The sequence below is a fragment of the Aliiroseovarius sp. genome (genome assembly GCF_030148435.1).
Lineage (GTDB): Bacteria > Pseudomonadota > Alphaproteobacteria > Rhodobacterales > Rhodobacteraceae > JASBTN01.
The window spans coordinates 1-56485 of sequence record NZ_JASBTN010000023.1 but is presented as its reverse complement, the minus strand read 5'-3'; the positions used below and the strand labels follow the sequence as shown (position 1 = coordinate 56485).

At 63.8% G+C, this 56485-nt stretch carries 52 protein-coding genes (1 of these 52 cut by a window edge); 32 read left to right on the top strand and 20 right to left on the bottom strand.

Annotated elements, in window-relative coordinates:
- Nucleotides 1-266, bottom strand: partial view of an aspartate aminotransferase family protein gene (locus Q1V43_RS04035; RefSeq protein ID WP_300514175.1) — the start only. Its footprint begins 913 nt before the window's first position; only the first 266 of its 1179 coding nucleotides appear in the window; its start codon is at nucleotides 264-266; the stop codon falls past the left edge of the window.
- A 268-nt stretch (nucleotides 267-534) separates the two neighbouring features.
- Here Q1V43_RS04035 and Q1V43_RS04030 point away from each other — a divergent pair, with 268 nt between their 5' ends.
- From Q1V43_RS04030 to rimO, 4 genes are all read left to right on the top strand, one after another.
- The gene (locus tag Q1V43_RS04030; RefSeq protein WP_300514173.1) at nucleotides 535-1290 is read left to right on the top strand and encodes an ankyrin repeat domain-containing protein; all 756 of its coding nucleotides are present in this window, start codon (nucleotides 535-537) and stop codon (nucleotides 1288-1290) included.
- Between the two features lie 23 nt (nucleotides 1291-1313).
- Nucleotides 1314-2210 (top strand): DMT family transporter, encoded by an 897-nt coding sequence (locus Q1V43_RS04025; protein ID WP_300514171.1) that lies wholly within the window; start codon nucleotides 1314-1316, stop codon nucleotides 2208-2210.
- 125 nt (nucleotides 2211-2335) lie between these two features.
- A complete protein-coding gene (locus Q1V43_RS04020) occupies nucleotides 2336-2935 on the top strand; it encodes a GcrA family cell cycle regulator (protein ID WP_300514191.1) in 600 nt (199 codons plus the stop codon).
- 114 nt (nucleotides 2936-3049) lie between these two features.
- Nucleotides 3050-4435 carry a 30S ribosomal protein S12 methylthiotransferase RimO gene (gene rimO / locus Q1V43_RS04015; protein WP_300514169.1) on the top strand — a complete coding sequence of 462 codons (1386 nt, stop codon included), beginning with the start codon at nucleotides 3050-3052 and terminating at the stop codon, nucleotides 4433-4435.
- 3 nt (nucleotides 4436-4438) lie between these two features.
- On the opposite strand, the gene Q1V43_RS04010 is transcribed toward rimO, so the two are convergent.
- Together Q1V43_RS04010 and carB are read right to left on the bottom strand one after the other, a co-directional pair.
- A complete protein-coding gene (locus tag Q1V43_RS04010) occupies nucleotides 4439-4789 on the bottom strand; it encodes a hypothetical protein (RefSeq protein WP_300514166.1) in 351 nt (116 codons plus the stop codon).
- A 107-nt stretch (nucleotides 4790-4896) separates the two neighbouring features.
- A complete protein-coding gene (gene carB / locus Q1V43_RS04005) occupies nucleotides 4897-8139 on the bottom strand; it encodes a carbamoyl-phosphate synthase large subunit (RefSeq protein WP_300514163.1) in 3243 nt (1080 codons plus the stop codon).
- 179 nt (nucleotides 8140-8318) lie between these two features.
- Between carB and Q1V43_RS04000 the strand changes: the two genes are divergently transcribed.
- The 3 genes from Q1V43_RS04000 to rpmG all read left to right on the top strand — a co-directional run bounded on the left by Q1V43_RS04000 (nucleotide 8319) and on the right by rpmG (nucleotide 10491).
- A complete protein-coding gene (locus tag Q1V43_RS04000; protein ID WP_300514160.1) occupies nucleotides 8319-9440 on the top strand; it encodes an aminodeoxychorismate synthase component I in 1122 nt (373 codons plus the stop codon).
- The gene (locus tag Q1V43_RS03995) at nucleotides 9395-10054 is read left to right on the top strand and encodes an aminotransferase class IV family protein (protein WP_300514158.1); all 660 of its coding nucleotides are present in this window, start codon (nucleotides 9395-9397) and stop codon (nucleotides 10052-10054) included. The genes Q1V43_RS04000 and Q1V43_RS03995 overlap by 46 nt, the downstream gene beginning before the upstream one ends.
- Nucleotides 10055-10323: 269 nt before the next feature.
- Nucleotides 10324-10491 (top strand): 50S ribosomal protein L33, encoded by a 168-nt coding sequence (rpmG, locus tag Q1V43_RS03990; protein ID WP_058261865.1) that lies wholly within the window; start codon nucleotides 10324-10326, stop codon nucleotides 10489-10491.
- 65 nt (nucleotides 10492-10556) lie between these two features.
- Here the strand turns inward: rpmG and Q1V43_RS03985 are convergent, their stop codons facing one another.
- The 4 genes from Q1V43_RS03985 to Q1V43_RS03970 form a co-directional block, all read right to left on the bottom strand.
- The gene (locus Q1V43_RS03985; RefSeq protein ID WP_300514153.1) at nucleotides 10557-11258 is read right to left on the bottom strand and encodes an SGNH/GDSL hydrolase family protein; all 702 of its coding nucleotides are present in this window, start codon (nucleotides 11256-11258) and stop codon (nucleotides 10557-10559) included.
- 169 nt (nucleotides 11259-11427) lie between these two features.
- Nucleotides 11428-12144, bottom strand: coding sequence for a Bax inhibitor-1/YccA family protein (locus Q1V43_RS03980; RefSeq protein ID WP_300514151.1), 717 nt, complete (start codon nucleotides 12142-12144; stop codon nucleotides 11428-11430).
- A complete protein-coding gene (locus Q1V43_RS03975) occupies nucleotides 12137-12262 on the bottom strand; it encodes a hypothetical protein (RefSeq protein WP_300514149.1) in 126 nt (41 codons plus the stop codon). Before Q1V43_RS03975 ends, Q1V43_RS03980 begins: the two co-directional genes overlap by 8 nt.
- 10 nt (nucleotides 12263-12272) lie before the next feature.
- Nucleotides 12273-12485 carry a DUF1127 domain-containing protein gene (locus Q1V43_RS03970; RefSeq protein ID WP_300514147.1) on the bottom strand — a complete coding sequence of 71 codons (213 nt, stop codon included), beginning with the start codon at nucleotides 12483-12485 and terminating at the stop codon, nucleotides 12273-12275.
- Nucleotides 12486-12609: 124 nt separating this feature from the next.
- Here Q1V43_RS03970 and Q1V43_RS03965 point away from each other — a divergent pair, with 124 nt between their 5' ends.
- Nucleotides 12610-13488 (top strand): LysR family transcriptional regulator, encoded by an 879-nt coding sequence (locus Q1V43_RS03965; protein WP_300514145.1) that lies wholly within the window; start codon nucleotides 12610-12612, stop codon nucleotides 13486-13488.
- 6 nt (nucleotides 13489-13494) lie between these two features.
- On the opposite strand, the gene Q1V43_RS03960 is transcribed toward Q1V43_RS03965, so the two are convergent.
- Nucleotides 13495-14454, bottom strand: coding sequence for an NADPH:quinone oxidoreductase family protein (locus Q1V43_RS03960; protein ID WP_300514143.1), 960 nt, complete (start codon nucleotides 14452-14454; stop codon nucleotides 13495-13497).
- Nucleotides 14455-14803: 349 nt separating this feature from the next.
- Here Q1V43_RS03960 and Q1V43_RS03955 point away from each other — a divergent pair, with 349 nt between their 5' ends.
- The 8 genes from Q1V43_RS03955 (at nucleotide 14804) to Q1V43_RS03920 (ending at nucleotide 23370) form a co-directional block, all read left to right on the top strand.
- Complete coding sequence (locus Q1V43_RS03955) at nucleotides 14804-15172, top strand: helix-turn-helix transcriptional regulator (RefSeq protein WP_300514142.1); 369 nt, start codon at nucleotides 14804-14806, stop codon at nucleotides 15170-15172.
- A gap of 85 nt (nucleotides 15173-15257) precedes the next feature.
- Nucleotides 15258-16058: a histidinol-phosphatase gene (gene hisN, locus Q1V43_RS03950; RefSeq protein WP_300514189.1), complete on the top strand. Its 801-nt coding sequence runs from the start codon at nucleotides 15258-15260 to the stop codon at nucleotides 16056-16058.
- A 227-nt stretch (nucleotides 16059-16285) separates the two neighbouring features.
- Entirely contained in the window at nucleotides 16286-17617 is a 1332-nt protein-coding gene (locus Q1V43_RS03945) for an 8-oxoguanine deaminase (protein ID WP_300514141.1), read from the top strand.
- An 89-nt stretch (nucleotides 17618-17706) separates the two neighbouring features.
- Nucleotides 17707-18447, top strand: a complete 741-nt coding sequence (locus tag Q1V43_RS03940) for a YebC/PmpR family DNA-binding transcriptional regulator (RefSeq protein WP_300514140.1) — start codon at nucleotides 17707-17709, stop codon at nucleotides 18445-18447.
- A 269-nt stretch (nucleotides 18448-18716) separates the two neighbouring features.
- Nucleotides 18717-19046, top strand: coding sequence for a nuclear transport factor 2 family protein (locus Q1V43_RS03935; protein WP_300514138.1), 330 nt, complete (start codon nucleotides 18717-18719; stop codon nucleotides 19044-19046).
- Between the two features lie 129 nt (nucleotides 19047-19175).
- Nucleotides 19176-20075 carry a DMT family transporter gene (locus Q1V43_RS03930; RefSeq protein WP_300514136.1) on the top strand — a complete coding sequence of 300 codons (900 nt, stop codon included), beginning with the start codon at nucleotides 19176-19178 and terminating at the stop codon, nucleotides 20073-20075.
- A gap of 1012 nt (nucleotides 20076-21087) precedes the next feature.
- Complete coding sequence (locus Q1V43_RS03925) at nucleotides 21088-22794, top strand: hypothetical protein (RefSeq protein ID WP_300514134.1); 1707 nt, start codon at nucleotides 21088-21090, stop codon at nucleotides 22792-22794.
- A gap of 48 nt (nucleotides 22795-22842) precedes the next feature.
- On the top strand, nucleotides 22843-23370 hold the full coding sequence (locus Q1V43_RS03920; protein ID WP_300514132.1) for a hypothetical protein: 528 nt from the start codon (nucleotides 22843-22845) through the stop codon (nucleotides 23368-23370).
- A 218-nt stretch (nucleotides 23371-23588) separates the two neighbouring features.
- Here Q1V43_RS03920 and Q1V43_RS03915 read toward each other — a convergent pair whose 3' ends face one another.
- Nucleotides 23589-25055, bottom strand: a complete 1467-nt coding sequence (locus Q1V43_RS03915; protein WP_300514130.1) for an ABC transporter substrate-binding protein — start codon at nucleotides 25053-25055, stop codon at nucleotides 23589-23591.
- A gap of 154 nt (nucleotides 25056-25209) precedes the next feature.
- Here Q1V43_RS03915 and panB point away from each other — a divergent pair, with 154 nt between their 5' ends.
- Both panB and panC read left to right on the top strand, forming a co-directional pair.
- Complete coding sequence (panB, locus tag Q1V43_RS03910; protein ID WP_300514128.1) at nucleotides 25210-26037, top strand: 3-methyl-2-oxobutanoate hydroxymethyltransferase; 828 nt, start codon at nucleotides 25210-25212, stop codon at nucleotides 26035-26037.
- A complete protein-coding gene (panC, locus tag Q1V43_RS03905; protein ID WP_300514126.1) occupies nucleotides 26034-26882 on the top strand; it encodes a pantoate--beta-alanine ligase in 849 nt (282 codons plus the stop codon). The genes panB and panC overlap by 4 nt, the downstream gene beginning before the upstream one ends.
- Before the next feature lie 119 nt (nucleotides 26883-27001).
- Here the strand turns inward: panC and Q1V43_RS03900 are convergent, their stop codons facing one another.
- Nucleotides 27002-28273, bottom strand: a complete 1272-nt coding sequence (locus tag Q1V43_RS03900) for an acetylornithine deacetylase/succinyl-diaminopimelate desuccinylase family protein (RefSeq protein ID WP_300514124.1) — start codon at nucleotides 28271-28273, stop codon at nucleotides 27002-27004.
- 169 nt (nucleotides 28274-28442) lie between these two features.
- Between Q1V43_RS03900 and Q1V43_RS03895 the strand changes: the two genes are divergently transcribed.
- From Q1V43_RS03895 to Q1V43_RS03870, 6 genes are all read left to right on the top strand, one after another.
- Entirely contained in the window at nucleotides 28443-29519 is a 1077-nt protein-coding gene (locus Q1V43_RS03895; protein ID WP_300514122.1) for a hypothetical protein, read from the top strand.
- Between the two features lie 80 nt (nucleotides 29520-29599).
- The gene (locus tag Q1V43_RS03890) at nucleotides 29600-30739 is read left to right on the top strand and encodes a hypothetical protein (RefSeq protein WP_300514120.1); all 1140 of its coding nucleotides are present in this window, start codon (nucleotides 29600-29602) and stop codon (nucleotides 30737-30739) included.
- Nucleotides 30740-30801: 62 nt separating this feature from the next.
- Nucleotides 30802-32739, top strand: a complete 1938-nt coding sequence (locus tag Q1V43_RS03885) for an ATP-binding protein (protein ID WP_300514118.1) — start codon at nucleotides 30802-30804, stop codon at nucleotides 32737-32739.
- Between the two features lie 239 nt (nucleotides 32740-32978).
- Entirely contained in the window at nucleotides 32979-34331 is a 1353-nt protein-coding gene (locus Q1V43_RS03880) for a DUF6638 family protein (RefSeq protein ID WP_300514116.1), read from the top strand.
- A 3-nt stretch (nucleotides 34332-34334) separates the two neighbouring features.
- Entirely contained in the window at nucleotides 34335-34604 is a 270-nt protein-coding gene (locus Q1V43_RS03875; protein WP_300514114.1) for a hypothetical protein, read from the top strand.
- Between the two features lie 7 nt (nucleotides 34605-34611).
- Nucleotides 34612-35298, top strand: coding sequence for a DUF1523 family protein (locus Q1V43_RS03870; RefSeq protein WP_300514112.1), 687 nt, complete (start codon nucleotides 34612-34614; stop codon nucleotides 35296-35298).
- Nucleotides 35299-35363: 65 nt separating this feature from the next.
- Here the strand turns inward: Q1V43_RS03870 and Q1V43_RS03865 are convergent, their stop codons facing one another.
- Together Q1V43_RS03865 and deoC are read right to left on the bottom strand one after the other, a co-directional pair.
- Nucleotides 35364-37715 carry an aldehyde dehydrogenase family protein gene (locus tag Q1V43_RS03865; protein WP_300514110.1) on the bottom strand — a complete coding sequence of 784 codons (2352 nt, stop codon included), beginning with the start codon at nucleotides 37713-37715 and terminating at the stop codon, nucleotides 35364-35366.
- 3 nt (nucleotides 37716-37718) lie between these two features.
- Nucleotides 37719-38708 carry a deoxyribose-phosphate aldolase gene (deoC, locus tag Q1V43_RS03860; protein WP_300514186.1) on the bottom strand — a complete coding sequence of 330 codons (990 nt, stop codon included), beginning with the start codon at nucleotides 38706-38708 and terminating at the stop codon, nucleotides 37719-37721.
- Nucleotides 38709-38994: 286 nt separating this feature from the next.
- On the opposite strand from deoC, the gene Q1V43_RS03855 reads away from it, so the two are divergent.
- Complete coding sequence (locus Q1V43_RS03855; RefSeq protein WP_300514108.1) at nucleotides 38995-39381, top strand: MerR family DNA-binding protein; 387 nt, start codon at nucleotides 38995-38997, stop codon at nucleotides 39379-39381.
- 23 nt (nucleotides 39382-39404) lie between these two features.
- Here Q1V43_RS03855 and Q1V43_RS03850 read toward each other — a convergent pair whose 3' ends face one another.
- From Q1V43_RS03850 to Q1V43_RS03835, 4 genes are read right to left on the bottom strand one after another with little or no spacing between them, the layout of a single operon-like run.
- Nucleotides 39405-40538: an ABC transporter permease gene (locus tag Q1V43_RS03850; protein ID WP_300514106.1), complete on the bottom strand. Its 1134-nt coding sequence runs from the start codon at nucleotides 40536-40538 to the stop codon at nucleotides 39405-39407.
- On the bottom strand, nucleotides 40535-41485 hold the full coding sequence (locus Q1V43_RS03845; protein ID WP_300514104.1) for an ABC transporter ATP-binding protein: 951 nt from the start codon (nucleotides 41483-41485) through the stop codon (nucleotides 40535-40537). The genes Q1V43_RS03850 and Q1V43_RS03845 overlap by 4 nt, the downstream gene beginning before the upstream one ends.
- Nucleotides 41482-42429: an HlyD family efflux transporter periplasmic adaptor subunit gene (locus tag Q1V43_RS03840; protein ID WP_300514102.1), complete on the bottom strand. Its 948-nt coding sequence runs from the start codon at nucleotides 42427-42429 to the stop codon at nucleotides 41482-41484. The genes Q1V43_RS03845 and Q1V43_RS03840 overlap by 4 nt, the downstream gene beginning before the upstream one ends.
- Nucleotides 42426-43088 carry a TetR/AcrR family transcriptional regulator gene (locus Q1V43_RS03835; RefSeq protein WP_300514100.1) on the bottom strand — a complete coding sequence of 221 codons (663 nt, stop codon included), beginning with the start codon at nucleotides 43086-43088 and terminating at the stop codon, nucleotides 42426-42428. Before Q1V43_RS03835 ends, Q1V43_RS03840 begins: the two co-directional genes overlap by 4 nt.
- 167 nt (nucleotides 43089-43255) lie before the next feature.
- On the opposite strand from Q1V43_RS03835, the gene Q1V43_RS03830 reads away from it, so the two are divergent.
- Both Q1V43_RS03830 and Q1V43_RS03825 read left to right on the top strand, forming a co-directional pair.
- Nucleotides 43256-45940: a bifunctional acetate--CoA ligase family protein/GNAT family N-acetyltransferase gene (locus tag Q1V43_RS03830; RefSeq protein ID WP_300514098.1), complete on the top strand. Its 2685-nt coding sequence runs from the start codon at nucleotides 43256-43258 to the stop codon at nucleotides 45938-45940.
- A 70-nt stretch (nucleotides 45941-46010) separates the two neighbouring features.
- Nucleotides 46011-46934, top strand: coding sequence for a histone deacetylase family protein (locus Q1V43_RS03825; protein WP_300514096.1), 924 nt, complete (start codon nucleotides 46011-46013; stop codon nucleotides 46932-46934).
- 42 nt (nucleotides 46935-46976) lie between these two features.
- Here the strand turns inward: Q1V43_RS03825 and hpaH are convergent, their stop codons facing one another.
- The 4 genes from hpaH to hpaE all read right to left on the bottom strand — a co-directional run bounded on the left by hpaH (nucleotide 46977) and on the right by hpaE (nucleotide 51088).
- Nucleotides 46977-47774 (bottom strand): 2-oxo-hept-4-ene-1,7-dioate hydratase, encoded by a 798-nt coding sequence (gene hpaH, locus Q1V43_RS03820; protein ID WP_300514094.1) that lies wholly within the window; start codon nucleotides 47772-47774, stop codon nucleotides 46977-46979.
- Nucleotides 47771-48628, bottom strand: coding sequence for a fumarylacetoacetate hydrolase family protein (locus tag Q1V43_RS03815; protein WP_300514184.1), 858 nt, complete (start codon nucleotides 48626-48628; stop codon nucleotides 47771-47773). Before Q1V43_RS03815 ends, hpaH begins: the two co-directional genes overlap by 4 nt.
- A gap of 82 nt (nucleotides 48629-48710) precedes the next feature.
- The gene (hpaD, locus tag Q1V43_RS03810; protein WP_300514092.1) at nucleotides 48711-49565 is read right to left on the bottom strand and encodes a 3,4-dihydroxyphenylacetate 2,3-dioxygenase; all 855 of its coding nucleotides are present in this window, start codon (nucleotides 49563-49565) and stop codon (nucleotides 48711-48713) included.
- Nucleotides 49566-49579: 14 nt separating this feature from the next.
- Nucleotides 49580-51088 carry a 5-carboxymethyl-2-hydroxymuconate semialdehyde dehydrogenase gene (gene hpaE / locus Q1V43_RS03805; protein WP_300514090.1) on the bottom strand — a complete coding sequence of 503 codons (1509 nt, stop codon included), beginning with the start codon at nucleotides 51086-51088 and terminating at the stop codon, nucleotides 49580-49582.
- Between the two features lie 193 nt (nucleotides 51089-51281).
- Between hpaE and Q1V43_RS03800 the strand changes: the two genes are divergently transcribed.
- The 5 genes from Q1V43_RS03800 to Q1V43_RS03780 all read left to right on the top strand — a co-directional run bounded on the left by Q1V43_RS03800 (nucleotide 51282) and on the right by Q1V43_RS03780 (nucleotide 56418).
- Nucleotides 51282-51797 carry an acyloxyacyl hydrolase gene (locus tag Q1V43_RS03800; RefSeq protein ID WP_300514088.1) on the top strand — a complete coding sequence of 172 codons (516 nt, stop codon included), beginning with the start codon at nucleotides 51282-51284 and terminating at the stop codon, nucleotides 51795-51797.
- A 122-nt stretch (nucleotides 51798-51919) separates the two neighbouring features.
- Entirely contained in the window at nucleotides 51920-52504 is a 585-nt protein-coding gene (locus Q1V43_RS03795; RefSeq protein ID WP_300514086.1) for an ANTAR domain-containing protein, read from the top strand.
- Nucleotides 52501-53739: a CmpA/NrtA family ABC transporter substrate-binding protein gene (locus tag Q1V43_RS03790; RefSeq protein WP_300514084.1), complete on the top strand. Its 1239-nt coding sequence runs from the start codon at nucleotides 52501-52503 to the stop codon at nucleotides 53737-53739. The genes Q1V43_RS03795 and Q1V43_RS03790 overlap by 4 nt, the downstream gene beginning before the upstream one ends.
- A 200-nt stretch (nucleotides 53740-53939) precedes the next feature.
- The gene (locus tag Q1V43_RS03785) at nucleotides 53940-55253 is read left to right on the top strand and encodes a CmpA/NrtA family ABC transporter substrate-binding protein (RefSeq protein ID WP_300514182.1); all 1314 of its coding nucleotides are present in this window, start codon (nucleotides 53940-53942) and stop codon (nucleotides 55251-55253) included.
- 82 nt (nucleotides 55254-55335) lie between these two features.
- The gene (locus Q1V43_RS03780; RefSeq protein WP_300514082.1) at nucleotides 55336-56418 is read left to right on the top strand and encodes an ABC transporter permease; all 1083 of its coding nucleotides are present in this window, start codon (nucleotides 55336-55338) and stop codon (nucleotides 56416-56418) included.
- The last annotated feature ends 67 nt before the right edge of the window (nucleotides 56419-56485 follow it).

Below are 56485 nucleotides of genomic sequence, written 5' to 3'. Positions count from 1 at the left end.
GTGTCGGCAAAGGTGGCCTCGACCAGCCTGTCGGCCAGCGCCTGCTGACCCGGAATCTCGTAGAGGTTCGAGGTGTGCCAGAGCTTGCCGGCCTGTTCGGTCAGCGCCTCGACCAGGGCTGGGTGGGCATGGCCCAGGGCGTTCACGGCAATGCCCGCGCCGAGGTCGAGGTATCGCGCGCCGCCACGCGTCAGAAGCCAGCTGCCTTCGCCCTTTTCGAAGGCCAGGTTTGCACGGTTGTAGGTCGGCAGAAGCGACGGGATCATCGGAAACTCCACGTAGAAAGAAGCCTTTGGGTGCCGGATCGGCAGGCTCGTGTCAACATTTTCGGGATGGGTGTGCCGCTTTGGCACAAGGATCAAACGGAACGGACGTCAGGCGCGGATGCGTCGGCGTCGGTCGGCAGCGATATGCAGGCGTTTGAACATGGCGCTTTCATAGGTGGTTTTAACCACAGCGCAAGGATTTTCCCCCGGGGGGCCGCAAATTTGCCGGGTTGTGATGTAGGCTGGTCCACAGAGCAGGAGAAAAACAATGGCAAAGACCAATTCGGAAAGGCTTGAAGGCCTTGTCACCGGCGCCACCCGGGGCGGGGTGCCCCGGATCGAAGTCGGCATGCCCTGGATCGGGGTGGAGAGCGATCCGCTGTGCCTGGCGCTCGACGCCGCCCTCGAGCAGGCCACAGCGACCGGCGACAGCCGTATCCTGGCCCGGGCCCTGGATGACATGGGCGAGGTGAACATCTCGATCGGGCAGTTCGGGCTTACGCCGCTGATCCAGATGCTCCTGTCCGGGGGGCGCAGCCTGCACCGGCTTGAACTGTTCCTGGCCCACGGGGCGCGGGTGAACATGCGGGCCGAGGACGGGTCCGCGCCGCTGCATGCTGTCGTCGATTACCGGGGAACGGTGGATCCGGACCTGGCGTCGATCACCCGTGGCCTGGTCGCGGCCGGGGCCGATATCGAGGCACGGGACATGCAGGGGTGGACGCCTCTGTTGCGCGCCTGTGCCGAAGGCAGCCTGTCCGAGTTGCGCGCGCTGCTGGCCGCGGGCGCCGATCCCGATGCGATTTGCAACGCAGAGCCGCCCCGTGGGGCTTCGGCCAAGCCAGCGCTGGTGCTGGCGGCTGCCGATCCCGAAAAGGTGGCGGCGCTGCTGGACCATGGCGCCCGGCCCGACCGGGCCATGCTGGAGGCAATCCGGCGCGATCTGGAGACAGGCGACGGGTCGGCGCGGGTCCGGGGGCTGCGCGCCAGTGCCGCCCTGCTTGCCGGGGCATTGCCCCACTGATCACTTCCGCTTAGGGGTGGCGCATGGAAACCCGCGCCAACCCCGCTTTACCTCCCGCCCAGGCCCCTGCCGCCTCGGCCGGGTTCATGCTGACCGCCACCGTGCTGATCGCAGGCACGACGCTGATGGCGAAGCTGTTGGGCGGCAATCTGCTGGGCGATCCGTTGCATCCGCTTCAGATCAGCCACGGGCGGTTCCTGTTCGCCTTTCTGGCCATCGCCAGCGTGGCAGGCGCGATGCGGCTCAAAATCGAGGCACCGGATCTGCGCAGCCACGTTGCACGTTCGATTGCAGGGTGGAGCGGCGTCACCCTGATGTTCGCTGCCGTCACGTTCATCCCGATGGCGGATGCCACGGCAATCTCTTTCCTGAACCCGGTCTTTGCCATGGTTCTGGCGATCCCGCTGCTGGGCGAACGGGTCGGCCCCTGGCGCTGGGGTGCGGCGGGGCTCGCGGGGATCGGCGCCGTGGTGCTGATCCGCCCCGGTGCAGGCAGTTTCCAGCCCGCGGCCCTGCTGGCGCTCGCCTCGGCCGTGGTGCTGGGGGTCGAGATCATCCTGATCAAGCGCCTGTCAGGCCGTGAGAAGCCGCTGCAGATCCTGCTGATCAACAACGCCATCGGGCTGACGGTGGCCACGCTGGCGGTGGCATTCGTGTTCCAGTGGCCCAGCCCGGCGCAATGGGTGGCGCTGGCAGCCCTGGGCCTGATGATGGCGGGTGCGCAGAGCTGTTTCATCCAGTCGATGAAACGGGCGGATGCCTCCTTTGCGGTGCCGTTCAGCTATGCCACTCTGGTCTTTGCGGGGCTCTACGATTTCGCGGTCTTCGGCGTTCTGCCGGTGCCCGCCAGCCTGGCTGGCGCGGCGATCATCGTCTCGGCCGCCCTGGTGCTGGTCTGGCGTGAAACCCGCAATGCCTGAGGTGCAGAGCTTTGAGGTTGTATCCGCCGCCGGGATGATTAGGATAGGCGCCTGTTGAATGACCGGGCCGCGTTGGCCCCTGTTGAATGACCGGGCCATATGGGCCGGATGCCGAGGAAAGCCATATGTCCTGGACCGATGAGCGCGTCGAAATTCTGAAAAAGATGTGGGGCGAGGGCCAATCGGCCTCCGTCATCGCCAAGGAGCTGGGCGGTGTGACCCGCAACGCGGTGATCGGCAAGGTGCACCGCCTGGGTCTGTCGAACCGCTCCGGCGGGGGGGCGTCGAAAGCACCGGCCAAGGAAAAGTCCGCCGCAAGTGCAAAGGCCGCGCCCAAGCCCAAAGCCGCGCCGAAGAAACCCGCCCCCGCCAAGAAGGCGCCGGAGCCTGCGCCCGCCACCGAAGCCGCGTCGGAACCCGCCGCCAAACCGGTCACGCCCATTCGCAAGCCGATCATCCCCGCCGGCCAGCCGCTGCCGCCGCAGCCCTCGGCGAACGAGATCAGCCCCGAGGCGCTGGCCAAGGTGAACGAGGTGGAAAAGGACGCCAAGAAGCTGACCCTGATGCAGCTGACCGAACGCACCTGCAAGTGGCCGATCGGCGACCCGGCGACCGAAGATTTCTGGTTCTGCGGCCTGCCCGTGCAACAGGGCAAACCCTATTGCGATGCCCATGTCGGCGTTGCCTTCCAGCCGATGTCGAGCCGCCGCGACCGCAAACGGTAAGCATTCCGGCGACGCCGATTGGAAAAACCCGCCCGACGAGGCGGGTTTTTCTTTGGCACGGTCCGCAAACTCCGCGCTTTCCCGTCAGGCCCGAACCCTCTATACCCCCCGGCCATGAGTACGAACCCGCCGAACCTCCGCCCCGACCTGGCTCCGAAAGCCCGGATCAGTGACACCGCCCGTCCCGGTCAACCCAAGATCGGCATGGTCTCGCTGGGCTGCCCCAAGGCGCTGGTGGACAGTGAGCGTATCCTGACCCGGCTGCGCGCCGAGGGCTACGCGATCAGCCCGGACTATTCCGGCGCGGATGCGGTGGTGGTGAACACCTGCGGCTTCCTGGACAGCGCCAAGGCGGAAAGCCTGGAAGCGATCGGCGAGGCCCTGGTGGAAAACGGGCGCGTCATCGTCACCGGCTGTCTGGGCGCTGAAGAGGACTACATTCGCGGCACCCACCCCAGTGTGCTGGCAGTCACGGGCCCGCACCAGTACGAACAGGTGCTGGACGCGATCCACGACGCGGTGCCGCCGGACCCGCACCCGTTCGTTGACCTCCTGCCTGCGACCGGTGTCAAACTGACCCCGCGCCATTACAGCTACCTGAAGATCTCGGAAGGCTGCAATCACGCCTGCAAGTTCTGCATCATCCCGGACATGCGGGGCAAGCTGGCCTCGCGCCCGGCCCATGCGGTGATCCGCGAGGCGGAAAAGCTGGTGGAGGCCGGGGTGCAGGAGCTGCTGGTGATCTCGCAGGATACGTCCGCGTATGGCGTCGACATCAAACACGCCGAGGCCCGCGGTCATCGCGCCCATATCACCGATCTTGCGCGTGATCTGGGCGCGCTTGGGGCAGGAAAAGATCTGTGGGTGCGGCTGCACTATGTCTATCCCTACCCCCATGTGCGCCAGCTGATCCCGCTGATGGCTGAAGGGCTGGTCCTGCCCTATCTGGACATCCCGTTCCAACACGCCGATCCGGGGGTGCTGAAACGCATGGCCCGCCCGGCGGCGGCGGCGAAAACCCTGGATGAGATCACAGCCTGGCGGCGCGACTGCCCCGATATCACCCTGCGCTCGACCTTCATCGTCGGCTACCCGGGCGAGACCGAGGCGGAGTTCCAGACCCTGCTGGACTGGATGGACGAGGCGCAGCTGGATCGCGTCGGCTGCTTCCAATACGAAAACGTCGACGGGGCCCGGTCCAACGACCTGCCCGACCACCTGCCCGCCGAGGTCAAACAGGACCGCTGGAACCGTTTCATGGAGAAGGCCCAGGCGATCTCCGAGGCGAAACTGGCGGCGAAGGTCGGCCAGGTGATGGACGTGATCGTGGACGACATCGACGCGGACGGCATCGCCACCTGCCGCACCAAGGCGGATGCGCCGGAGATCGACGGCAACCTGTTCATCGACGAGGACACCGAGGGGCTGTCGGTGGGTGAGATCGTTCGCGTTGAAGTTGATGAGGCAGGGGAGTATGACCTGTGGGGGGCTCTGCGCTGAATTTCAGCGCCGCACCAGTCGTTCCAGCGCCTCGCCGCCGTTCCAGGTGCCGTGGAGCTCGCCTCCGGGCATGGTGACATAGACAACCGGCGTAGCGGCGCCCCAGTGCACGGTGACGACTCGGTCCACACGTTGGCCGGAGCCCTCGTATCTCTGAGCACCCACCTGCCAGGACATGGAGACCTTGCCGTTGCTGCCCTCGTTGATCACCACGCTCCCGGTGTACTTCGAGCCGTCAGGGTTCATGCCGAAGGCCGTGTAATTGCCCGCGATGCTCTGGGCGACGGCAGGCAGGGCGACGAGGGTCAGGGCGACGAGGGTCGGAGTGAGGGTCAGGAATACGCGGCGCAGCATGGGGGCCTCCTTGGTTGGACTGCCTTCAGGCTAACGTGTCCGACCCAGTCGGCAAAGAAAAACGCCCGACCTGACGGCCGGGCGCTTTTTGTCACCTGTCAGGCGGGTCAGGCCAGCTCCGCCTTTTTCTGCAGCGAGCGCACGCCGACGCGGCCGGTTTCGCGGCTCTTCATCGCAAACGCGGCGGCGTGGGCGGCGGCCAGCGTGGTGAAGTAGGGGATCCTGTCCATCAGCGCGACATTGCGCATCGAGCGGCTGTCGTTCACCGCCTGGGCGCCCTCGGTCGTGTTCATGACCAGCGCCACCTCGCCGTCCTTCATCACGTCGACGATGGTACGCCCGCCTTCATAGGCCTTGTTCACCACCTCGGAGGCAATGCCATTGTCCGACAGGAAGGCGGCGGTGCCACGGGTGGCGAGGATGGTGAAGCCCAGCTCGGTCAGGGCACGGCCGGTTTCGACCAGCTTGACGGTCTTGTCGTCCTCCTTGATCGACAGGAACACCTTGCCTTCGGTCGGCAGGATCGAACCGGCGCCCATCTGCGCCTTGAGGAAGGCGCGGTGGAAATCTGAGTCAGAGCCCATGACCTCGCCGGTCGAGCGCATCTCCGGGCCAAGCAGCGTGTCGACGCCCGGGAAACGGGCGAAGGGCAGCACGGCTTCCTTGACCGCGAACCCGTCGATCTGCGGGTCCACGAGGTCGAAGTTCGACAGAGGCTCGCCGGCCATGACACGGGCGGCAATCGAGGCGATCGGGCTGTTCACGGCCTTGGCCACGAAGGGCACGGTGCGCGAGGCACGCGGGTTTACTTCGATCAGGTAGATCTCACCGTCCTTCACGGCGAACTGCACATTCATCAACCCGACCACGTTCAGCGCGATGGCCAGGGCGTGGGTCTGGCCCTTGATCCGCTCGACGATCTCTTCGGAAAGCGAATAGGGCGGCAGCGAACAGGCGCTGTCGCCGGAGTGCACGCCCGCTTCTTCGATATGTTGCATGATGCCGGCGATATGCACGTTGCTGCCGTCGCAAAGCGCATCCACGTCCAGTTCCACCGCGCCCGACAGGTAGCTGTCCAGCAGCACCGGACTGTCGCCGGACACCACAACGGCCTCGGCGATGTAGCGTTCCAGCTGGGCCATGTCGCGCACGATTTCCATCGCGCGGCCACCCAGCACGTAGGACGGGCGGATCACCAGCGGGAAGCCGATTTCCCCGGCAATCTCAAGTGCCTGGGCGTCGGTCGAGGCGATGCCGTTCTTCGGCTGCTTCAGCTCCAGCTGGTTCACCAGAGCCTGGAAACGCTCGCGGTCCTCGGCCAGGTCGATGGCGTCCGGGGTGGTGCCCAGGATCGGGATGCCCTCGGCCTCCAGCGCGTTGGCCAGCTTCAGCGGGGTCTGGCCGCCGAATTGCACGATGACGCCGTGCAGCGTGCCGTTTTCCTGTTCCACGCGCAGGATTTCCATCACGTGTTCAAAGGTCAGCGGCTCGAAATACAGGCGATCCGAGGTGTCATAGTCGGTCGACACGGTTTCCGGGTTGCAGTTGACCATGATGGTCTCGTACCCGGCGTCGGTCAGCGCGAAACAGGCGTGGCAGCAGCAGTAGTCGAACTCGATCCCCTGGCCGATCCGGTTCGGGCCGCCGCCGAGGATGACGACCTTCTTGCGGTCCGAAGGGCGGGCCTCGCATTCGACTTCGCCCATCATCGGGGCTTCGTAGGTCGAATACATGTAGGGCGTCTGCGCCTCGAATTCGGCGGCGCAGGTGTCGATGCGCTTGAACACCGCGTTCACGCCAGCGGCGCGGCGGGCCTTGCGGACCTCGGTTTCCGTCTGGCCGGTCAGCTTGGCGAGGCGGGCGTCGGTAAAGCCCAGCATCTTCAGCGCGCGCAGGCCCTTTTCGTCGCTGGGCAGGCCGTTCGCCTTCACCACTTCCTCGGCCTCCACGATTTCGCGGATGCGGTCCAGGAACCAGGGGTCGAACTTGGTGATCGCGAAGATCTCGTCATTGGTCAGCCCGTGGCGCATCGCCTGGGCGATGGTGCGCATGCGGTCGGGCGTCTGTTTCGAGATCGCGTTCATCACGGCGGCTTTTTCCGGCGCACCTTCGATTTCCACCTCGTCAAAGCCGGTCAGGCCCGATTCCATCGAGGCCAGTGCCTTTTGCAGCGACTCGTGGATGGTGCGGCCGATCGACATCGCCTCGCCCACGGATTTCATCGCGGTGGTGAGGTGGGGCTCGGAGCCGGGGAATTTCTCGAACGCGAATTTCGGGATCTTGGTGACGACATAGTCGATGGTGGGTTCGAAGGACGCGGGCGTCACCTTGGTGATGTCATTGTCCAGTTCGTCGAGCGTGTAGCCCACGGCGAGTTTCGCGGCGATCTTGGCAATCGGGAAACCGGTGGCCTTGGACGCCAGCGCCGAGGAGCGGCTGACGCGCGGGTTCATCTCGATCACGACCATGCGGCCGTCGTCCGGGTTCACCGCCCATTGCACGTTCGAACCGCCGGTTTCCACGCCGATCTCGCGCAGCACGTTGATCGAATGGGTGCGCATCAGCTGGTATTCCTTGTCGGTCAGCGTCAGCGCGGGGGCGACAGTGATCGAATCACCGGTGTGCACCCCCATCGGGTCCACGTTTTCGATCGAACAGACGATGATGGCATTGTCGGCGGTGTCGCGCACGACCTCCATCTCGTATTCTTTCCAGCCCAGCAGGCTTTCGTCGATCAGGATCTGATTGACCGGCGACGCATCCAGCCCGGTGCGGCAGAAATGTTCATATTCTTCACGGTTGTAGGCCACGCCGCCGCCGGTGCCGCCCAGGGTAAAGGCGGGGCGGATAATGGCGGGCAGGCCAACCTCGTCCAGCGCGGCCAGGCATTCATCCATGTTGTTGGCGATGGTGGCCTTGGGGTTTTCGATGCCCAGACGGTCCATCGCCTCGCGGAACAGCTTGCGGTCCTCGGCCATCTCGATCGCGTCGCGCTTGGCGCCGATCAGCTCGACCCCGTGTTCCTTGAGCACACCCAGATCGTCCAGTTCCAGCGCGGTGTTCAACCCGGTCTGTCCGCCCATGGTCGGCAGCAGCGCGTCGGGCTTTTCGATCTCGATGATCTTGGCGACCATCTCGGCGGTGATCGGTTCGATATAGGTGGCGTCGGCCAGGCCCGGGTCGGTCATGATCGTCGCCGGGTTGGAGTTCACCAGGATGACGCGGTAGCCTTCTTCGCGCAGGGCCTTGCAGGCCTGGGCGCCGGAATAGTCGAACTCGCAGGCCTGCCCAATGATGATGGGCCCCGCGCCGATGATCATGATCGAGTTGATATCGGTTCTTTTCGGCATGGCTCTCGTCCCCCAGGTTGCGAGTCACGGGCGCGGCGGCGCCCAAATTGTCCTGCGTTATAGGCACCGGGCAGAAAGGTGCAAGAGGGATCGCAAAGGCGGTGCGAAATGCCGTATTTTCCCTGTTGGCCCGGCGCCGGGGGGACTATAGGAGATTCCTCAGACAAACGGGGTGAAAAGTGCGCCTTCATTTCGATCAGGGCCCCCTGGGGGGCGGAACATGGTTCGAGCGGCCCGATAGGGTCGTGCGGGCGATGCGGCCTGAGGAGGTGCCGGGCGCGCTGGCCGCTTTGGATCAGGCACGGGCCGAGGGGTTCTGGGTCGCGGGCTACGCGAGTTATGAACTTGGCTATGCGCTGGAGCCGAAGCTGGCCCATCGGATGCCGGAGGCACGGCGTCTGCCGCTGCTGCAATTCGGCCTGTTTCGCGCGCCGTGCCGGGGCGAGGTTGCGCCGGGTCCGGCCCGGCTGGGCCCGCCCGAGCCACATATGGACGAGGCCGCCTACGGGCGCGCCTTCGACGTGGTGAGGGAATACCTCGGCGCCGGCGACATCTATCAGGCGAACCTGACCTTCGGGATGGACCTTGACGCGCAGGGGGCGGCGCAAGCCCTCCACGCGGCGCTGGCGCAGGGGCAACCGGTCGGCCATGGCGCTTTGATTTTGCAGGAGGGCCTGCCGGATATCGTCAGCCGCTCGCCGGAACTGTTTTTCCGCACCACGCCCGACGGGATGATCGAAACGCGGCCAATGAAGGGCACGCAGCCGCGCTCGGACGACCCCGCCCAAGATGCGGCGCGGCGTGCCTTCCTGACCTCCGATGAAAAGAACCTGGCCGAGAACCTGATGATCGTCGACCTCTTGCGCAATGACATCAGCCGGGTCGCCAGGCCCGGGTCGGTGCATGTGCCGGAGCTGTTCGCGGTGGAAAGCTACGCGACCGTGCACCAGATGACCTCGCTGGTGCGCGCGCAGCTGCGCGAGGGGGCCGGGCTGGCCGCGATTTTCGCCGCGCTCTTCCCCTGCGGCTCGATCACCGGCGCGCCGAAGATCCGCGCGATGGAGATCCTGAACGATCTGGAGCCCGCCCCGCGCGAGATCTATTGCGGCACCATCGGCTGGGCCGCGCCGGACGGGGCGTCGAGCTTCAACGTGGCCATTCGCACGCTGATGGTTGAAGATGGCCGCGCGGTGATGAACGTGGGCGGCGGGGTCGTGTGGGACAGCACCGCCGCGTCGGAATACGAGGAAGCCTTGTGGAAAGCACGCTTTACCCGCCGGATGAGCCCGGCTTCGCCCTGATCGAGACTTTCGGCTTTCACCCCGGTGAAGGCTTTCGTCGCCTCGACCGGCACCTGGCGCGCATGGCCCGTTCTTCGCGCGCCTTCGGCATCGCATTCGACGACGCGGCGGCCCGTGGCGCGTTGGAGAGTGTCTCTGGCATGGCGCAACGATGCCGGTTGACGCTGGATCGCGACGGGCGGTTCGGGCTGTCCACCGCCCCCCTGGGGCCGCCGCCGCGGGGCTGGGTGCTGGGGATCGCCGAGGCCCGGCTGGACCCGGACGATGGCTTCCTTCGCCACAAGACCACGCGGCGGGCCCTGTATGACCAGGCGCGGGCGGAGCTGCCCGAGGGGGTGGACGAGCTGGTCTTTCTGAACACACGCGGAGAGATTTGCGAGGGCACGATCACCACGTTCTTCGGCGAGCTGGACGGGGAGTGGCTGACCCCGCCTCTGGCGTCCGGGCTGCTTCCGGGGGTGCTGCGCGAGGAGCTGCTGGAGGAAACCCGCCTGCGCGAGGCGGTTCTGACGCCGGACATGCGGTTCACGCGGGTCGCTGTCGGGAATTCGTTGCGTGGCTGGATCGGGGCGCGGATCCGGTCTGGCGGGGACGACCCAACCCCCGGTCTCTGAGTGAGGCAAGCCTGATCTGATCAGACCCCGCCCCCTTTTCGACCGCGGCACCGATTCCCGCCCAACTCGCGTCTTTCTCCAATCCTCACAGCGCTTTCGCGTTGACGTTCCGTGGAAAACCGCCTTTTGTGCCGGAACCGCAGGCCGCACCGCGCGTTGCGGCGCGCTTTTGCGTACGATTGCTGTTGACTCACCGCGACAGACCGCTAAAAGGCGGGCTTCAAGGATTTACCCGGGCGGGGTGCGCCCGCCCGACGAGGAGCTGAACCATGGCGAAACCGACCACCATCAAGATCCGCCTGAACTCGACCGCGGACACCGGCCACTTCTACGTGACCAAGAAAAACGCCCGCACCATGACCGAAAAAATGGTCGTGCGCAAATACGACCCGGTCGTGCGCAAGCACGTCGAGTACAAGGAAGGCAAGATCAAGTAATTGATCTTCACCTTTTCAGGAAACAGGCCGTGCCCCGAAGGCGCGGCCTTTTCTTTTGCGCCTGTCTATCCGGCCCGGATCCGCTCCGCCGCCAACCCGGCCCAGATCGCATAGGCGGCGGCGCTGGGGTGAAACCCGTCCGTGGCCATCAGATGCGGCTCCAGCGGCAGGGCGAAGCGCATGTATTCCACCCCGTCCGCTTCGGCATCCAGTGCCAAAGCCTCATCGAACCGGGCCGCCTGCAAGCCGAGCACGTCGCTCAGGGGCGGGGGCAGCAAGGCGAAGTCGCGCATCGGCGGGAGGCCCGCCGCGATGATGCGGCGGGCGCTGAATTCCGACCGCAGCCGGTGATGCAATTCCCGCCGCCGGGCGCGCAGGCGCGAGAGCGGCAGCTGGCTGGTCACGTCATTCACCCCCAGCACCAGAATCACGATGTCATATGCGGCGCGCGGCAGCCCGTCGAGCCGCGCCAGCGTGGAGCCCGTGGTCGCCCCGGTCACGGCCTCCAGCCGCCAGCTCACCCGGTGGCTCCGCGAAAGCTCTGCCACCAGCCGCCCGCTCAGGGCCTCTTTCTGATGCGCGGCCCCCACACCGGCTGCCGAGCTGTCCCCAAGGATCATCAGCCGCAGCTCCGGGCCGGCTCCGGCCACGCCCGCCCGCGCCCCGGGCGGTTCCGGCAAAAGCTGTGCCTGCCGGCGCACCCGCAGCGCCTGGGCGATCAGCACCGGGAACAGGGTGGTTTTCAGGGCAATCTCGGCAGCAAGCATCGGGGCTCCTTTGCCGGATATCTAGGCGTCTGCGCGAAGCCGCGAAAGGGTCTCGGCAGTTTGACGTTGCGCCACCCCGGGGCCTGCCCGTGGTGACACGAGGCCCGCAAATGAAAAGGGCCGGTCGCAAGGACCGGCCCGGTTCGGGGTCAACTGGCTGAACGCCTGATCATTCCTGGTTGCCGAGGAAGCTCAGCAGGAACATGAAGAGGTTCACGAAATCCAGGTACAGGTTCAGCGCGCCCATGATCGCCGACTTGGCCAGCCATTCGCTGTCCATCGCGTGGGCATGGGCGATGTAATCGGTCTTGATGCGCTGGGTGTCATAGGCGGTCAGACCGGCAAAGATCAGAACACCGATCACCGAGATCGCAAAGGCCAGGGCGCCGCTGGCCAGGAAGATGTTGACGATCGACGCAACGATCAGCCCGATCAGGCCCATGATCAGGAAGGAGCCGAAGCCCGACAGGTTCTTCTTGGTGGTGTAGCCATAAAGGCTCAGACCGGCGAAGGAGACCGAAGTGACCAGGAAGGTCTGGGTGATCGAGAAGCCGGTATAGACGGCGAAGATGAAGCTGATCGACAGGCCCATCAGCGCCGCATAGAAGTAGAAGAACAGCTGCGCACCGGCCGCCGACAGGCGGTTGATCATCGCGCCGAAGGCGAAGACCATGATCAGCGGCGAGAACATCACCACCCATTTCAGCGGCGTGCCGTAGATCACCGCCAGCATCGCGTCATTGGTCCCGACGGCCCAGGCGACCAGCGCCGTGACCAGCAGGCCCACCGACATGGTGCCGTACACCTTGTTCATATGGGCGCGGAGCCCCTCGTCGATCGCGGCACGCGAGCCTACGCCAGCGCGGATCGTCTCATATTCAGCCATCAAAGCCTCCAGACATGCTAAATTCGCCGGCGGTTCCGAAACGAAACCGCCCTCGCGGTACAATATCGGCAAGGGCGGCGGGTTTTTCAAGTTCCAACAGCGTGAACAGAGCGTTCATCTGTGTGAGGTCAGTTCTGCCAGTGGCAGGGCACGTCCCAGATCGGGCGGCCTGTCTCGGCCCGGGCCTGGCTTTTGGTCAGGCCGATGTCGCGCAGGGCCTCGGCTTCCAGGCGGGCCAGTGCACGGCGCTCGCGGCGGGTTTCCAGGGCGCAGGTCAGCCAGGCAAAGGGCGACAGGGAAAATTTGCGCGGGATCATATTGGTGCTGGTCGTTGCGGTCATCTCGTTTCTCCTTGTCCGTTCGCGATTGATCGAGTCGTTTGCATCAATTTCCTTGATCCTTATGCCGAAATGGGTTCAATTAGGAAAATGAATGTTTTTGAGATGAAACATCAGGAGGCGTGATATGCCGCGAAATCTGGACATGACGGCCCTGCGCAGTTTCGCCACCGTGGCCGAGGCGGGCGGCGTGACTCGCGCGGCGGGGCTGTTGCACCTGACCCAGTCCGCCGTATCGATGCAGCTGAAACGGTTGGAGGAAAGCCTGGGGCGCGAGCTGCTGGATCGCTCCGGGCGCGGGGTCAGCCTGACCGCGGATGGCGAACAGCTGCTCGGGTACGCGAAACGCATGCTTCGCCTGAATGACGAGGTGTTCTCCCGCCTGACCGACCATGTCTACGAAGGCGAGATCGTGCTGGGCGTACCCCATGACATCGTTTATCCCGCCATCCCCCAGGTGCTGAAACGGTTCCACGCCGAGTATCCGCGCATGAAGGTGAACCTGATCTCCTCCATGACCAACCACCTGAAGGAGATGTTCGCGAAGGGCGAATGCGACATGATCCTCACCACCGAGGACGTGCTGGATGCCGGTGGCGAAACGCTCTGCGTGCTGCCGCTGGTCTGGGTCGGTGCGCCGGGTGGGCAGGCCTGGAAAACCCGCCCGCTGCGGCTGGCCTCGGAAAGCAACTGCGTCTTTCGCAAGACCGTGCAGGTGGCGCTGGACCAGGCCGGCATTCCCTGGGAAGTCGCCGTCGAGGGCAATTCCTACCGCACGATCGAAGCCTCGATCAGCGCGGACCTCGCGGTGTTCGCGATCATCGACGGCACCGTGCCGGACCATCTGGAAGTGGTCCCCCATGGCGGGGTGCTGCCCGAGCTGGTCTCGCAGCAGGTGAACCTCTATGTGGCGGATCCGCAGAACAGCGACGCGATGAACGACCTGGCCAGGATGGTGCGCGCGGGGTTCCGTGCCATGCCCCAGTCCGCGCTGCACGCGGCCTGAGCAGGCTTACATCGTGACGACGACCTTGCCGGTCGACTTGCGGGCGCGCAGGAGGTCATAGGCGCGCTCGGCCTCGGCCAGCGGAACCGTGGCGCCGATATGCGGCGTCAGCTTGCCCCGGTTGTACCAGCTCAGCAACTCGCGCAGGCTGTCGGTCAGCACCCGGGGGCGGAAGTTCAGGTAGCCACCCCACCAGTAGCCCATCACGGTGATGTTCTTGACCAGCAGGTGGTTGGCAGGGATCTGCGGCACCTCGCCGCTGGCAAAGCCGACCGCCAGCAGCCGGGCCTCGGGGTTGGCGGCCCGCATGGCGGCGCGGAACTGGTCGCCGCCGACGGCATCATAGACCACGTCGGCCCCGCCCAGTGCCTTCACCGCGTCGCGCAGGTCCTGTGTGTCGCTGTCGATCAGGTGCGCGGCACCGGCCTGGCGGCAGATCTCCAGCTTGTCGGCGCCGCGCGCGCAGGCGATCACGTTGGCGCCCATCAGCGTGCCGCTCTCGACCGCGGTCAGGCCGACGCCGCCCGCCGCGCCCGTAACCAGCAGGTTTTCCCCGGGCTGCATGCGCGCCTTGTGGTCGAGCGCCAGGTGGCTGGTGCCATAGGCCACCTGGAAGGCGGCGGCGTCCTCGAAGGGCATGCCCTCGGGCAGGGGGACGCAGCGTTCGGCCGGGAATACGCCCGCTTCGGCCAGCCCGCCGGTGGTGGTGAAACACATGACGCGCTGGCCAATCTCGAACCCGGTCACGCCCGTGCCCAGGGCCGTGATCACCCCGGCCGGTTCCATGCCCAGGGTCAGGGGCGGTTCGGGGCGTTCCTGATACTTGCCGCGCATCATCAGAAGGTCCGCGAAATTCAGCCCGCAGGCGTGGATTTCCATCGCGATTTCGCCGGGGCCCGGAGCCGGGTCCGGCAGGTCGACCAGCTTTGCAGGTGAGTCGAAGGCGGAAATCTGATATGCTTTCATGGCGGCTCTCATGGCTGGTTTTGCGGTTTGCGATTGTCTTGTAGGGCGATCCATCGCGTTTTGCGAGGGGAGAAGCGCCAGGCGACCTATCGCTTTGTGCGTGTATTTCCCCTGGACATGCCCATTTTTCGCAAAATGCAATTGCAAAATGCAAAACACGCATTGCGAGTGTACTAAATTCGGCGCAGGGTATTGCCGTACCTGATCAATTCGTCAGGTATACCACGATAACTTGCTGTTTTTAAAGAGTGAAACCTCTCGTCCCCCGTCTAGCCAAAAAGACAGGTTGAGGTTGTAGGGTTCGCCATGGTTTGTGGCACTAACAAACAAAGTAACGAGGAGCCACCCGATGAAACATCCCGTAGACGTGCATGTCGGTAAAAGAATCCGCCACCGCCGGTGGATGGTCGGGATGACCCAGCAGCAACTGGCTGAACAGGTCGGGATCAAGTTCCAGCAGATCCAGAAATACGAAACCGGCATGAATCGCGTGTCCGCGTCGAGGCTCTGGGACATCTCGGAGAGCCTGTCGGTACCGATCAGCTTCTTCTTCGAAGGTCTGGATGGCGACAGCGCCATGGCCAGTGAAAAGGCCCTGCCCGGTGACATCCTGGCTGACAAGGAAGCCCTGGAACTGGTCCGCAGCTACTACGCGATCCCGGAAAACCAGCGCCGCCAGCTGTTCGAACTGGCCCGCGTCCTGTCGGACGCCGCCTGAGCGCCTGCCCGGGACCAAACCTGGATCATTGACCTGACGCGCCCCGCGCGCTACCGCCTCGATGGAACGTGAGGCGGAGGGCGAGATGAAGCTGGACAGCACGACCAAACAGGAATTGACGGCCTGCGCCCATGCGCTGGCCGATGTCGCCCGTGAAGCGATCCTGCCGCATTTCCGCTCTGCCGGGCTGGAGGCAGACAACAAGCTCGCGCAGGGTTTCGACCCCGTGACCGCCGCCGACAGGGCCGCCGAACGCGCCATGCGCGAGCTGCTCGCGCGGCGGCGCCCCGAGGACGCCATCCTGGGCGAGGAATTCGGTGCCACCGAAGGCAGCTCCGGCCTGACCTGGGTGCTCGACCCGATCGACGGCACCCGCGCCTTTCTGTCGGGCACGCCGACCTGGGGCGTGCTTATCGCGGTGATGGACGGGACCGGCCCGGTCATGGGCCTGATCGATCAGCCCTATATTCGCGAACGGTTCTTTGGCGGCTTCGGCACGGCCTGGGTCGAGGGGCCCTCGGGCCGGGATATGCTGACGACCCGGGGCCCGCGCGGGCTGGAACAGGCGATCCTCTTTACCACCTTCCCCGAGGTCGGCACCCCGGACGAGGCGCGCGCCTTTCATGCGCTGGCCGACCGGGTGCGCCTGACCCGCTATGGCATGGATTGTTACGGCTACGCGCTGGTGGCGGCCGGCCAGGTCGACCTGGTGGTCGAGGCGGGGCTGCAGGCCTATGACATCCAGGGCCCGCAAGCCGTGATCGAGGCCGCCGGAGGGGTGGTGACAAACTGGCAGGGCGGCCCGGCCCATATGGGCGGGCGTGTGGTGGCTGCCGCCAATCCCGAAATCCACGCCGCCGCGCTGGAGGTGCTGTCCGGGGCGTGAGGGGCTTTGCCCCTCGGCCTTACGGCCTCACCCCAGGATATTTCCGGAAAGGTGAAAGGCGCGATGGCGTCGCTGGCGGGGCGGTTGGTTCCGGTCGGGGCGTAACGGCAGTGGGCATTTGCAGGGTCGGGCCGGTCTGATAGGGTCTCTGCGTGGCTGTCCGTGTCCTTTGCCCTTTCTGGCGGCGCCTCATGTTGTCTCACCGAAACGGGCGCAGGGGACAACATATGGAAATTCTGCTGAAAAATGCTGACCTGGTGCTTTGCATGGATGATGCGGAGCGCGAGCTTGCCCGGGCGGACGTGCTGATCCGGGGCGGTGTGATCGCCGCCGTGGGGCAGGGGCTCGAAACGACCGGAGACGTGGTAAATGCAGCGGGCTGCCTGATCACCCCCGGTCTGGTGAATACCCATCACCACCTCTATCAGACCCTCACCCGCGCGGTGCCGGGCGGGCAGGATGCGCTTCTGTTCGGCTGGCTCAGGACGCTTTATCCGATCTGGTCGCGGTTTGGCCCGGAAGAGATGCGCGTGAGCGCCATGGTCGGGCTGGCCGAGCTGGCGCTGTCCGGCTGCACGCTGAGTTCGGACCACCTCTATCTCTACCCGAACGGCGCGCGGCTCGAAGATACGATCCACGCCGCCGCCGAGGTCGGTCTGCGCTTCCACCCCACCCGCGGCGCCATGTCGATCGGTGAAAGCGCCGGGGGGCTGCCGCCCGACAGCCTGGTCGAACGGGAAGCCGACATCCTGACGGACTGCATCCGGGTGATCGACGCCTTTCACGATCCTGCCGAGGGCGCCATGTGCCGCGTTGGCGTGGCCCCCTGTTCGCCCTTCTCGGTCAGCCGCGAGCTGATGCGGGATGCCGCGATCCTGGCCCGCGACAAGGGTGTCATGCTGCACACCCACCTGGCCGAGAACGGCGAGGACGTGGCCTATAGCCTCGAAACCTTCGGCTGCCGCCCGGGGCAGTACGCCCGGGACCTGGGCTGGGTCGGAGAAGACGTCTGGCACGCCCATTGCGTCATGCTGGATGGTGAAGAAATCGACCTGTTCGCCCGCACTCGCACCGGTGTCGCCCATTGCCCCTGTTCGAACTGCCGACTGGGATCCGGCATCGCACCGGTGCGGGCGCTGCGCGACGCCGGTGTGCCGGTGGGGCTGGGAGTGGACGGATCGGCGTCGAACGACGCGGGCAGCCTGGTGGCCGAGGCGCGCCAGGCGATGCTGCTGCAACGGGTCGCAAACGGCGCCGACAAGATGTCCGCCCGCGAGGCGCTGTGGATCGCGACGCGCGGCGGGGCGCAGGTGCTGGGGCGCGAGGATTGCGGCCAGATCGCCCCGGGAAAACGCGCCGATATCGCCCTCTGGGACATGTCCGGCATCGAGGCCGCGGGCAGCTGGGACCCCGCCGCGTTGCTTCTGGCGGGGCCGACCACCGTGCGCGATCTCTTCGTCGAAGGCCGCCAGGTGGTGCGGGACGGGCAGTTGACCACGCTCGACCTGCCTCGCGTGATCGAGACGCAAAACCGCCTCGCCGCCCGCCTCATGGGCTGAACGGACGGGCAAGGGGGCCGCACACCCTTGCCCCGCCCCCGCCGCCTGCGCTATGTCACCGCTCGAACTGGAACAAACCGGAGGTCGCCATGGCTGGCCACTCAAAATGGGCAAACATCCAGCACCGCAAGGGTCGCCAGGATGCCGCGCGCTCGAAGCTTTTCTCGAAACTCGCCAAGGAAATTACCGTGGCCGCCAAGATGGGCGACCCGGATCCCGAAAAGAACCCGCGCCTGCGCCTGGCCGTCAAGGAAGCCAAATCGCAATCCGTGCCCAAGGACGTGATCGACCGCGCGATCAAGAAATCGCTGGGCGGGGACGCCGAAAACTATGACGAGATCCGCTACGAAGGCTACGGCCCCGGCGGCGTCGCCGTGATTGTCGAGGCGATGACCGACAACAAGAACCGCACCGCTTCGACCGTGCGCTCGACCTTTTCGAAGAACGGTGGCAACCTGGGCGAGACCGGCTCGGTCGGCTTCATGTTCGAACGCAAGGGCGAAGTGACCTACAAACCCGAGGCCGGCGATGCCGATACCGTGTTCGAAGCCGCCATCGAAGCGGGTGCCGAAGATTGCGAAAGCTCGGACGAAGGCCACGTCATCACCTGCGCCGACACTGACCTGAACGAAGTGTCCACCGCGCTGGAAGCCACGCTGGGCGAGTCGGACTCGACCAAGCTGATCTGGCAGCCCACCACCACGACCGAGCTGGACCTGGACGGCATGCAGAAGCTGATGAAGCTGATCGACGCCCTGGAAGACGATGATGACATCCAGCGTGTCACCGCGAATTTCGAAGCCTCCGACGAGGTGCTGGCGCAGCTCTGAACGGGCCCGTCAGGCAGAATTGCGAAGCCCCGGCCTTTGGTCGGGGCTTTTTGTTGCGGGTGAAGGAACCCTGGCGCCCCGATCCCTGCGGTGGCGCCACCGGCCGGGGTGAAAGGCGTATCAGCTTGATCGGAGCCATGTGTGAAGGGCCGACGCCAACGGGGTGTGGTCTGGTCCGGCTTTTCGCGGGCGGCGGCCAATCGTGCTATAATTCCCTTTGTGGTGTTCAGTTCGGGGGGCTCGGAAGATCGCGAACAGGGGGAGGCAACATGACATATTCAGCAGCCAGGGCGCTGGAAGCCTGGCGTTCGGCTTTGTCCCATGGCGACACGACTGAGCTGGATGCGATGCTTGCGGCGAACCTTGTTTTCGAAAACTCCAGCGGGAATCGGGAAACAAAACCCGAAGTTCTGGAATGGGCCGGGGCAGGCGGATTTTCGATAAGCCTGTTGAGTGTCTATCACGAGGATGAGCGCACGATCTGCGGCACGCATACCCATGAGATGGAAGGCGAACCCAACAGGATAATGATGTTCTTTGCCCGGTTTGAAAACGGCAGGTGCACGTTCTGGAAAGTTCACGGCGGTCCGCAAGCCTAGACCGGGCGGCCGTTCGGCAGGCTGCCTCCCGATCCGGACGCACTCGGGGGCCGGACCCACCCGGTCGCGTGACGCACGGTCCTCCCCGCCCCCCTTGCCTTTCCCCGGCCCATCCGTTCAAGTCGCGGGATGGAAAATCAACGCCCTCTTCACGGAGTCGCCTGGATGCTGGTGACAGGTCTCTGCTTTGTCGGGGTCACTGCCGTGGTCAAGCATGTGGGCACCGGCGTGCCGGCGGCACAGGCGGCATTCCTGCGGTATGCGCTGGGGCTGGTGTTTCTGGTGCCGATGATCCGGCCACTGGTCCGGGCGCGGCTGAGCCGCCGGGCCATCGGGCTGTTTACCCTGCGCGGAGCGGTGCATACCGTCGGCGTGATCCTGTGGTTCTATGCGATGACGCGCATCACCATCGCCGAGGTGACGGCGATGAACTACATGGCGCCGATCTATGTCACCCTGGGCGCGGCGTTTTTTCTGGGCGAACGGCTGGCGGCGCGGCGGCTTCTGGCCATCGCTGCGGCCCTTGTCGGGGCGCTTGTCATCCTGCGCCCCGGCGTACGCGAGTTGAACGCGGGCCATCTGGCGATGATTGCCACCGCCTTCAGCTTTGCGGGCTCCTACCTGTTTGCCAAGCGCATGGCGACCGAGGCCAGCGCCACCGTGATCGTCGCCATGCTGTCGCTCACCGTGACCGTGGGTCTTGCCCCCTTCGCGCTGGTGGTCTGGGTGTCGCCCACATTGGAGCAGCTGGCCTGGCTATTCCTGGTCGCCGCCTTTGCCACCGCCGGGCATTATTCGATGTCCCGCGCCTTTGCGGTTGCGCCGGTGTCGGTGACACAGCCGGTGACGTTTTTGCAGCTCGTCTGGTCCGTCACTCTCGGCGCTTTGGTGTTCGGTGAACCGGTGGATGGCTGGGTGGTTCTGGGCGGCGTGGTGATCATGGCGGCGGTCGGCTTCATTGCCTGGCGCGAGGCGGTGATCAAGCGGCGGCAGGTGACACCGGCCATGGGGGAAGCAGCGCGGGTTTAGCAACCACTCGCACCGCGCGGCGGGGCGGCGCCCGACCCTTCCCACGGGAGGGCGCTTTTGCGACGTTTCAATCAAAACTGCCGTTTCGGGTGCGGTGAGATGGTCGCCCCACCTCCCCGTTCCCAGGCGCCCACCCAGGGTCGGGCGCCGCCCCGCTGCTTTCACAAACAAAAAGGGGGTGCCCCCGGGCCAGCCCTTTGCCATAAATGGTGCAGCGTCGGGCCGAACGCATTGTTGGCGTGACGCCATGTCGAAAAGCAGCTCCCGAAGATATCATCGGGAGCTGTCTGCGACGGATGTCAGCTATGCGGACCTGGTCAAAGCGGTCTTTCGCTGCTCACGGTCTCAAGTGCTTCTTCCTTTCCCGAATTGTACATCGCCATCCATTGTCTCTTTGTCTTTTAAACTCTCCTTAATAACGTGCGGAAAAAAATCAAAACCCCTAGAAATCCAGCGACCCTCATCGCTCCCACGTCCAATTCCAACCCAACGTAAAAGAAACCACTGGACAACAACGCCATCCAAAGAGTTTCTCTTAACGCTTCTTTGAATTTTGTACCCATATTGAATGTCCTTTCTCCCATATGGTCGCAGTGATTAGGTCGATCATGAATTTGAAGGCTGGTTGTTAAGATGCGGGCGGCCCGAGGGCCTTCGTCACTGCCTAGCCCAAACGGGCAGATAACAGCAAACCTGTTCAGCTTTCTCTGCTCTGACCAACTGGCTCGCCAGAATGGGCGGGCCACTATTTGTCGGTGCTGGAACCTCTAGCACCGACCAAGCGATCGAACATATCCATCGGATCCCGAAGTAAATTGGGCTCGAAGCGGCCATTGCGCTTCGAGCCTTCAAGGTTCTCACATGCACCATTTACCGCAAAGGGCTGGGCCCCCGGGCCAGCCCCTGACGGTAAATGTTGAAATAAAAACTTCGGTTGGCCACAAAGTGGCCAATCTACCTCTTAGAAATCCTCTTGAACGACCCCTTTTGGGGAATCTGTGGAGATTTCTAAATGAACATAGTCTCGAAAATATCTTCGACAGACATCGGCCTTGAACGCCGACTGCCTTTTTCATTCGAGGGCTTGGATGTCAATTTTTGCCGGAACCCGCAATGTGCTGGCCTGGGTATTTCACCGGATCCCTATAAGCGTCCTCAGGGAGCCGCGGCCGCACCGCCAGGCGCAATTCGGGGTGCAGTTGCAGGGAGGATGCACGAAGAGTTCTTCAAATGCCCAATCTGTGGAACAACGCACCGCCTAAAAAACAACAAAGCGATTGCCGAAGAATACAACAGACTCAAAGATTTGCAAGAGGTTGATCCAACTGCGCCTCGGTGCAGGAATCCTGAATGCGAGAACTGGGAGAAACCCCTTTCTACCCACCCGGAGAATTATCGCGGCTTCGGCAAGACTGCCGGCGGTGATCCGCGGTATCAATGTAAATGCTGCAAGAAGACCTTCTCGATTGGGCGCGCCACTCGCCGCCAGAAACGCAGCGACAAGAACCCCCTTCTCTATCGCATGATGGTCAATGGCGTCCCCTTTCTGAAGATATGCGCCATTGCCGGCGTTTCGTATCACGACATCTATCGCAAAATTGACTTCATCTACGATCAGGTCCGCGCCTTCAGGGCACAGAGGGAGGATTTCGGCGACATCGACTGGATGAAAGTCGGATCCCGGTTTGCAACGGACTCGCAATCCCTCAAAATGAACTGGCCAACGAGGAGAGAGCGAACACAAATCATCGTGCAGCATCTCTGCACGGCTCACGCACGCAGCGGATACATCATGGAAGCAGCGTTGCAGTTTGATCCATCCGGAGATCATGAAGCGGTTGAGGCTGCGATTGCACTCTCTGGTGATGACCTGCTCTCCAATTGTTTCCGTGAGAATGGCCGTCTCTGGTCGAAATCTGAATTCGAGAGCTACATTACAAAACTCCAGAAGCAGAAGCGGATCAACCAGACAAACCTTTATCAGCTTCCGCATTCGGGAGCCCTGGTGCGATATGACATCCTGCAATTTGCGCATGCTCAGCGCCTTCGTCAGATGATCGGTGGGGCAGAAGGAAAGTTCGTGTTTGTGATGGACGGAGATTATGGCCTCAAAGCCGCTTTCTGCTCCGCCATAGCAGACCTCATCCAGCTGGATCGGGCGGATATCGGCTTAGTCTTCTTCGACAAGAAAATGACCAACGACGCACGCAATGCGGCGTGGTCAGCCGGCCGAAGCTTACTGGCCGGCCAGACCGGTTTGAGGGTCTCCCAAATCGACAAGCTCTCCAATGAGGCTTTCGCTGATCTGGTTGATACCGAGATCGCCGCCTCAATCATCGGACAGGATCTCAAGAATGGCTTTTCCTGGCCCTATCACACAAAGTCTGAACCGGACCGTCGAGTTCAGTTAATCACAGATCGACCAGGGCGAGACTATCGATCGACTGCCCGGTTGCTGAGACTGGCTACCTTGCGCAGCGTGGATGCGTATTTCCACAAGTTTCGGAGCAATGTCCGCTTTGCGGCCCGTCCAATGGTTTCGGAGACCAGTGGCCGGAAGACTTGGGACAAATATTACCTCTACAAGCCGGAGATCATGGTCAAGATGACGGAGATCTACCGTTTCCATCACAACTGGGTGGGAGATGGCAAAAAGGAAACGCCGGCGATGAAACTCGGTCTTGCTCGCGGGCGCATCTACGAGCGGGATTTTCTGTGAGATCTTTCTGGTTGGATGTAATTAAATTCGCCCCTATTTCCGGTAAATATGTCGATTCCTTTTTCTCATTCCTCGCTTGTAATTGATGAAATTACATACGACTTGTCGCACCTGACGGCATTTGCTGCAGCTATTCCTGGTAAAGGAGTTGGTGACCAAAAAGATCTTGGGATCGTAGTGGTCTCTTCAAACCATGTTTTCACCGAACGTGCAAAGCACGGAGAAAAATACCATCTGAATGATCATCACGGGACGAAGAGAGTGTTTGATCATGAGCGATATCAATTTTCGAAAAAATTACGTCCAGCAATCCAAGCAAAAATTGAATCGAACGACCTGACATTTGTCTCAAGAAGCTACGGCGGAATAGATAACCTCGTTTTTGTCGAGGATGACAACGGAAAGGTTTGGACAGTCGTCTTCTGCCTGCACCCCGTCGGCCAACCAAAAGGGATTCGAATGGAAATTCTTTCAGCTCATCCAAAAGTTATAAATCAGAGAAAAATTGCGAGAAACCACCTGAGCGTATATGCGCGAAGATGCATCTACGAGGGATTGAGAACCCCAAAAGTTTAGGGCCCAGCCAAAGGCTGGGCCGAAAAGTAGTCCATTACCGTGGTATGCAAGACCAAGTTTCCTCGGTTGACGTGATGGCGACCTCTAAGTCAGCCCATCTGAAGAAGAATATAGGAATAACAGCGATCACTGTCAAGCAGACCCTCGCACGCCCTCTCTTCAACATTTACCGCAATGGGCTGGGCCCCCGGGCACCCCTTTTAATGTTGTCTGCGGGCTTACTCCGCCCAGCTCACCCCGGTCAGGTCATTGGCCTGGGTCGGCGCATTGGCCCAGAGCCCCTGGATCCGGGCATCCGCCACGCCGGTCTTGGCCAGCTGGAACAGGTAGCCGTTCACGTAATCCTCGGAGATCATGCGCTGGGCCTGTTGGTTCAGCTCGGTGCGCTCTGCCGGGTCCGAAGTCACCTCCAGCTTCTCGATCAGTGCCTGGAACGCGGCATTGTCATACTGGAAATAATAGTCCGGCCGGGCATAGATGTTGATGTCGGCAGGTTCCGTGTGGCTGACGATGGTCAGGTCGAAATCCTTGCCCCGGAACACCTGTTCCAGCCACTGCGCCCATTCGAGGTTGCTGATCTCCACCTCGATGCCCACGGCGCGCAACTGGGCCGCCACGATCTCGCCGCCCCGGCGCGCATAGGCGGGCGGCGGCAGCATCAGGCGCAGGCTCAGCCCGTCGGGCACGGCCTCGGCCAACAGCGCCTTTGCCAGCTCCGGGTCATGGGCGGAATTGCCGGTCAGGTCGACATAGTCCGGGTTGTGCGGGGCAAAGTGGGTGCCTATGGGGGTGCCAAAGCCGAACATGGCCCCGTCGATGATCTCCTGCCGGTTGATCGCATGTGCGATGGCCTTGCGCACCCGGATATCGTCCAGGTTCGGAGCCTTGTTGTTGGTCGACAGGATTGTCTCGCCCTCGGTCGAGCCGACGATCACGCTAAAGCGCGGATCAGCTTCGAATTGCGCCAGCGTTTCCGGTGCGGGGAAGTTCGGGAAGGCCTGCACATCGCCGGCCATCATTGCCGCGAAAGCCGCGTTCGGGTCCGAGATGAACTTGAACGTCGCCTCGGCCAGCGCCGGGGCCTCGCCCCAATACTCCGCGTTGCGGGTAATCCGCACGTTGTCACCCTGCACCCATTCCGAGAACACGAAGGGACCGGTGCCCACCGGATGGGTCGCCGCGTCACCGATTGTCTCCGGCGCGACGATCACCGCGTCCCCCCAGGCCATGTTGAACGGGAAGTTCCCGTTCGGCGCCGACAGTTTCACCGCCACCGTGACCGCATCCACCGCCGTCACGCTCTCGATCCCGGCAAACAGGGCCTTCTGGGCGTTCGTGCTGTCCTCGGCCCGGGCGCGGTCGAGGGTAAAGACCACGTCCTCGGCATCCATCGCGCTGCCGTCATGGAAGGTCACGCCGCTGCGCAGGTGGAACGTATAGGTCAGCCCGTCGTCCGACACGTCCCAGCTTTCCGCCAGGCCCGGCCGCACCGATCCGTCCGGCCCGAACCGCGTCAGCCCCTCGAAAATGTTGGCATAGACCACCTCGTCGATCGCGGCGGCGGCCCCGCCGGTCGGGTCCAGGTTCGGCGGCTCCAGCACCATGCCCAGGGTCAGGCTGTCCTGGGCCCAGGCTGGCCCGGTGATCAGCGCCAGAGCGGCGGCAGCGAGTTTCAGATGTTTCATGGTCTCTCCCTCCTGGTTCCCGTCATGCGGGTTTTACCACATGAAACGCGGCCTTGGGCGGCATGGCAAGGGGAAGCTCTGACGCAACGTCCCTTTGATTTTTGCCGCATTGCAGCATATAACGGGCGTCCAGAGCACCATGGGAGGGACAAACATGAGCGCATCTGCACGGGTCACGGCACTCACGCCATCCGACATCCGCAGCCGCAAGGGCGGTGAGCCTCTGGTCACGCTGACGGCCTATACCACGCCCATGGCGCAGATGATGGATGACCATGTTGATATCGTGCTGGTGGGCGACAGCGTTGGCATGGTGCTGCACGGGTTGCCCGACACGCTGGGCGTGACCATGGACATGATGTGCCTGCATGGTGCCGCCGTGCGCCGGGGTCTGACCAAACCGCTGCTGGTGATCGACATGCCGTTCGGCTCCTACGAAGAAAGCCCGCAGCAGGCCTTTCGCAACGCCGCCCGCATCATGCGCGAAACCGGCGCGGATGCGGTCAAGCTCGAAGGCGGAGTCAGCATGGCCGAAACCATCGCCTTCCTGACCTCGCGTTCCATCCCCGTCATGGCCCATATCGGCCTGACCCCCCAGGCGATCAACACGCTGGGCGGCTACAAGGTGCAAGGCAGGGGCGAGGACCGCGCCCGCGTCATGGCCGATGCGAAAGCGGTGGAAGAGGCCGGTGCGTTTTCCGTCGTGCTGGAGAAAACCCCCGCCGGCCTCTCGGACGAGATCACCGGGGCGCTGACCATCCCGACCATCGGCATCGGGGCGTCCGTCGGCTGCGATGGCCAGGTGCTGGTCGTCGATGACATGCTGGGTCTGTTTACCGCCTTCAAACCCAAATTCGTCAAACGTTTTGGCACATTGGGGGTAGACGGCGAAGCGGCGATCAAGGCATACGCCGCCGAAGTGCGCGCGCGGACCTTCCCCGGCGCCGAACATGTCTTTGCCGACGAGGTGCCCCAGAAATGACGGGTAAAATGAAACTGGTTCGAACCAAGGAAGAGCTGCGCACCCTGCGCCGCAAGTGGATCTTTTCCGGTGAAAAGGTCGCCGTCGTGCCCACCATGGGCGCGCTGCATGCCGGGCACCTGTCGCTGGTCGAGGCCGCCAAGAAAGGCGCCGACCGGGTGATCGTGACGATCTTCGTGAACCCCAGGCAGTTCAACAATCCCGACGACCTGGACAAGTATCCGCGCACCGAAGATGACGATGCGGTCAAGCTGGCGCCCTACGGGATCGACGCTTTGTATGTACCCACGCCCGACCAGATCTATCCGCAGGGCTTTGCGACCAACGTGTCCGTTTCGGGTGTGACAGAAGAGCTTGAAGGCGCCCATCGCCCCGGTCATTTCGACGGGGTGGCGACCGTTGTGTCGAAACTCTTCCTGCAAAGCCGTGCCGACGTCGCATACTTCGGTGAAAAGGATTACCAGCAGCTTCAGGTCGTGACCCGCCTGTCCGAGGATCTGGATATCGAGACCGAGGTCGTCGGCTGCCCCACCGTGCGCGAAGAGGACGGGCTCGCCATGTCCTCGCGCAATGTGCTGCTGTCGCACTCCGCCCGCGCTATCGCGCCGGCCATGTACCGCGCCATGCAGGCCGCAGCCCGGGGCATCCGGGGCGGCACCCCGGTTGACGTCGCGCTGGAGGAAGCCCGCGCGGCGATCCTTGCCGCCGGCTACACGGACGTCGAATATATCGAGCTGCGCAGCGCCACGGGACTGAAACCCGCCACCGACCTCTCCGACCCCACCCGGATCCTGTCCGCGGCGATGCTGGACGGCGTGCGGCTGATCGACAACGTCGCGGTGTAGGTTTCGAGGCGCCGCCCTCTCGCGATGCCCCGCCCCGTTTTGATCTTTAAACTCCTTAAGGTTCCCCTTTCGGTCCCGCCCGAAGCTTTAAACTTCCGGCCCGCAGAACGTTAAGAACCTTAAACAAGCAGCTCCTTCAGAACCAGCGCCATCACACCCGCGCTGTCCTCCATGTCCTGCACGCCGACCCATTCGTCGGGCTGATGCGCCAGGTCAAGAATGCCGGGCCCATAGGCGATGCAATTCTTCAGCCGCCCGATCCGGTCGATGTGTTTCTGGTCATAGGTGCCGGGGCTGACCACATAGGCCGGACGGGTGCCCAGCACCTTCTCGATCGCCGCTGCGGTCGAGGTCACGACCGGCGCGTCCCTGTCCGTCATGGTCGGGACGACTTCGTGCATCTCCTTGATTTCATAATCGAAATTCGGCCGTTCCGACTTGATGCGCTCCAGCATGCGATGCACCTCGGCCTTGACTTCGGCGATGTCCTCTTCGATCACGAAGCGCCGGTCGATCACGATGCGGCAGCGATCCGCCACGCAGGGCGCGGGAAACCCCGTGAAATCGGCATCTTGCTCGGCTTCGCCACCATGGATCGAGTTGATGTTCAGGGTCGATTGCCTGGCCCCTTCCGGCACCACCGGCATTTCGGTCCGTTTGCTGGCCAGAAGCGGAAAAAGGTGCCGCTCCATCTCTTCCAGCACCGCGCCCATATGCCGGATGGCGCTGTCCCCGAGGAAGGGCATGGAGCCATGGGCGATGCGCCCCTTGGTCTCGATCTCGGCCCACCACACGCCCCGGTGCCCCAGGCAAATTCTGTTTTTATTCAAGGGCTCAGGGATAATCACATGCTGCACGCGATCCGGGTCGAAGTACCCTTTTTCGGCCAGGTAGGCGACCCCGCCATAGCCGCCGGTTTCCTCGTCAGCGGTGGCCGAGATTTCCACCACCCCCTTGTGCTCGGGGTGGAGCGCCACGAAAGCCTCGGCGGCAATGATCGAGGCCGCCAGCCCGCCCTTCATGTCACAGGCCCCACGGCCATAGATCCGGCCGTCGTCAAGTTCCCCGCCGAACGGGTCGCGGGTCCAGCCGTGGCCGACCTCCACCACGTCATGATGTGAGTTGAAATGCACGCAATCTCCGGCACTTACGCCCTCATGCCGACAGATCACGTTCCAGCGTGGATAGGCGGTACTGTCCCCCGGCGTGCCCTCTGCCCGGATCATTTCCACCGCCCATCCCCGGGCGCCCATCCGTTCGGCAATGAAGGAACAGATGGTGCGATATTCGCGCCCCGGCGGGTTCAGCGTGGGGATGCGGATCAGATCCTGGGTCAGACGGATCAGGTCGTCCCGGCGCGCGGCGATTTCGGTCAGCAAGGCATCGGTCATGGGCGGCAGGTTAGGGGGCTTTCGGGGTCTGTGCAACGCGTGGGTGCAGCCCCTGAAAATGCGCCACAAAAACGCACCTGTTGCGGGAAATCCGACTGTCTTGCCTCTTCAAATCGCGCTAACCTCTCCCCAACTGAATGTTACACCTATTTACTTCCGAGGGAGTTCCATGTCCGATTTCGACACCAAGATCCGTGAAAGCCAGGCCCAGGTGGCCGAGGCACAGTCCAAGATCTCCGAGCTGACCACCCGGATCGAAACCGCGCGTCAGAAGATGGCGACCGGCACGGATGCCACCATTGATATCGAGAACGCGACGCTGGAAGACGTGCACGCCCATACCGAGCTGATGAATGCCAACATTGCCGAGCTGATCATGGGTTTGGACGATGTAACAGCCGGATTTTCCAAGGATTTCGACGAGATGCGCTCGAAAACCGGCTGGGAGAGCTTTGTCGGCATCTTCTCGAAGGGCAAGTCGGAAAGCCTGCGTCAGGAACGCATGCGTACCGCCTCGATCGACGACAAGCTGCAGGAGCTGATCGCGCAGTCGGACACGATCGTGAAGCTTCTGGAGGGGCAGCTGGCCATGCTCAACGAGCAGAAGGACAGCGTCGGGTCCAACCTGACCACCACGCTGGATGAGCGCGAACTGGTGGTGGGCGAGCTGGAGGCGTTGCGGGCCGACATCCTGGGCATGGATCCTAAGATCATCGAGCTGGAGAACAGGATCAGCGTCGAACAGGACGCCGCCGCGCGCACCAAGCTGGAGACCGAGCTGGCCGAGCTGAATGCCCGCTACAACGAGATGGTGCAGCAGGAGCAGGTCAAGCTCGCCAAGAGCCAAACCCTTGAGCGCTATATCGAAAAGGGCAAGACCTGGGTCGACAGCCTGCAGAACCAGGCGGCCACGCAAATGGTGCTGATCAACAAGCTGCAGACAGACACCAAGCAGCGGGTCGTGCTGTATGACGCCCTGTCCAAGTCGCTCAAGACCGCGCAGCAGCAGGACGTCGCCCACCGGATCAACGAGATCGGAGTCGAGACCGACAAGGAGGCCCAGGCCGCGATGGCCGCGATCGGTACCGCGACCAACCAGAAAATGGCCGACATGCTGGAGGCGCATGAGGACCACATGGTCTTTGCCCGCGACGTGCTGGAAGCCAAGGCAAAGGCCGACGAACGCTTCGCCCGCCGCTTCCAGGCGATTGTCGAGAAACATGACAAGAACCTCTACGGGGGGTGAAATCGTCTTCGAGAGACCAGGGACAGGTTCCACCGGGGCAGCGCCGGGCAGCCCCCTTCGCATCCAGGCTTTGACAGGACATGACCGAACCAGACGACCTCACCCAAGACCACGCGGCCCTGTCGGACACTATGGTCACGCGGCGCTACTTCGCCAAATTTGCGCGCATTACCGGGCACTTGGCCCGGGTTGCCGGGCAGATGGAGGCAGAAGGCCGCATGGCGCGCGACGAGGTCGAGGTGCTGGCGCGCTATCTGGTCGGGCTCGGCTTTACCTTTCGCGCGCTGGCCAACAAGCATTTCTGGTCGGGACGCGGCGAAGGGCACGGGGCGCTGACATTCGACCGGCGTGAAAGCGGCTTTCCGGTCCATGCGGAGCTGTTGCAGATGGCCGCTGACGCCGCCCAGGCGGACAAGCACCTGGCCGGTATGCCGCAGGCCGCCGATCTGAAATCGCAGATGGTGCAGACCATCGTTGGCGAGTTGAAGATACCGACCACGTTGCAATATGCCCTGTCGCAGCGGCTCTATTACGAAGAGTTGCAGAAGGGCGACCTGTTCTGGCCGCAGAATCATCCGGACGTGATCTGGCTGGGCAACAATGGCCATCGGGGACGCGACGAACGCCGCCGCTACCTGCTGCATTGGGCGGTTTATGACAGCAGCCTGAACATCCCGACCGTCTACCTGATGGAACTCGAGGATACCGGGCGCGTGGCCCTGCCCAAGGACGAACGCCGCTGGCCCCGGGTGCAGGCGCATCTGATGGCCCAGGCGATGGGGGGGCTGAAGCTGGTGACAATCGCCAGCGGGTTCGACCGCGACTTCGACGACCTGCATCCGAAGATGCTGAAACGCATCCACCTGGGGCCGATGTATTCGCATACATTCACCCGCCAGACAGGCCCCCTGCGCGAGGTGTTGGAACAGGCCAAGAGCCCGCCCGGCGAGGATTGGGCGCTGGCCTGGACTGTCGAGGAGCTGGAAAGCGAGCGGGTGGAGACCGAGAAATCGGGCTGGTTTGGCTCGGTCGAACGCGAGATATTTGCTCTGGACCCCTTTGCCGGGCGCGGCGCGGACACCGGGGCGACGCGGCTGGAGCGCTCGATCATCCTGCCGCAGCGCCCGTACCAGGTGCTGGCGGAAAAAAACCCGCCGGGGTTCCGCGATGTGCGCAAGTTCGTGGTCAGCCCGGGGGGGCGGGTTTTGAGTTACCGGTAGCTGGGGGGCTAGCCCCCCAGCCCCCCCAGGATATTTGTAGCAAGATAAAGAGAGATGCAGTGATGAGCCTTCCTTCCGACCTGATGGAGCTTCGCGAAGAGGAAATCCGCGCGCATTACGGTGCGGCGGCGGCGATGTTGGAGGGGGTGGATCACACACCGCGGATCGCCAGGCCGAAAGTGGAGGCGGCGGCGCCGGAGCGCAGCCCCGGCATCGGCACACGGCGGCGGTTCCGTTCGACCACGCCCGGGCTGGTGACGCGGTCCACCGCACGGCCGGAAGGTGTGCGTCTTGTGGAACGGATCGAGGGTGCGGATGGGGGCGACCCTCTGGTCAGCCCGGTCCAGGCGACGGTACTGCACACCCTGCGCCGCGCCATCGCGATCGCCCTTGCGATGGGGGAAGGGTATGCGGAGCAGACCGGCCTGGTCGGTTTGAAAAAGGCCAATCTGGAAGGTGCTCTGGGCGCGGATCGCGCGACGGAATTCACGGAACTTCTGGCGGCGGAAAGCCTTGTCACCCTGTCGGTCTTTGCCAATACCACCGCCTTTCTTCTGGCCGCCCACACGACCGAGGTCAGCGTCGAAATCGGCGCGGTGGAAGAGGTGCTGACCGACAATGCGGGGCTGGCTCTGCATGGCGCGCTTTGGGAGTTGGACCAGGAACTGGCGAGTTTTGTGGACGCCGAGGAAAAGCTTGTGCCCACCGTCATGGCCTATGCCGAACAGCTGATGGAGAAGGTGGGCCTGCGGGCCCAGACCATGGGGCGATTGGAGCCATTTACGGCCAACAACTTCCGTGTCGAGGCCGATGACCTGACCATCGCCGGTTTTACCCCCGCGCGCGCGGCAAGGGGGTCGAAACTGACGATGAGCTTCAAGAAGCCCAACGAGGTGGTCGGCAATCACATCGCGAAATACCAGGCCATGAAACTGTCGAAAATGCTCATGGCCTATGATTTCGACCGCAAGCTGAACCCGTTTGCCGAGCTGGGCGGCTTCATCTTTACCTTCATGGGCGACGGCAAGCCTGGCACTGGCAAGACAACGCTGATCCAGATGATGGCCGGGCTGATCAACGAGTATTGCCAGGTGGCGGGCTATCCGTTCCGTTACCAGAACCTGTCGACCGAGAGTATCGACAGCTACCAGGGCAAGAGCGCGCAGAACGCCAAGGCTTTCATCAACAATGTGATCGATCCGAATGTGATCGGCTTTGGCTCGATAGACGATATCGACCAGTTGGCGGGGAAACGCGGGGATCGGCAGAGCTCGGCCGGGCAGCTCGAAATCACCGCCGTGCTGATGGAAAGCTTTGCCGGCGCGGGCACAGTGGTGCGCGGCAACTGCACGTTCGGGATGTTTAGCAACTACCCCGAGAACGTGGACGACGCCCTGCGCCAGCGGGCCGGGGCGCGGTTCCTGGTCGATGGGCCGCAGACGCGCGACGACTATGTGGACATCCTCAACCTGCTGATGGGCAAGAACCACAACATCCCTCTGGGGGATTTCGAACCCTTCGCCGCGCAGGAGATCAAGAAGGCCGTTGCCGCCAGTTTCGTCAGTCACGCCAAGCCGCATGAACAGGGGCTGGTACGGGTGTACGAGCGGGTGTCGAAGGACATCGGCAAGCTCGACACGATTGCCAAGCTGGGCACCTACCTGAAAGGCATCCAGGAGGCCGACGAGCGTTTCACCGGGCGGGCAATCAAGAACATCACTGACGCGATCAAGGTCCGCGCGATGGATTTCGAGCTGCCGGATGAATGGATGGAGAGCCCCGACCTGTTCCTGTTCAAGGATTACGACACCAAACGCGCCATGATCGAGGAGCTGCGCCAGCCGATCACCGTGGACATGGTCATTCAGGAGATCAACCGCTACGCCGATAGTGAGTTCCGCTATGCCGACAAGTCGGACGAGGCCGCGATCGAGGCCATGGTGCGGGAGTTCGGGCGCACCGAAGAGGCGAAACGGCGGTATCTGGAGGGGAAGGGGTGACTGGCATTCGGTATGGAGAAAGTCAGATCGAGCGAACACCTAAACGCCCCGATGGAGCGGCGCAGCCGCGACGCGCCCGACCCTCCCCACGGGAGGGCGCATTTCCAATGTTTCGATACGAACGGCGGTTTCGGGTGGGGCAATCCGCTCGCCCCGTAGTATCGTTGCGCAAGCGCCCACCCAGGGTCGGGCGCATCGCGGCTGCGCCTCTGCGATCAACTCAGGGCAGGAGATAGTAGATGAAACGCCTCATCCAACGCGGCCTGATGTTCGGCAATCTGATCCGGGTGGACAGCCCGGCGCTCATTGAGCGTTACAACCGGGCGCTGGAGGGGCTCACCGGCAAACACACCGAGCTACCCGACTTCCACATCGACATTTCGGGGTTTTCGCCCGAGATCGGGGATGAACTGGGCGATCACCTCTATCTGAATCCGAACGGCTGCAATCGTCAGTTCATCATCCTCACCACGGACCAGCGCCGCGCGCCGCTTCTGAACGCGAAATTCTCGACATCGCGCGGGATCCTGCGCCAGTTCATCGAGGACAACGAGGCGAAGCTCTTTGCGCTCACCGCCCATGACGCGGTGGCGGGCGAGCTGATGAACTCGGTCTACGAGGTTTCCACGCCCGCGAAACTCTTCGATATTCGCAAGATCGTGGTGGAGGCCGACACCACCCAGGCCCATGTCGCCAATGCGCGGCTGCTGGCGGACAAGATCGACGCGTTCCAGGCCAAGCCCGACGCCTGGTTCGATGATGTGCTGATCGCCGAGATGATCGGGCTGGCCAAACAGACCGGCGACGTGACGCGCACACCGATTGATCTGGGCCGCGCGGAATACGCGCAGGGGAATTTCTGGACCGACCATTTCGACGGGCTCTATGTGTTTCGCGATGTCGAACACCCGGCGGTGATCGCGATGGGGGAAAAACCGGCCGAAAGGTTGCCGGTGGGTGACGTCTTTACGCGCAATGAACCCAACGGGATCGCCACTTTCCTGGAGGTGAACGGGCTGGTCGAGCCGGTCATCAAGGCGCGCGGCGTGAACGGTGCGACGATCCTGCGCCAGAAGATGGATTTCATCCTGGTGGATGCGGCGGCATCGAAGGGCGAGGACATGGGCGCCATGTCCGCCCGCGAGCTGCGCCAACTGGCCCACCGCATGGGTCGCGATCTGCCCGAGGAGTTCCAGGCGCTGGCCGCCCTAGTGCGCTGGGCCGAGAACAACGGCAAATGGCCGCGCATCACTTCGCGCCACCCGGCTTATTTCTACACCCTGCGCGCACGGCCCGATCACCCGGACCGCGACCTGATCAACCAGCTTCTGGCCGAGCTCGCGCCGAAGGACTTCCGCCAGCTCTTCATCTGCCACAAGCAGGCGTTTTATCAGGCCTATGCGCGCTGGCCCGAACGCAAGAAGGAATATGTGGCAGAGTTTCTTTATCGTGACTATATGGCCAACAAGGCCGGCGCGCGCGAGGCGCTGTTTGGCGGGCGGGAAATGGCTGTCCAGGCGCCCCTGCCGCCGCCCCGCAAACCGGATCTGGTCGACCTGGTCGGCCCCTGGGGTGCGATCAGGAGGAGGTGACGCATGGGATTGCTGCGACTGCTGATTTTCGGCTTCATCGGGCTGAGCGTCGTCTATGTCGCGATCAGCGTCTATTCCCGCTCGGTCCGGCGCGAAAAGCTGGAGGGGGAATGGGCGGAAAACCACCCGGGCGACAGTGACAGCGCCGCGCGCGCGGATTTTATCGAAGCGGGCATGACCGAGTATAATGCCGGTATCCGCCCGAAGCTGATCCTGCTTGTTTACGTGGTGCCGGCCGTTCTGGTCATCGCCACATTGATCATGACGAATTGAGGCGCAAATGGCGTATGTGAAAAACACCCTTCGTATCGTGCTGTTCCTGACCTTCGGGACGCTGTTTCTTTACGTGCTGCCGCAGCATGACGTGGCACGGATCAGCGGGACCGAGGTGATCCGCATGGATTTCAGCTCCATCAACCGGATCTTCTTTGCCCAGGCCGATAGCGCCAACCAGGAGCTGGCGACGCGGGATATCCGGCTGATCTCGACCTCCAAACGCAAGACCTTCCTGTTGGGATTCATCCCGCGCGAGGCCGAAGGCGTGATGGTCTATCGTAACGAGGACACCGGCTGGATCTGGCCGCCCTATTTCAAGTTCGACAGTTCGGACCTGCAGGCCGAGGCGCAGGCAAATGTCTCGTCCCCGGAGAACGAACAATGGGTGGTGATCACCCATTACGGCTGGCGTAACCGCTTCTTCACGATCTATCCGAACGCGATCGGGATCCGGCCCGTGGAAGGGCCGGACGTGCGCATCATCCCGTGGTTCAACATATTCTTTTTCATCTTCCTCGGCGCGGCCGCGCTGTTCATCCGCGCGATGTGGCGGCAATTCCGCGAACGTTCCATCGACCCGGCATTGAGCGAGGCGGGGGAAGCCTGGGAAAGGGTTGATGCCCGCGCGGAGGATGCCAGGGGGCGCTTCTCGCGCTGGCTGGGCACCTGGCGGTCAAAACCGAAACGCTGAGCCGGGAAGAAAACAGCAAAGGGCCACGCAGTTCGCGTGGCCCTTTCGTTTGAACGGCGCCGGGCCTATTCCCCGTAGGGCACCCAGACGGTTTTGACCTCGGTCGCCTGGGAAAGGAACTCGCGCCCCTCACCTGCCGTCCCATACCAGTCGCGCCCCTTGGCGTTGTTCACCCAGGTTCGCTTGATATTGCCGGCCGAGGCGTCCTCGATCAGGGCGGAGATATCCGCGCCCGAGTGGCTCCAGACCGCGTCCACGTCCAGGTGCCCGGCCAACGTGCCTGCCAGCTCCGCATGCGCCCCGGTGAGGATGTTGACCACGCCGCCCGGCACGTCCGAGGTCTCCAGCACCTGGTAAAAATCGGTGGCGGCCAGCGGGTAGGGTTCGGAGGCCACGGCAACCACGCGGTTGCCCATCGCGATGGCCGGGGCGACCAGCGAGACCAGCCCCAGCAGAGGCTGATCGTCCGGGCAGAAGGCGCCGATCACACCGACCGGTTCGTTCATTGCCAAGGCCACGCCACGCAGGGGTACGGGTTTCGCCGCGCCATCGAACTTGTCCGCCCAGGCGCCGTAGCTGAACAGGCGCGAAACGGCAGCCTCGACTTCGCGCGCGCCATTACGTTTGCCGGTCATCCGGTTGATGCGGTGGGCGAATTCCCCGGCGCGGGCCGAGAGGTTTTCGGCGATGTAATAGAGGATCTGCGCGCGCAGATGGGCGGTGGTGCCGGACCATCCCTTCGCCGCATGGGCGGCCTCGACCGCGTTGCGAATGTCCTTGCGGTTGGCGATGCCCACATGGCCCAGCAGCGCGCCCCTGGGCGACCAGACCGGTTGCGAATAACCGCCATCGGGCCGGGTCTGCTTGCCGCCCACGAAGAACTTGGCGGTACGGTCCAGCGCATCGACCTTTGCGTCCTTCGGGGCCGCAACCGGGGCCACCGATTTCAATGCAACCGGCTTTGCACGCGGCCTGGTATAGGCCTGCAAGCCTTCCCAACCACCTTCGCGCCCGAAGCCGCTTTCGCGTACGCCGCCGAAACCGGCGGCGGCGTCGAACATGTTGGTGCCGTTCACCCAGACCACGCCCGCGACCAGTTTCGGTGCCACGTCCAGCGCCAGGTTCACGTTTTCCGACCAGACCGAAGCGGCCAGCCCATAGCGGGTGTTGTTGGCCATCGCGACCGCCTCGGCGGGCGTGCGGAATGTGGTCGAGACCAGCACGGGGCCGAAGATTTCCTCCTGCATCAGGGTCGAGCTCTGGCTCAGCCCGGTGATCAGGGTGGGTGGGTAGAAACAGCCGTTCTCGGGCAGGTCGCAGGGCGCGCGAAAGACCTCGCCTTCCCCCGCCGCGCTGTCCACCAGCGAGGTGACGGTCTGCAACTGCACCGGGTCCACCAGTGCACCCACGTCGATCACCTTGTCCAACGGATTGCCGACGCGCAGCCCCTCCATCCGGGCGCGCAGCTTGGCGTGGAAACGGTCGGCCACGCCCTCCTGCACCAAAAGGCGGGACCCGGCGCAGCAGACCTGACCCTGGTTGAACCAGATCGCATCAACCAGCCCTTCGACCGCTGAATCCAGGTCGGCATCGTCGAAGACGATATAGGGCGACTTGCCGCCCAGTTCGAGCGTCAGCGCCTTGCCCGATCCGGCGGTGGCGCGACGGATGATCCGACCCACCTCGGTCGAGCCGGTGAAGGCGATCTTGTCCACATCCTCGTGGGTGCAGATCGCCTCGCCGACGCGGCCATCGCCGGTGACGATGTTGAGGACCCCCTTGGGCAGCCCGGCCTCCTGACAGACCTGCGCGAACAGCAGCGCGGTCAGCGAGGTATATTCGGCGGGTTTCAAGACCACCGTGTTGCCCATGGCGATGGCGGGCGCGACTTTCCAGGCGAGCATCAACAGCGGGAAGTTCCACGGGATGATCTGCCCGCAGACCCCCAGCGCCTCGCGATCGGGCAGTTCGCTGCCCATCAGCTGGGCCATACCGGCGTGGTAGTAGAAATGGCGCGCGACCAGCGGGATGTCGATGTCGCGGCTTTCCCGGATCGGCTTGCCGTTGTCGAGCGTTTCCAGCACGGCAAACAGCCGCGCGTGTTTCTGCACCAGGCGGGCCAGCGCATAGAGGTACTTGGCGCGCTCATGCCCCGGGCGTTTCGACCAGGCGCCAAAGGCACGGCGGGCGGCCATGATGGCCGCGTCCACGTCATCGGGCGTGGCCTGGGTCAGTTGGGCCAGAACCTCGCCGGTGGCGGGGTTCTTTGCCTCGAATGTTTCGCCCACCGCGCCCAGCTTGCCGTCGATGAACGACCCAAAGGCGCGGCCCGTGCCATCCAGCCAGGCCATCGCCTCGCCCGCGCTTTCCGGGGCCGGTCCGTAGTCCATGGTTTCGAAGATCTCTTTGACGGTCATGGCTTACCCCATGGGATGACGATAGGAGGCCGAATACTGGCCGGTGACATGGTGTTCCAGCTGGCGTTCGATATCGCCCAGCAGGGACGAGGCGCCAAAGCGGAACAGGTCGGGTTGCAGCCAGCGGTCGCCCAGCTCGTCCTTCATCAGCGCCAGGTAGGTGATCGCGTCCTTGGCCTTGGAAATCCCGCCCGCGGGCTTGTAGCCCACGCGATACCCGGTGCGCGCGTGATAGTCACGGATCGCGCGGATCATGGTCAGGGAAACGGGCAGGGTGGCGTTCACGCTTTCCTTGCCGGTCGAGGTCTTGATGAAATCGGCCCCGGCCATCATGCACACCAGCGAGGCGCGCGCGACATTGCGCAGAGACCCGAGTTCACCGGTGGCCAGGATCGCTTTCACATGGGCCTCGCCACAGGCGGCGCGGAAGGCCTTCATCTCGTCATAGAGCGCATGCCAGTCGCCGGTCAGCACGTGGCGGCGGGAAATGACGATGTCGATCTCATGGGCCCCGGCCTTCACGCTTTCGCGGATTTCCTCAAGGCGCAGGTGGAAGGGGGAAAGCCCCGCCGGGAAGCCGGTCGATACGGCGGCGACCGGGATGCCAGTGCCGTCCAGCGCTTCGACCGCCGGTTCGATCATGTCGTGATAGACGCAGACCGCGCCGGTGGTGATGCCCTCGACCCCGAGCGTCTGCAGAATGTCCGGGCGCACCGGGTGCGCGGCCTTGGCGCATAGCCTGCGCACGCGACCCGCCGTGTCATCGCCCGACAACGTGGTCAGGTCGATGCAGGTAATGGCCTTCAGGAGCCAGGCGGCCTGGTGGCTTTTCTTGACCGAGCGGCGGCCAGGCAGGGTCTTGCAGCGCCGTTCGATGGCCGAGGTATTGGCCTGCACGGCCCGCACCCAGTCCATGTCGAGCACCATGCCCGGGTTGCGCGCTTCGGTCACTTGTGGCAGCTGGGCCGCACCAGTGGCCCCGGTCGCCTGCACGGCGGTTGGTTCGGTGTCGGTCTGCACGGGGGATCCCTCGGTTTTGACAGTCCGCCTCAAGGTCGCATGGGCGGCGTGGATTGGCAAGATTTACCGTTTGGTCAAAAACAAGGACATAGCGCCGCATTCACCGGAACCCCTGCAGGGCATTCGGCTGCGACATCGGGCTGAAACCGGTTGCGGCAGACCTGCCTGATCCGCTATTCGGGTGCTTGCTGTCGCCGGTGCCGACGGCGAAGAATGGCCCGCGTATGAGACGGGCGAGACTCTGGATGGAGACACACGGATGAATATCGGCGAAGTTTCCGACCGATCCGGCCTTCCGGCCAAGACGATCCGCTATTACGAGGAAATCGGGCTGATCGAGATCCCACGCGATCCGAACGGTTATCGCCGGTTCGGTCAAGGTGAACTGGAGCAGTTGTCCTTCCTCTCCCGTGCCCGGGGGCTGGGGTTCTCGATTGACGATTGCCGCGCGCTTCTGCGGCTCCTTCGCGACGCCGAACGCGCCTCGGCGGATGTCAAGACCATCGCCACGCGTCACCTGGAAGCGATTGAGCGCAAGATTCGCGACCTGTCGACCATGCGCGAGACGCTGACCGAGCTGGTGGACAGCTGCGTTGGCGATCACTCGCCCCAGTGCGAAATCCTGGACCGGCTGTCCAGGATCTGATCCCCTCTTAACCGGCGCGGCAGTCAGTCGAGCGTCTGGCGATAGCGCAGCATGGCGACAAGCGTGATCACCGCCAGGATCACCCCCATTGCCCGCATGTCGCCTGTGACGTCCGCAAGCTCGCCCCCTTTCAGCATGACCTTGCGCGTCAACCGCAGGAAATGCGTCGCGGGCAGGGCCGTGCCCAGCACCTGTGCCCAGCCGGGCATGCCGGCGAAGGGGAACATGAAGCCCGACAGAAGGATCGTCGGCAGGATGGTGAAGAAACTGATCTGCATCGCTTGCATCTGTGTACGCGCCACGGTCGAGATCAGGAAGCCAAGCGCCAGGTTCACCACGATATAGAGGTTGAAACCCGCAAAGAAGGCCAGGCCATCGCCATTGAACGGCACCTGGAACAGCCCGCCTGCAAAGCCCAGAAACACTGCGGTCTGCACGTAGCCCACCAGCACATAGGGCAGGATCTTGCCCAGCATGACCTCCAGCGGCCGGGCCGGGGTGGCGATCAGCGCCTCCATCGTGCCGCGTTCGCTTTCGCGCACCATGGCGACAGAGGTGATCATCACCATGGTCATCGACAGGATGATGCCCAATAGCCCCGGCACAATGTTGATGGCCGTGACGCCTTCGGGGTTGAACTGCCTGTGCACCACCACCGAGACCGGCGAAGACGTGCCCGCCACAGCCTGCAAAGGCCCCGACAGAGTGTCGCGCAAAGCCGCGTCGACGATCCCCTGCAGAGCGGCAACCGCGCTGCCCACCGCCGTGGGGTCCGAGGCATCGGCGCTGACCAGCAGGCTCGGCACATGCCCACGCAGGATGTCACGTTCGAAATCGGGCGGGATCGCCACGACGAAATTGGCCCGTCCGTCGCGCAGCGCGCGGTCGCCCTCGGAGGGGCCCGTGACCACGCCGGTGAATTCGAAATACTCGGACACCTCCATGCCCGCCAGCACCGCCCGCGCCGTGGGGGAGTCATCGTTCATCTCGATCAACGTGGGCAGGTCGTGCGGGTCGGTGTTGATCGCATATCCGAACAGCAGAAGTTGCATCACCGGCACGCCGATCATCATCGCGAAGGTCACTCGGTCGCGGCGCATCTGGATGAATTCCTTGACCAGGATGGCGAGGAACCGGGCGAGGGAGAAGATATTCATGCGGCCTCCCCCTCAATGTCCACGGCGAAATTGTCCACGGCGGAGGTCATCAGATAGATGAAGGCCTCTTCCAGCTCGGCGGGTTTCTCCTGCCAGTGATGTGTGCCGCGCGCCTTCTGGGCGGCGACGGTGGCGGTCAGCGCCGCTTCATCCGTGCCCGAGACATGCAGAACGGCACCAAACCGCGCCACCTGTTCGACGCCGGGCCGAGCGGTCAGTTCGGCCTCCAGCCCGGTCAGGTCGGGCCCATCCACGCGCCAGGTTTTCAGCCCGATCCGCGCGGGGATTTCGGTTGCCGGGGCCGAGATCAGTTTCTTGCCATAGGCGATATAGGTGATGTGGTCGCACTGCACCGCCTCGTCCATGTAGTGGGTCGAGACCAGCACCGTGACACCCGCCCGCGACAGGCGCCGGACCTCGTCCCAGAAGTCGCGCCGCGCCTTGGGATCGACGCCCGCCGTGGGTTCGTCCAGCAGCAAAAGGCGCGGCTTGTGTTGCAGGCAGGCGGCCAGCGCCAGCCGTTGTTTCCAGCCACCGGAGAGCGACCCGGCCAGCTGTCCGCCGCGTTCGAACAGCCCCAGATCGCGCAGGGTCTCGTCCACCACGCGGCGGCGGTTTTTCAGCCCGTACATTCGGGCCATGAAGTCGAGGTTCTCGCGGATCGTCAGATCGGTGTAGAGCGAAAACTTCTGGGTCATGTAGCCCACGTTTTCCTTGATGCGCGCGGGTTCACGACGGATGTCGTGGCCCAGACACTGCCCCTCGCCGCCATCCGGGGTCAGCAGCCCGCACATCATCCGGATGGTGGTGGTCTTGCCAGACCCGTTCGGACCGAGGAAGCCATAGATCGCCCCTGCGGGAACCTCCATGTCGAACCCGTCCACAACTGTCTTCTTGCCGAAGCGTTTGGTCAGGCCGCTGACCTTGATGGCGGGAGTGTCCGTCATGGCCGTTCCAGCGTGACCGGTTGGCCGGGCAGAAGGGGCACGTCCCGGTCCAGCCGCGCCTCGGCCCGAAACACCAGACGGGCGCGTTCGTCGCGGGAATAGATCACCGGCGGCGTGTATTGGGGTGTGCTGTCGAGCCGGGTGATCGTGACGGAAAGGTCCGGCGGGCAGCCATCGCAGGTGAGGGTCAGGGACTGGCCGATGGCGAAGCCCATGCGGTCGGTTTCGGGCAGGTAGAAAAGCACCGTGATCGCGCCCGGCGGCAGGATCGAGAGGACGGACCGCCCGGCCTGTGCCACCTCGCCCGCGTCATAGTAGAGCGTGTCGATCACGCCGCCCACCGGGGCGGTGACGGTCAGGTCTTCGAGCGCGGAGGCCGCCTGGTCGGTCTCGGCGGCGGCAGCTTCCAGACCGGCACGGGCGGCGGCCAGCTGTTCGTCACGGGCGGGCAGTTGTGCGACCTCGAGCTGCGCATGCAGCTGGGCCACGGCGGCATTGGCGCGGTCCAGCGCGGCGCTGTCGGTATCGACGCGGGCGGAGGTGACGATCTCGCGCTCGAACAGCGACTGGCTGCGGGTCAGGTTCGACCGCGCCAGCGCCTGGTCGGCCAGCGCCTGTTCCAGGGCGGCGTTGATCACATCGATCTCTGCGTCGCGTGACCCGGTTTCGAGGTTGTGCAGGTTCGCCTCGGCCGCCGCCTGCCGGGCCTGGGCGGCGCGCAAGGCGGCGGTTTCGCGGGTGTCGTCCAGTTCGAACAGCACGTCGCCGGGGGCCACGGCCTCGCCCTCGGCCACTTCCAGCGCCACGATCTGCCGGGTCAGCAGGGGGGCGACATGGACATAGTTGCCTTCGACATACCCGGTGTAGACCGGAGGGCCCTCGCCGCCGAAATTGGGAAAGAGCACGGCCAGAATGCCCGCGAGCCAGGTCATGAATTCGCTCATGGGGGTCCCTCCGCGGATAGCCCGTCGAACAGGATCGACAGGTGATTGTCGATCAGCCGGTCCATTCCCAGCCCGCCATCCGGGACAATGCCGAAGATTTCGGACAGGAAGATGTGGATCAGAAGCGGCCCCATGACGCTGCGCACGGTCAATTCGGGATCGACCGGCTTCAGTTCGCCGCTTTCTACTCCCGCCCGGATGAAACTGGTGAGCGCCGGGATCGCATGCGCCAGCACCGCGTCGTGATACATGCGGGCGATTTCGGGCGCGGCGACGCTTTCGCGGATGACGATGCGCGGCACGGCCAGGACCATCGGGTCGGAAAGACGCGCGGCCATCATGTGCAGCACATGGGTCACGACTTCGCGCACGGACCCCGAGTGGGCGGCGACCTCGGCAAGCACCTGCATCGACATGGGCTGGATGGCGCGGGCCACCAGCCCTTCCAGCACCGCCTGTTTCGACGGGAAATACAGGTAGACCGCCCCCTTTGAAAGCCCGGCTGCCGTGGCGATCTGGGCAACGGAAGTATGGGCATATCCCTGTTCCAGGAACAGGCCGGTGGCGGCGTCCAGTATTTCGTCCGGGCGTGCATCGGCGCGGCGGCGGAACTTGGGCGCAGGGGCCTCGGTGGGGTCTGTGTCGGGCGACTCGGTCATGCCTTGAAACTAACTGACCGGTCAGTTAGTTTCAATATCTCTCAATGCGAATAACCCTGCGGCAAGTTGACGGGGATCAAAGACCCGGGTGCAATTCGGTGGCAAGTCACGGGGGCGGAGGAGCCGGTTTTCCGGGGCGGTCGCCCCATGCGCAAAGGAACGATCCGATGGACGTCAGTCCCCTGAACCAGTTGTTCAACCCCTCGACCATCGCCCTGTTCGGCGCCTCCGAGAAAGGGCCGAGCGTGGGGGCGGCCACGTGGAAGAACCTTATCTCCGGCGGCTTCAAGGGCACGCTCATTCCGATCAACCCGCATCACAAGACCCTGGGCGACGTGAAGTGCCATGCCAGTGTTACCGATGTGCCCGACGAGATCGACCTGGCGGTGATCGCCACGCCTGCGCGCACCGTGCCGGGGATCATTCGCGACTGTGGCGAGGTGGGCATCAGGAACGTGATCGTGCTGAGCTCGGGTTTCGGCGATGGCGACGGGTCGGGCAAGGATTACGAGGCGCAGGTCATGTCGGCAGCGCGCCGGGCGGGCATTCGATTTCTGGGGCCGAACTGCACCGGCATGGTGCGGCCCTGGCTGGGGCTCAATGCCACTTTCCTGTCGGGCGAGACACCGAAGGGGCGGTTGGCGCTGGTGTCGCAATCCAGCGCGCTGATTTCCGCGATCGCCGATTGGGCCGGGCCGCATAACGCGGGTTTCTCGGCGCTGGTGAGCCTGGGCAACTCCTCGGACATCGGCTTTGGCGACGCGCTGCAGTTCCTCGCCACCGACCCGCACACCGATGCAATCCTTCTGTATGTCGAAGGGGTGCGCCATGCGCCGCGCTTCCTGTCGGCCCTGCGTCACGCGGCGCGGATGAAACCGGTGATCGTGCTGAAATCCGGGCGTCACAACCGCTCGGCCAAGGCCGCAGTGACCCATACCGGCGCGCTGATCGGGTCGGACGAGGTTTTCGATGCCGCTCTGGAACGCGCAGGCGCGGTACGGGCACACACCTTCGGGCAACTCTTCGCCGCTGCCGAGATCCTGGCGGCGACCAAGAAGGCGACGGGCAACCGGCTGACCATCATCTCGAACGGTGGCGGCGCCGGTGTGCTGGCCGCCGACCGCGCGGTAGATCTGGGGTTGACCCTGCCGCCCCTGGGCGAAGCACAGGCCAAGGCCCTGGGCAAGAGCCTGGCCGCCCATTGGAGCCCGGCAAACCCGGTTGATATCCTGGGTGACGCCACGCCCGAGACCTATGCGGCAGCCGTCAAGGCGACGCTGGAGTGCCACGACTGTGACGGGGTTCTGGTGCTCTTGACCCCGCAGGCGCTGACCGATCCCACCGCGGTTGCCAAGGCCGTGGTCGAAGCGCTTCCGAAACGGCGCAAGAAACCGGTATTGGCCTGCTGGATGGGACAATCCCGCGTCGAGGAGGGCCGCAAGCTGCTCTCGGACGCCGGTGTGCCCGAATTCCTGACCCCGGAACGCGCGGTCGAGGCGTTCAGCTATCTCGCCAAGCATAAGCGCAACCGGAAACTGTCACTGGAAATACCCGGCCCAATTGCCGATGCTGCACAGCCCGACCTGGACGGTGCGCATATGATCATCGAGGCGGTGTTGGCCGAGGGGCGCAAGGTGCTGACCGAGATGGAATCGAAGGCGCTCCTGCGTGCCTTCAACATCCCGATCAATACCACCTTCGAAGCGACCAGCTCGGCCTCGGCCCTTGTGGCCGCCGAAAGCGTGGGCTTTCCGGTGGCCGTCAAGGTCAATTCGCCCGACATCTCGCACAAATCGGACGTGGGCGGGGTGGATGTGAACATCGGCGACGCGGCGGATGTGAAGCGCGCGTTCAAGCAAGTGACCGATGCGGCCAGGGCGGCCCGCCCCGACGCGCGCATTCTGGGCGTCACGGTCGAACCCATGGCACCCCTGCGCGACGCGCGCGAGCTGCATGTCGGGGCGACCCGCGATCCGGTCTTCGGCCCGACAATCATGTTCGGCGCCGGTGGCACCATGGTCGAGGTTCTGAAGGACAGCGCCGTGGCCCTGCCCCCCCTGAACGAAGTGCTGGCAGGCCGATTGATCAACCGCACCCGTGTCTCGCGCCTGCTGGATGCCTTCCGCGAACGCGACCCGGCGGACAGGCAGGCGGTGGTCGATGTGCTTCTGCGTGTCTCGGACATGGTCTGTGAACTGCCCGAGGTGGTGGAGCTGGACATCAACCCGCTCATTGCCGGGCCCGATGGTGTGCTGGCGGTGGATGCCCGCGTGGTGGTCGCGCGCCCTCCCGCGCGCGACGGGCGCTATGACCACGTCGCGATTCACCCTTACCCGCGCCATCTGGTGAAGAACACCCACCTGACCGACGGCACGCCGCTGGAGATCCGCCCGATCCGCCCGGAAGATGCGGAAAATGAAAAGACCTTCGTGGCCGAACTGTCGGACGAGGCGCGGATGTTTCGCTTCATGGGGGCGATGAACGAGCTTTCTCCCGAAATGCTGGTGCAGTTCACCCAGATCGACTACCGCCGCGAAATGGCGCTGGTGGCGATGGCGGAACTGGTGCCGAACGAATGGACCCAGCTGGGCGTCTGCCGCTATGTCATCAACCCCGATGACAAGACCTGCGAGTTCGCCGTGGTGGTGTCCGACAAGGTGCAGCACCAGGGCATCGGCACCAAGCTGATGAAGGCGCTGTTCGATGCGGCACGCCAGCACGGGCTGGACATCATGGAGGGCACGGTTCTGCGCAACAACGCCCCCATGCTGAAACTGATGAAGGAGCTGGGCTTCGTTCAGCGCATGGACCCGGACGATCGGGAACTGGTGATCGTCGAGCGCTGGCTCTGACCGGCCGGGAACGGAATGAAAGACAGGTGGGGGAACAGGCGTGGACCCCCACCCGGAGGAGGAGACTTACATGCTGGCAATGATTTCGCATTACGAGTGCCGCGAACATGACGCAGGCCCCCTGCACCCGGAAACCGCGGCGCGATTGGATGCGATCAACAACCAACTGATCATGTCGGGCATGGATTACGTGGTACAACACCACGACGCGCCGCTGGTCACGCGCGCGCAGCTGGAGCGCGTTCATGTGGGCGACTACCTGGACCGCGTCTATGCGCTGGCGCCCGGGCAGGACATGAAATCGGTCGAGATCGACGGCGATACGGTCATGTCGCCCGGCACCCTGCGCGCTGCCGAGCGGGCGGCAGGGGCCGGGGTGCATGGCGTCGACCTGATCATGGAGGGTCGCGCCAACCCGGTCTTCTGCGCCATCCGCCCTCCGGGGCATCACGCGGAAAGCGACAAGGCGATGGGGTTCTGCCTGTTCAACAACATCGCCGTGGCCGCCGCCCATGCGTTGGATGCCCACGGTCTTGAACGCGTGGCGATCATCGACTTCGACGTGCACCATGGCAATGGTACCGAGGAAATCTTCAAGAACGACAAGCGGGTGCTGTTCTGTTCCTCGTTCCAGCATCCGTTCTATCCGTTCACGGGCCATGAGAAGGAAACCGACAACCTCGTGGACGTGCCCTTGTCGGCCGGCGCGGGTGGGGCGGAATACCGCGAAGCGGTGATGGAGCACTGGCTGCCGCACCTGAACGACTTCAAACCGCAGTTCGTTTTCATCTCGGCGGGCTTCGACGCCCATGTGGCCGATGACATGTCCTCGCTGCAACTGGTGGACAGCGATTACGAATGGATCACCGACGAGCTGAAGAAGGTCGCCAATACCCATGCGGAAGGCCGGGTTCTGTCGATGCTGGAAGGTGGGTACGAACCCGCCGCCCTGGCCCGGTCGGTGGTGAAACACCTGTCCACGCTGCTGGGCTAGCGGCCAGGTTTCCCGCACTGACCGGGACCTCGCGCGCGTGCCTCACGCGAAGGCGATGTCCACCGACCCAAATGGGCCGAAATCTGCGTGGATCTCGGTGCCGGAGGGGCATTCCACGGGCCGGATGAAACTGCCCGACAGGATCACCTCTCCCGGCTCGATGCGCTGGCCGTACTGGCTCATGCGTCGCGCCAGCCAGACCACGCTTTCCACCGGGTCGTTCAGAACGCCCGCGCCCAGCCCGGTTTCCTCGACCTCGCCACCCCGCGCGGTGATCGCCCCGACCCAGCGCAGGTCGAAGTCACCCACCGCATGGCGCTCCGCCCCCAGCACGATCCCCGCATTCGCGGCATTGTCCGAGATCGTATCGAGCACCGTGCGTGCCTTGCCGGTCGCCGCGTCCACACGCTGGATGCGGGTATCGAGGATCTCGATCGAAGGGGCGACGTATTCGGTGGCGGCCAACACGTCTGCCCGCGTGGCGTCCGGGCCGACGGGGGCCTTCATGACAAAGGCGATCTCGGCTTCGATACGGGGTTGGATGAAGCGCCCGGCGGGCACGGTGGCGCCGTTTTCGAACAACATGTCGTCGAACAGCACCCCGCTGTCGGGAATGTCGATTCCCAGCGCATATTGCATCGCTTTGGAGGTCAGGCCGATCTTCCAGCCGATCACACGACGCCCTTCGGCCAGTTTAGCCGCCATCAGCGCCGACTGGATCGCATAGGCGTCGTCCATGGTGATCTCCGGGTGGGCGAGCGACAAGAGGCCGATCTGTTCCCGCGTCTTTTCCGCTTCCAGCAGCGTGGCAGCGGCCATTGCGTGATCCGTGGGGGTCATGCCACCACCTCGTCTTCGATGCCGTTGACCAGCTTGCCGATGCCCTCGACCTCGATTTCCACCACATCGCCGGGTTTCAGGTATCGCGGGGGGTCGAAACGCGCCCCTGCCCCGGTGGGGGTGCCCGTGACGATGATATCTCCCGGTGCAAGCGTCATGAAGGTCGAGATATAGGCGATTTCCTCGCGGATCGGGAACATCATTCGGTTCAGCGTATCGTCCTGGCGCACGTCGCCATTCACGCGGGTCACGATGCGCGCGTCGTCCAGTTGGGCAGGGTCGGTAAAGGGAACCAGCCAGGGGCCAATGGCGCCGGAGCGGTCCCAGTTCTTGCCTTGAGTGACGTTGAACTTCGCATGGCGCACCCAGTCGCGGATCGTGCCTTCGTTGCACAGGGTCAGGGCCGCGATGTGCCCGTAGGCATCCTCTGCCTTGATGCGCCGCCCGCCCCTGCCGATGACGATGGCAACCTCGCCCTCGTAATCCAGGGTATGGTTTTCCGGCGGGCGGATGAGGTTCTGGCCGTGGCCGGTAAAACCCGAGGCAAAGCGCGGAAACAGCGACATGTATTTCGGTTGCGCGCTGCCATCCTTGTATTCGGCATTGCGGTCCGGGAAGTTCACCCCGACGCAAAGGATGCGCGGCGCATCGGGGATCGGAATGTCGTAGGTGAAATCCGTGTGGGTTACGGTGCGAGACTTGGCGACCTCGGCGAGGGCGGGCAGGCCGCCGGCACGGATCACGTCGAGCATGGTGGGCCACCCGGGGAAGTCGGGTGAGAGGGCAATGGCGCCTTCGTCGGTGATGGCGCCATAGAAAGCCGCCCCATCGGCAGTGTAGCTGGCAAAGCGCATAAGATGCGTCTCCATTTCAACCGGTCGCCGTTTTCTCCGAAGAAAACGAGCCGGAATTTCCGAAAACTCCGAGTGCCTGTTCTTACTGAACCGGGAAGATCACGTTGACCTGGCCGGTGCCAGACGAAGGGAAATAGGGCGAGACGACTTCGCATTTGGCGTCGTACCTGTCCCATCCCAGCGCGCCGTACAGCATCGCGGTGTCATGCATCGAACCTTCGCCGCAGCAGAAATTCGCATAGTCGCCCAGCATCTTGAGGAAGGTGGCGTGGTCGCCGTTCTTCCACATCTCAAGCACGTGCAGGTCCATCTGGCGGTTGAATTCCGAGCTGATTGTAAAGGTGCCGTCGTTGGCGGCATAGTCCTTGTTGGCCCAGATCTTGTGGGACAGGGAGCCGGAAGCGACCAGCAGCACTTTCTCGTCCGAAGCCTCTACCGCTTCGCGGATGGCCTCGCCGACGATCCGGCTTTCGTCATGGCCGTGGACCGTGGCCCAGGCGGCGACCGAGACGACTTTCATCTCGTGTTCGCGCGCCATGAAACGCATCGGCACCAGGGTGCCGTATTCAAGCTCAAGGCTGTCCAGATGGTGGGCCAGCGTATAGACGCCCTTGTCCGAGGCGATCCTGGCAATCGCGTCGCCCATGGCCGGGTTGCCGTCGTAGGCATAGGGCAGGTCCTGGATGAACTGCGGGAACTCGTTCGAGGTAAACAGCCCCTCGAACCGCTTGTTCGCATTGATGTGAAACCCCGCGTTGATCACCCAATGGGTGTCGCAGATGATCACCGTGGTGGCGCCCAGCTCCTTCGCGCGGCGTGCGATTTCATAATGGCCTTCGATGGCTGGCTGGCGTTTGCCGTGAATCGGCCCCTCCTGTTCCGACATCAGCATGGTCGGCACGTGGGTCATCTTGGCGGCGAGTACGATTTCACCCATTTGTCATTCCTCCCTTACACGCCGAGGCGCGGAATCTTGTGGTCGCCGAGCGCCAGCCCGACATGTTTCTGTTCCATGTAGAAGTCAAAGCTCCACTCGCCGCCATCGCGGCCGATGCCCGAGGCTTTCACGCCTCCGAACGGGGTCGGCAGGTGGCGCACGTTCTCGCTGTTCACCCAGATCATGCCTGCCTCCAGCTTGTCGGTAAAGCGCAGGGCGCGGGTCAGGTCACTGGTCCAGAGGTAGCCGGTCAGGCCGTAGGCCGTGTCATTGGCGATCTCCAGCGCCTCCTCTTCCGTGGAAAACGGGATCGAGGTCAGGACCGGGCCGAAGATTTCCTCCTGCGCGATGCGCATCCTGTTGTGCGCCCCGGTGAAGAGCGTCGGGCGCAGGAAATAGCCCCTGTCGCCCACCCGGGTGCCGCCCGCCGCTATGGTGGCGCCGTCTTCTTGGGCGATGTCGAAGTAGCTGGTCACTTTCGCAAAGTGCTCCTCGCCGATCATCGGGCCGATCACGGTCTCCGGGTCCAGCGGGTGGCCGACCTTGATGTTGTTGACCCGCTCGACCAGTCGTGCCTCGAACTCTTCCCGAATGGTGTCCTGCACCAGAAGGCGCGACGACGAGGTGCAGCGTTCGCCATTGATCGAATAGATCATGAAGATCACCGCATCCAACGCGCGGTCCAGATCGGCGTCGTCGAAAACCACCACCGGGTTCTTGCCGCCCAGTTCCAGGTGCACACGCTTCAGCGTACCGGCTCCCTGTTTCTGGATCAGGCTGCCGGTGGAGCTTTCACCGACAAAGGCCAGCGCCTTGATGTCGGGATGTTCGCAGAGCGCCTTGCCCGCTTCTTCGCCAAAGCCGTTGACCAGGTTCCAGACGCCGGGGGGCAGACCGGCTTCTTCGGCGATCTCCATCAGGATGCGGGCGGAGACCGGGGAAAGCTCGGCCGGTTTGTGCACCACGGTGCAGCCAGCGGCCAGCGCTGGCGCTATCTTCCAGGTCGACAGCATGAAGGGCGTGTTCCACGGGGTGATCACCCCGACCGGGCCGATCGGCACGCGGGTGGTCAGGTTCATCAGCGTGGGGGAACGCAACTGCTTGCCGTCGCGCGCGGACGTCACCTGGTCGGCGAAATAGCGAAAGTTCTCGGCGCCGCGAATTGCGGCCTTGGACATGAAGCGCAGGGCCTGTCCGGTGTCCCAGCTTTCGCAGAAGGCGATTTCTTCGGCCCGTGCCTCGATCCCTTCGGCAATGCGGATCAGGATTTTCTTGCGTTCGGCGGCGGGCAGGTCGCGCCAGGCCGGGAAGGCGGCGGCGGCGGCCCTGGCCGCCTTGTCCATGTCCTCGGCCCCGCCACGTGCGACGGTGCAGATATGGCTCTCATCAACCGGGGAGGCATTGTCAAACGTGCCCAGGCTGCCCGGCACATCCTGCCCGCCGATGCGGTTCAGGATTCCACCGTCGCGGAACCGGGCCATGTAGGCGGTCATCGTTTCTGTATTGGCGGACAGCTCGGACATTGGGTCTCCTTCAACGCGAATCCATGATCAATTCATTAACATGTTAAGCAAAATTGGCGAGGACTTGTCAAACCCTTTTCGCACCCGGGCACGATGGCGGAAACAACACCATCCAAAAGGAAGTGGTGCAGAGGGTGGTGACAGCGACCCCAAGGCTCTTTATCTGTTTGGGGACGTTGCGAAGGACAGAGACATGGAACCGACTCTCGCATTGGTATTTCTTATTGCCAGCCTCGGCGATATGATCGTGAATGATTGCCCGGCCGATGGTTGTCTGGCGCGTGGTGACGAGGCCGCGCGCTATTCGATAGCCAGTGGTGCACTGCACAGTCAGGACGTCTGGGACGGTGGCGAGCTCTATCTGCGCTACGACCTGCCGGTCAGCTATGGCCCGTTTCAGCCGGTTGTCGGGGCCTCCGTCAGCGACAGGACGGACCTCTGGCTCGGCGCGGGCTTTGCATCGACCGTCGCCTTCGGAGACAGCGGCTGGTATGCGCAGGGCAGCCTGATGCCAGGTCTCTATGCGCAGGGGGACGGGGTCGACCTGGGGCACGTGATCGAATTCCGCTCGGGTATCGAACTGGGCTACGAGGCGCGCAGCGGGATGCGCATCGGGCTGTCCTACGATCACCGCTCGAATGCCTCATTGGACCCGGTGAATCCAGGCGTGGACCTGTTCAGCGTCCGGGTGTCGATCCCGCTGAACTGAGACTGCCCGCAAATCGGGCAGCGCCCACCCGAATGCCGAAAACTTGGGCAAACGACGTCACGATGTCGACAGCCCGACGCCAGGATCTTTGATTTTCGCCGCGCCGCAGCGTTGAAAGGGGCATGAGCGCCCAACTGAAGATTTGCGTCATCGAACCTGACCCGGAGCGTGCCCGCATGATCATTGACGGGCTGCGGGATGCGGGCTGGCAGGATGTGACCGTGATCGGGCAGATCAGCGCCCTGGCCCGACGGCTGGTCGAGCTGGATCCGGATCTGGTGCTGATCGATCTGGCCAACCCCTCGCGCGACATGTTGGAAAACCTGTCGGCCGCAACCGGCGCGGCCACCCGGCCGGTCGCCATGTTCGTCGATCACTCCGACGCCGAATTGACCCGCGCGGCAATGCGTGCCGGACTCTCGGCCTATGTGGTGGACGGGCTGGCGCGGGACCGGATCCAGCCGGTCCTGGAAACCGCCATCGAGCGGTTCCAGATCACCAGCCAGATGCGCGCGGAGCTGGACGCCGCCAAACAGGCGCTCGCGGAACGCAAGACCGTGGACCGGGCCAAGGGCCTCCTGATGCAGGCCAAGGGTATCCCCGAGGATGAGGCCTATCGCCTTCTGCGCAAGGCGGCGATGGACCAGGGGCGCAAGGTGATCGACGTGGCCGAAGCCCTGATCACCGCATCGGAGCTGTTGGGATGAGCCGCGTGGTGTTGAACCTGGGCTATGTGCCCCTGGTTGATGCCGCCCCCCTTGTCATTGCGCGCGAGCTGGGCTTTGCGGCGGAGGAAGGGCTGACCCTGAACCTCCTGCGCCAGCCTGGTTGGTCCGCGCTGCGTGATCTTCTGGCACTGGGACAACTGGATGCGGCCCATATCCTGTCGCCGTTGCCGATTGCCATGTCCCTGGGGCTGGGCGGGTTCTCTGCATCGGTGGATGCGCTGATGACACTGTCCGCCAATGGCAATGTGATCGGTGTTTCGGCCGAGCTGGCCGCGCGGATGCGGGCTTGGGGATGGGACGGTCGCTTTGACACCCCGGTCGAGACTGGCCGCGCCTTGCTGGGCGTCGCGCCCGATGCGCGGATCGGTGTGCCCTTTCCCCATTCCATGCATGTGGAGCTTGTCCACTATTGGCTTGGCGCTCTGGGTGCGGATGTGCCGAAGATTGTGACCGTGCCGCCCGCGCAGATGGCCGATGCCGTGCGCACCGGCGACGTGGACGCCTTCTGCGTCGGCGAACCCTGGGGATCCGTCGCCGTGGAGAGCGGAGCGGGGGAGCTGATCCTGCCCGGTGCCGCCATCTGGGGCTTCGCACCGGAAAAGGTTCTGGGCGCGCGGCGAGATTGGGTCGAGGCCCACCCGCCCGAAGCCCGGGCGCTCATGCGCGCCATCTGGCGCGCGGGGGAATGGCTGGCACGGCCGGACAATCGCGCGCTGGCCTCGGAAGTGCTGGCCCGGAGCGCCTTTCTGGACCTGCCTGCCGCCTTGATCGACCGCGCCCTGCGTGGCGAACTGCCGACCCGCCCTCGCGCACTGGCGGTGCGGGTGCCGCAATTCCTTCGTTTTCATGACAATGCGGCAACCTTCCCATGGCGCAGCCAGGCAGCCTGGATCGCTGCCAGGCTGGCCTCGCGCCACGGCCTTGAGGCTAATGCCGCCATTGCAAAGGCGCGTGATGCGTTTCGCACCGATCTTTATCGGGCCAACCTTGCCGACCTCGTGCCCGATCTGCCCTGCGGGTCGGAAAAGATCGAAGGCGCCATGGCGGGGGAAACCGCCGCACCCAGTCTGCGGGGCGAGGTGATTCTGGGCCCGGATGCGTTTTTCGATGGTCAGGTTTTCGACATGACCCCGGATACGTCGCCTAAAAATTGGGCAAATCCCGTTTGGAGCCACCTCGATGCTGCGTCTGCATCGCCGCGTCGCAGCAAGTAGGATAAAACAAGATCAAGGCCACGGAACAAGGGCGTTCCACCGGCCGCGAAAGAGCAACGCCGCTCATCCTGTCCGCACTCCTCCCGCGGGCAAGATGGGCGGTTTTTTAGTTCCGGGGTGCCGGAAGATGAAAGGGAAACAAGATGCTGAAATCATTCACTTTGGGTCTGGCCACCACCGCCCTGATCAGCCTGCCCGCCATGGCCGGGATGCTGGACGTCGAAAAGGACGAGCTGACCTTCGGCTTCATCAAGTTGACCGACATGGCTCCGCTGGCCGTCGCCTATGAGAATGGTTATTTCGAGGACGAGGGCCTGTTCGTCACGCTGGAAGCCCAGGCCAACTGGAAAGTGCTGCTGGACGGGGTGATCGACGGGCAGCTGGATGGCGCCCACATGCTGGCGGGGCAGCCGCTGGCCGCGACCATCGGTTTCGGCACCGAGGCGCATATCATCACCCCATTCTCGATGGACCTGAACGGCAATGGCATCACCGTGTCGAACGAGATCTGGGAGCTGATGCGCCCGCATATCCCCTCGATGGAGGATGGCCGCCCGGTGCACCCGATCAGTGCTTCGGCGCTGAAACCGGTGGTCGAACAATTCGCCGATGACGGCAAACCCTTCAACATGGGCATGGTCTTTCCGGTCTCCACGCATAACTACGAATTGCGCTACTGGCTGGCCGCCGGAGGGCTGGAGCCGGGCTTCTACTCCCCCGACGACATTACCGGGCAGATCGGCGCCGACGTGCTTCTGTCCGTGACCCCGCCGCCGCAGATGCCCGCCACGATGGAGGCCGGCACGATCTACGGCTACAGCGTGGGCGAGCCGTGGAACCAGCAGGCTGTGTTCAAGGGCATCGGCGTGCCGGTGATTACCGACTACGAGCTGTGGAAGAACAACCCCGAAAAAGTGTTCGGCATCACCGACGCCTTTGCCGAGGAAAACCCGCAGACCACGCTGGCCATCGTCAAGGCGCTGATCCGCGCGGCGATGTGGCTGGATGAAAATGACAATGCCAACCGCGAGGCAGCGGTCGAGTTGCTGGCGCGTTCGGAATATGTCGGCGCGGATGCCGAAGTTATCGCCAACTCGATGACCGGCACCTTCGAATACGAGCGCGGCGACAAGCGCGAAGTGCCCGACTTCAACACCTTCTTCCGCCACAATGCGACCTACCCCTACTACTCGGATGCGGTCTGGTACCTGACCCAGATGCGCCGCTGGGGGCAGATCGCCGACGCCAAGCCGGACAGCTGGTATGACGAGGTCGCCAAGTCGGTCTACAAGCCGGAAATCTACCTGGAGGCCGCGCGTCTGCTGGTCGAGGAAGGTCTGGCCAACGAGGGTGACTTCCCCTGGGACAGCGATGGCTACAAGGCGCCGACCCCGGCCGGGGACGTGATCGACGGCATCGGCTACGACGGCAAGCAACCCAATGCCTATCTGGACAGCCTGCCGATCGGGCTGAAGGGCGACCAAAAGGTCGTCGGCAACGAGGTCCAGGGCTGAACTGCTGGCAGGGCTGCGCTGGTTCCGGCCAGCGTCGCCCCGCCCACCTTCCGCAGGACCAATCCGCAAGTGAGGACATGAGATGACCGCCATCGACCCAGACACCATCGCCGTAGAAGAACGCGAAGCCCGCAAGGCCCGGCTGTTCACCCGCATCAACAAGCTGGACGGCTGGTTCCAGGTCCTGGGCCTGAGCTGGCTGACCCCGATCCTGAAGGCCCTGGCCGGTGACAATCCCAAGGCCCAGGCCAGGGAAATCTGGCGTCTGCTCGGCGTGCCGGTTCTGGCCATCGTCGGCTTTCTGGCTCTTTGGGCGAACCTGGCCCCCACGGTGCAGACCAGCCTGGGCGCGATCCCCGGCCCGGCGCAGGTCTGGGAGCAGGTGGGCAGTCTGCATGAGGACGCCGTCCGTGAGTCCGAAAAGGAGGCCGCCTTCTATGTCCGCCAGGACGAGCGCAATGCCAAGCTGATCGCCGAGGGTCAGGCCGACAAGGTCAAGCAGCGCACCTATACCGGCAAGCCGACCTATTACGACCAGATATGGACCTCGATCCAGACCGTGTTCTTCGGCTTCCTGATCGGCTCGGCCGTGGCCATCCCGTTGGGAATCATGGCCGGTCTCAGCCCCACCGCAAATGCCGCCATCAACCCGCTGATCCAGATCTTCAAGCCGGTGAGCCCGCTGGCCTGGCTGCCGATTGTGACCATGGTCGTGTCCGCGGTCTATGTGACCAATGACGGCATGTTTTCGAAAAGCTTCCTGACTTCGGCCATCACCGTGACGCTCTGTTCGCTCTGGCCCACGCTGATCAACACTTCGCTGGGCGTGGCGTCGATCGACAAGGACCTGGTGAACGTGTCCAAGGTGCTGAAAATGGGCACCTGGACCAAGATCACCAAGCTGGTCCTGCCCTCGGCCCTGCCGCTGATCTTCACCGGTCTGCGCCTGTCGCTCGGTGTTGGCTGGATGGTGCTGATCGCCGCCGAAATGCTCGCGCAGAACCCCGGCCTTGGCAAGTTTGTCTGGGATGAATTCCAGAACGGCTCCTCCAGCTCGCTCGCCAAGATCATGGTGGCCGTCTTCACCATCGGCATCATCGGCTTCCTCTTGGACCGGGTGATGTTTGCGCTGCAGTCCCTGTTCACATTCACGAACAACCGGTGATCGCCATGGCTATTCTGACATTCGACAACGTCTCCAAAAGCTTTGGCACTGGCACCGGCGAGACCCA

Coding starts and splice junctions, on each gene's coding strand:
- Q1V43_RS03965 (WP_300514145.1), top strand. CDS start 12,610: ATGCCGCGAAATCTGGACATGACGGCCCTGCGCAGTTTCGCCACCGTG.
- Q1V43_RS03960 (WP_300514143.1), bottom strand. CDS start 14,454: ATGAAAGCATATCAGATTTCCGCCTTCGACTCACCTGCAAAGCTGGTC.
- Q1V43_RS03835 (WP_300514100.1), bottom strand. CDS start 43,088: ATGACCGAGTCGCCCGACACAGACCCCACCGAGGCCCCTGCGCCCAAG.
- Q1V43_RS03780 (WP_300514082.1), top strand. CDS start 55,336: ATGACCGCCATCGACCCAGACACCATCGCCGTAGAAGAACGCGAAGCC.
- hpaH (WP_300514094.1), bottom strand. CDS start 47,774: ATGACCCCCACGGATCACGCAATGGCCGCTGCCACGCTGCTGGAAGCG.
- Q1V43_RS03790 (WP_300514084.1), top strand. CDS start 52,501: ATGAGCCGCGTGGTGTTGAACCTGGGCTATGTGCCCCTGGTTGATGCC.
- Q1V43_RS03885 (WP_300514118.1), top strand. CDS start 30,802: ATGAGCCTTCCTTCCGACCTGATGGAGCTTCGCGAAGAGGAAATCCGC.
- Q1V43_RS03930 (WP_300514136.1), top strand. CDS start 19,176: ATGGAAAATCAACGCCCTCTTCACGGAGTCGCCTGGATGCTGGTGACA.
- hpaD (WP_300514092.1), bottom strand. CDS start 49,565: ATGGGTGAAATCGTACTCGCCGCCAAGATGACCCACGTGCCGACCATG.
- Q1V43_RS03865 (WP_300514110.1), bottom strand. CDS start 37,715: ATGACCGTCAAAGAGATCTTCGAAACCATGGACTACGGACCGGCCCCG.
- rpmG (WP_058261865.1), top strand. CDS start 10,324: ATGGCGAAACCGACCACCATCAAGATCCGCCTGAACTCGACCGCGGAC.
- Q1V43_RS03840 (WP_300514102.1), bottom strand. CDS start 42,429: ATGAGCGAATTCATGACCTGGCTCGCGGGCATTCTGGCCGTGCTCTTT.
- Q1V43_RS03795 (WP_300514086.1), top strand. CDS start 51,920: ATGAGCGCCCAACTGAAGATTTGCGTCATCGAACCTGACCCGGAGCGT.
- hpaE (WP_300514090.1), bottom strand. CDS start 51,088: ATGTCCGAGCTGTCCGCCAATACAGAAACGATGACCGCCTACATGGCC.
- Q1V43_RS03900 (WP_300514124.1), bottom strand. CDS start 28,273: ATGACCGATGCCTTGCTGACCGAAATCGCCGCGCGCCGGGACGACCTG.
- Q1V43_RS03975 (WP_300514149.1), bottom strand. CDS start 12,262: ATGAACGCTCTGTTCACGCTGTTGGAACTTGAAAAACCCGCCGCCCTT.
- rimO (WP_300514169.1), top strand. CDS start 3,050: ATGAGTACGAACCCGCCGAACCTCCGCCCCGACCTGGCTCCGAAAGCC.
- Q1V43_RS04030 (WP_300514173.1), top strand. CDS start 535: ATGGCAAAGACCAATTCGGAAAGGCTTGAAGGCCTTGTCACCGGCGCC.
- Q1V43_RS03845 (WP_300514104.1), bottom strand. CDS start 41,485: ATGACGGACACTCCCGCCATCAAGGTCAGCGGCCTGACCAAACGCTTC.
- Q1V43_RS03825 (WP_300514096.1), top strand. CDS start 46,011: ATGCTGGCAATGATTTCGCATTACGAGTGCCGCGAACATGACGCAGGC.
- panC (WP_300514126.1), top strand. CDS start 26,034: ATGACGGGTAAAATGAAACTGGTTCGAACCAAGGAAGAGCTGCGCACC.
- Q1V43_RS03915 (WP_300514130.1), bottom strand. CDS start 25,055: ATGAAACATCTGAAACTCGCTGCCGCCGCTCTGGCGCTGATCACCGGG.
- Q1V43_RS04025 (WP_300514171.1), top strand. CDS start 1,314: ATGGAAACCCGCGCCAACCCCGCTTTACCTCCCGCCCAGGCCCCTGCC.
- Q1V43_RS03880 (WP_300514116.1), top strand. CDS start 32,979: ATGAAACGCCTCATCCAACGCGGCCTGATGTTCGGCAATCTGATCCGG.
- Q1V43_RS03850 (WP_300514106.1), bottom strand. CDS start 40,538: ATGAATATCTTCTCCCTCGCCCGGTTCCTCGCCATCCTGGTCAAGGAA.
- Q1V43_RS03925 (WP_300514134.1), top strand. CDS start 21,088: ATGAACATAGTCTCGAAAATATCTTCGACAGACATCGGCCTTGAACGC.
- Q1V43_RS03830 (WP_300514098.1), top strand. CDS start 43,256: ATGGACGTCAGTCCCCTGAACCAGTTGTTCAACCCCTCGACCATCGCC.
- Q1V43_RS03815 (WP_300514184.1), bottom strand. CDS start 48,628: ATGCGCTTTGCCAGCTACACTGCCGATGGGGCGGCTTTCTATGGCGCC.
- Q1V43_RS04020 (WP_300514191.1), top strand. CDS start 2,336: ATGTCCTGGACCGATGAGCGCGTCGAAATTCTGAAAAAGATGTGGGGC.
- Q1V43_RS04010 (WP_300514166.1), bottom strand. CDS start 4,789: ATGCTGCGCCGCGTATTCCTGACCCTCACTCCGACCCTCGTCGCCCTG.
- Q1V43_RS03970 (WP_300514147.1), bottom strand. CDS start 12,485: ATGACCGCAACGACCAGCACCAATATGATCCCGCGCAAATTTTCCCTG.
- Q1V43_RS03895 (WP_300514122.1), top strand. CDS start 28,443: ATGTCCGATTTCGACACCAAGATCCGTGAAAGCCAGGCCCAGGTGGCC.
- Q1V43_RS03955 (WP_300514142.1), top strand. CDS start 14,804: ATGAAACATCCCGTAGACGTGCATGTCGGTAAAAGAATCCGCCACCGC.
- Q1V43_RS03890 (WP_300514120.1), top strand. CDS start 29,600: ATGACCGAACCAGACGACCTCACCCAAGACCACGCGGCCCTGTCGGAC.
- hisN (WP_300514189.1), top strand. CDS start 15,258: ATGAAGCTGGACAGCACGACCAAACAGGAATTGACGGCCTGCGCCCAT.
- Q1V43_RS03945 (WP_300514141.1), top strand. CDS start 16,286: ATGGAAATTCTGCTGAAAAATGCTGACCTGGTGCTTTGCATGGATGAT.
- carB (WP_300514163.1), bottom strand. CDS start 8,139: ATGCCGAAAAGAACCGATATCAACTCGATCATGATCATCGGCGCGGGG.
- Q1V43_RS03980 (WP_300514151.1), bottom strand. CDS start 12,144: ATGGCTGAATATGAGACGATCCGCGCTGGCGTAGGCTCGCGTGCCGCG.
- Q1V43_RS03800 (WP_300514088.1), top strand. CDS start 51,282: ATGGAACCGACTCTCGCATTGGTATTTCTTATTGCCAGCCTCGGCGAT.
- Q1V43_RS03855 (WP_300514108.1), top strand. CDS start 38,995: ATGAATATCGGCGAAGTTTCCGACCGATCCGGCCTTCCGGCCAAGACG.
- Q1V43_RS03785 (WP_300514182.1), top strand. CDS start 53,940: ATGGCCGGGATGCTGGACGTCGAAAAGGACGAGCTGACCTTCGGCTTC.
- Q1V43_RS03940 (WP_300514140.1), top strand. CDS start 17,707: ATGGCTGGCCACTCAAAATGGGCAAACATCCAGCACCGCAAGGGTCGC.
- Q1V43_RS03935 (WP_300514138.1), top strand. CDS start 18,717: ATGACATATTCAGCAGCCAGGGCGCTGGAAGCCTGGCGTTCGGCTTTG.
- Q1V43_RS03985 (WP_300514153.1), bottom strand. CDS start 11,258: ATGCTTGCTGCCGAGATTGCCCTGAAAACCACCCTGTTCCCGGTGCTG.
- Q1V43_RS03875 (WP_300514114.1), top strand. CDS start 34,335: ATGGGATTGCTGCGACTGCTGATTTTCGGCTTCATCGGGCTGAGCGTC.
- Q1V43_RS03870 (WP_300514112.1), top strand. CDS start 34,612: ATGGCGTATGTGAAAAACACCCTTCGTATCGTGCTGTTCCTGACCTTC.
- panB (WP_300514128.1), top strand. CDS start 25,210: ATGAGCGCATCTGCACGGGTCACGGCACTCACGCCATCCGACATCCGC.
- Q1V43_RS03920 (WP_300514132.1), top strand. CDS start 22,843: ATGTCGATTCCTTTTTCTCATTCCTCGCTTGTAATTGATGAAATTACA.